This window comes from Microcella sp. (assembly GCF_025808395.1).
Lineage (GTDB): Bacteria > Actinomycetota > Actinomycetes > Actinomycetales > Microbacteriaceae > Microcella.
Genome location: NZ_CP075524.1, coordinates 1,990,583 through 2,044,968 on the forward strand (window position 1 = coordinate 1,990,583; position 54,386 = coordinate 2,044,968).

The window sequence follows — 54,386 nt, forward strand, 5'->3', positions numbered from 1 at the left end:
GCGGCGTCGGCGAACAAGCGCAGGGCCACGCCGGTGTGCACCGCGGCCCCCACATGAAAGGGCGGATTCAGCATGATCAGGTCGGCACTCGCATCGGGCTGCTGCGACAGTGCGTCATCGTGCACGGTGTCGACAGCCACCCCGTTCGCCTCGGCGGTGAGCGCAGCACTCGCCACGGCGACCGCCGACACGTCGCTCGCGATCACGCGCGCGCCTGGTGCCCGGCGGGCGAGCACCGCGGCGATCACGCCCGACCCGCAGGCCAGGTCGATCGCGGTGCCGTACTCGGGCAACTGGTCGGCCGCCTGCAGCAGGGCTCGGGTGCCGATATCGACGGATGCTCCCGCAAACACCCCCGCATGGGCCACCACGTGCAGCCCGAGATCGGGGTCGAAGGCACGTGCCGGGGCCAGGGGCTCAAGCACGCGCGGGCCGCGCGCGGTGAGCAGTCGTGCTTTGCCCCGCGCAAGCGACACCTCGACCTGCGCGAAGCTCGCGCGCAGCACCTCGTTCTGGGCTGGAGTCATGTGCTTGTGCATGTTGCCAGCGATGAGCACGAGGTCGGGGTGCGCTCGAGCGGCCAGCTCGCGTGCCACCGCGTCGAGGCGGTCGAGCGACCGCGGCAGGCGCACGAGGGCGAGCCGGGCATCCGGCGTCATCACGTCACTGAGCGCATGTTGCGAGTAGTCGCCCGCGCCTGCCGCATTGGCGACGAGAGCTCGCTGGGCCACGAGAGAGTCTTGGTGCACGCGCACTCGGTGTGCCCCGAGAGCGAGGGCGCCGAGCGTGAGGGCTCCGTGGGTGTCGTCGACGACCACGACCTCGACCGGGCGGGTGGCGAGAAACAGGGCTGCGGTGTCGAGCAGGTAGCGGTCGGCGGCATCCCAGGCGCGCAGCTCTGCGGTCTCGAGGTCGGGGCGCCGCCGAAGGCCCGCGAGCAGCGCGTCGAGGTCTGCGCTCACACCACCGGGCACGTCAACCGCGCCGCATGGGGCGCCAGACGACGAGCTGGTTCGCCTTCTGCACTCGCGTGCCGGCCTTGATCGAGACGACGTCGCCTTCGGCGCCAGCGGCGAAGACGCGGCGGCCGGGGCGCGACAGCAGCTCATCGGCGAGCGCGGTCTCGAGCTCGCGCACTCGCGCGCGCAGCGCGATCACCTCGTTCTCGAGCTCGAGAATGCGCTTGATGCCCTCGAGGTTGAGGCCTTCGCCGCTGAGCCGGGCGATCTCGCGCAGCTGCATGACATCGCGCATCGAGTAGCGGCGGCTCTGACCAGCCGTGCGCGTCGGCGACACGAGCCCCAGCCTGTCGTACTGCCGCAGGGTCTGCGGGTGCATGCCGGCGAGCTCGGCGGCCACGGCGATCGCGAAGATCGGGCTGTTCTCGTCCATGGCCTGCACCTCTCTCAGCCTCGTGCTCTGGTGATCAGCTCGTCGCGCGGGTTGTCGCTCGGCACCGAGGCGGCGAAGGCCTGCAGGTGCTTCTGCGCGTCGGCGCTCAGGTGCGAGGGCACCGACACCTGCACGGTCGCGAGCAGGTCACCGGTGCCTTTCGCGGTGGCGACCCCTCGCCCCTTGACGCGCAGCACCCTGCCGCTCGGGGTTCCCGGCGCCACTTTGAGCTTGACGGGGTCGCCGCCCAGCGTGGGCACTTCGATCGTCGCGCCGAGGGCGGCCTCGACGAACGTCACCGGAACATCGACCCGCAAGTGCGTGCCGTCTCGCTCGAAGACGGGATGCTTGCGCACCGTCACCGTGAGCACCAGGTCTCCGGCCTCGCCGCCGTCAGGGCTGCGCTCGCCTTTGCCGCGCAAGCGGATCTTCTGGCCATCGGCGACTCCCGCAGGAATCTTCACCTGAATGGGCTTGCCGCCGCCGGGTCGTTCGAGGGTGACGGTGTCGCCCTGAATGGCGGTCATGAAGTCGAGCGTGACGCTCGCCGACTGATCGCGACCCTTCGTCGGCCCGCCATAGCCGCGAAAACCGCCGCTCGTCTGACCGAAGCGGCCGTTGCCGAACATGCCGCCAAAGATGTCGTCGAATCCGCCGGGGGCCGTGCGTCGACCGCCGGGTGCGCCCCCGAACATGCCGCCGAACACGTCGTCGAATCCGCCCGGAGCGCCACCCGCCGTGAAGCGGGCTCCTGAGCCCATCGCCCGCAACTGGTCGTATTCGGCACGCTGGGCGGGGTCTGACAGCACCGAGTGCGCTTCGCTGATCTCTTTGAAGCGCGCCTCGGCGGCCGCGTCGCCCGGGTTCGAGTCTGGGTGAAACTGACGCGCGAGCTTGCGATAGGCCTTCTTCAGCTCGGCCTCGGTGACGTCTTTCGTGACGCCGAGAACGGCATAGAAGTCTTTCTCGAACCAGTCTTGGCTCGCCATGCCTCACCTACCCCTGCGGAACCGAGACAGCCACCTTCGCGGGCCGCACCAGACGATCGCCGAGGGCGTAGCCGCCCTCGATGACGTCTGCGACGGTCTGCGTGGTCGCCTCGGCACTCGGAAGCTGCACGATGGCCTCGTGGAACGCCGGGTCGAAGGGCTCGCCGACGACTCCGACCGAGGTCAGACCGTAGCGCTCGAACGCCTGCCGCAGCTTCTGCGCAACGAGCTCGAGGGGGCTGCCTTCGAGGTCGCCGTGCGCGGCCGCGCGGTCGAGATCGTCGATCGCGGGCAGCAGCGAGCGGATCACGTCGGCGATGACCGCCTCGCGATTCGCCGCGCGGTCGCGCTCGACGCGAGTGCGGAAGTTCGCCAGTTCTGCCTCGGCTCGGGCGGCGCGGTCTCGATACTCTTCGATCTCGCGCTGCCCGGCCTCGCTCAAGATGTGGTCGATGTCGGCGTCGAGGCTCTGATCGTCAGACAGCCCGGCGCCCGACTCAGACACCTCGACGTCGGCGTCTTCGGCGGCGATCAGATCGTCGACCGATTCTGCGTCGGTGGGGGCGCCGTCGTCGGCCAGTGGCGACTCGTCGACCACTCGCGCCTCGCCCGTCTCAGGGTCGATGCGTCGCTTGTCGCGAATGACGGGCTCGTGCTCGTCGTCGTCGCGCTTCTTGGCCGCCATGACTACTTCGCGTCCTTGTCAGAGTCGTCCTTCGCCGGCTCGTCTTCATCGTCGACGATCTCGGCGTCGACCACATCCTCATCCGACGACGAGCCGTCTTCCTGATCGGCCGACGGGGTCGGCTCGGTCTGCGAGGCGTTGTAGATGGCCTCACCGAGCTTCGTCTGCGAGGCGTTGAGGGTGTCGAAGGCCGACTTCACTGCGGCGTCGTCGTCGCCCGCGAGGGCCGTCTTGAGAGCATCCACGTCAGCCTGCACTTCGCTCTTGACGTCGTCAGGAAGCTTGTCGGCGTTCTCGGTCATGAGCTTCTCGATCGAGTAGACGAGCTGCTCTGAGTTGTTGCGCACCTCGGCCTTCTCACGGCGCTCTTTGTCTTCGGCGGCGTGCTCTTCGGCTTCACGCACCATGCGCTCGATGTCTTCTTTCGCGAGCGACGAGCCGCCCGTGATCGTCATCGACTGCTCTTTGCCGGTGCCCTTGTCTTTCGCGCTCACGTGCACGATGCCGTTGGCGTCGATGTCGAAGGTGACCTCGACCTGCGGAATTCCGCGCGGCGCGGGGGCGATGCCGGTGAGCTCGAAGGTTCCGAGGTTCTTGTTGTCTCGCGTGAACTCGCGCTCACCCTGGAACACCTGGATGGCGACGCTCGGCTGGTTGTCGTCAGCGGTCGTGAAGGTCTCGCTGCGCTTGGTCGGAATCGCCGTGTTGCGCTCGATGAGCTTCGTCATGATGCCGCCCTTGGTCTCGATGCCGAGGCTCAGGGGGGTCACGTCGATGAGCAGCACGTCTTTGCGCTCGCCCTTCAGCACGCCGGCCTGCAGGGCGGCGCCGACGGCGACGACCTCGTCAGGGTTGACGCCCTTGTTGGGCTCTTTGCCGCCGGTGAGCTTCTTGACGAGCTCGGTGACGGCGGGCATGCGGGTCGAACCGCCGACGAGCACGACGTGCGCGATGTCGCTGAGCTTGACGCCCGCCTCGCGGATGACGTCGTCGAAGGGCTTCTTGGTGCGGTCGAGCAGATCGCTCGTGAGCTCTTCGAACTTGGCTCGGGTCAGCGTCTCGTCGAGGTTGGCGGGGCCGTTCTCGGTGAGCGACAGGTACGGCAGCTGAATGCTCGTGCTCGTCGAGCTCGAGAGCTCTTTCTTGGCCTGCTCAGCGGCCTCCTTGAGGCGCTGCTTGGCGATCTTGTCGTTCGTGACGTCGACGCCCGTGGTCTCTTTGAAGCGCTTGATGAGGTAGTCGACGACGCGGTTGTCCCAGTCGTCGCCGCCGAGGCGGTTGTCGCCCGCAGTCGCCTTCACCTGGATGGTGCTGAAGTCGTCGTCTTTGCCCACTTCGAGCAGGCTGACGTCGAAGGTTCCGCCGCCGAGGTCAAACACCAGAATGAGCTCGTCTTCTTTGCCCTTGTCGAGGCCGTAGGCGAGCGCCGCAGCGGTGGGCTCGTTGATGATGCGCAGCACGTTGAGGCCCGCGATCTCACCGGCCTCTTTCGTGGCCTGGCGCTCGGCGTCGTTGAAGTAGGCCGGAACCGTGATGACGGCGTCGGTGACGCTCTCGCCCAGGTACTGCTCGGCATCGCGCTTGAGCTTCGCGAGCGTGCGCGCGCTGATCTCTTGCGGGGTGTACTTCTTGTCGTCGATCTCGACCTTCCAGTCGGTGCCCATGTGGCGCTTGACGCTCGCGATGGTGCGGTCGACGTTCGTGACGGCCTGGCGCTTCGCGGTCTCGCCGACGAGCACTTCGCCGTCTTTCGTGAAGGCGACGACCGAGGGGGTCGTGCGGAATCCTTCAGCGTTGGCGATGACGGTGGGTTCGCCACCCTCGAGAACTGAGACGACGGAGTTGGTGGTTCCGAGGTCGATGCCGACGGCACGGGCCATGGTGGTGCTCCTTCTGGATCTGGGGAGCGCGAAAGGTTGAGTCGCGCTGTATCAAGTCTGAGATCCAGGATGCTCGCTGTCAAGTCGAGCGGTGAAAACTTGAGTTGTGCTGGCTCAACTCTCAGGAAGCCGCGGCGGGTGCACGTCAGGCTGCGGCGACGAGCCGAAGTCTGCGCCACGCTGCGACCGTCGCCGCGCACAGCAGCAGGCCCGTGGTCGCCGCGACGACGAGGCCTGCGATGCTCGCGCCGTCTGCGCCGAACATCGCCCAGAGGGTGGGCGACGAGAAGGCGAACCAGTCGCCGGCGCCGAGCACCACCGCCACCTGGCTCGCGGCGACGAGCGCGATGATGACGCCGATCGGCGCGAGGTAGCCGCGCGAGAGCGTCGCGACAAGCGAGGCCACCGAGCTGAGCAGCGCCGTGATGAGCAGCGCCGTGCCGAGCCGGCCGATCGCACCCCAGGTCTCGAGCCCGGGCCAGCCGTAGCCGAGGGCGAGCATCACGACGACCATGGCCGTGAGTACGAGCACGGTCACCACGGCGCACCACACGACGTGCACGATCAGCTTCGCGAAGGCGATCGTCGAGCGCGACGTGGGGCGGGCGAACAGGCCGGCGATCGTGCCGTCGACGAATTCGCGGCCGGTGATCCACGCGGCGCAGACGCCGAAGGCCAGCAGCGAGGCGACTGCGGCAATCTGCGTCGCGACGGCGACGAAGCTCGGGGCGTCGCTCACCGCGAATGCGGCGAACTTCTCGCCAGCGAGGGTGGGTGCGGCACCGATGTCGAGCGTCATGGCAGAGGTGATGCCCACGACCCCGACGACGAGCAGAGACCCGGCGATCGCGGCGACGCGCGACGCGCGAAGCTTGCGCACCTCGGCGCGCAGCGCCCGAGCGATGGCGCTCACCAGGTCACCCCATCGATCTGCGCGACGAGCGAGAAGAAGGCTCGCTCGAGGTCTGCCCCACCGGGGTCGAGCTCGCCAACGATGCCGCCCCGGTGGATGACGGTGATGCGATGGGCGACGCGCGCGACCTCATCGAGGTGATGGCTCGAGACGAGCACGGCCGCGCCAGCGGCCGCGCGATCACGCAGACTGCCGCGCAGCGCGATCGTCGCGGCCGGATCGAGCGCGTTGGTCGGCTCGTCGAGCACGAGCAAGCGCGGGGCCGCGAGCAGTGCCGCGGCGATGCCGGTGCGCTGGCGGTTTCCTGACGACAGCGCCGAGACGCGCTTGGCACGCATGGGCTCGAGCGCGAGCTCGGCGATGACGTCGTCAACCGCGCCCGCAGGGGCATCGGCGAGTTCTGCCGCCACTCGCAGGGTGCCCTCGACCGTGTGGTCTGGGTACGCGAAGGGTCGGCCGACGTAGTGGCCGACGGCCCCCCAGTCGACCCCGTGATCGATGCCTCGGCCCCCGATGCAGATGGTGCCCGAGCTGAACGGCACCATGCCGAGCGTGGCGCTCATGAGCGTCGACTTGCCCGCGCCATTGAGCCCGACGAGCGCGTGGATCTCGCCGGCGTCGACCCTCAGGCTGACCTCTGCGATGCCCGCACCGCCGCGATAGGTAACAGAAGCGCGATCGATCTCGAGCATGGCGGCGCTCATCGTGCCGCCCTGAGGGTGTCGAGTGCGCGGCCCACGGTCTGGGCGAGCTGCGGTGCGTCGTCAACCGTGCGCGTGAGGGCGGCCGTGATCGCCGCGAGCACCGCGGCCGCCGCGACGTGCGACTGCACAGCATCAGCGCCGTCGGCCACGAGTTGCTCGGCGATGAGGTTCTGCGTCACGAGGTTGTTCTCGGCGATGGGCCCGATGAGCTCGGGCGTCGTCGCGACGATGCGCGCCCGACGTGCTGCGAACTCGTCGTCGGCAACCTCGAGGTGGCGCAGGGCGAGCGTCAGAGCATCCATCACCCGCACGATCGGTGGCAGCTGACTCGGCTGCGCCGCGACGGCGTCGACGATGCGAGGGTCGAACGGGTCGTCGATCGCGAGTGCCGCCTTGGTCGAGTAGTGCCGATACACCGTCATCTCGCTCACTCCCGCGCGCTCGGCCACCTCTGACACCGAGGTCGCGGCGAAGCCCTGTGCTTCGAAGAGATCGACGGCCGCGTGCTGAATGCGAGCACGAGTCTGAGCGGTGCGGTTCACGCTCTAATGTTAGTCACTAACATTTGCGAGGTCAAGCTCGACCGCGTCGATCTGTGTGGGCCTGAGCGCTACCGCCCGTTTACCCGTGCGGGGTAGCGTGAGCGCATGACTGAGAAGCCTTCCGACAACGAGGTCGGATCCATCCCCCACCCCACTGACAAGACCGTTCCGGTCACGGCGAACACTGGCGCCGTCGGCGTCATGGGCCTCGACCTGCAAGACGGCGTGCAGGTGCCCCGCAAGCGCGTCTTCGCCTGGGCGTTCTGGGACTGGGCGACGCAGCCGTTCAACACCGTGCTCATCACCTTCGTGTGGGTGCCCAGCTATCTCACGAGCACGTTCTTCGTCGACCCCGAGGTGGTGGGCACCGCCGGCGAAGAAGCAGCCCTCGGGCAGCTGGCGAGCTCGCTCGGGTTCGGCATCACCCTCGCCGGCTTCGCCATTCTGCTGCTCGCGCCCGTGCTCGGGCAGCGCGCCGACCGGGCGGGGCGGCAGAAGATGTCGCTCTTCGTCTTCACGGCGCTGCTCGTCGTCGCCCAGCTGGGTCTGGCCTTCGTGCAACCAGGCGCCCAATGGTTCTTCGTCGGGGTCTTTCTCATTGCGATCGGCAGCGTCTTCGCCGAGATCGCCAACGTCAACTACAACGCGCTGCTCATCTCGGTCTCGACCCCGAAGTCGATCGGCAAGGTCTCTGGCCTCGGCTGGGGCTTCGGCTACCTCGGCGGCATCGTCGCGCTCGCCGTCGTCGTCGGGCTGATCCTCGGCGGCGTGCTCGACGGCGACGCCGCGTCGACCTTCCAGCTCATCGCGTTCGGCAGCACGATCTGGACGATCCTCTTCGCCATCCCCATCTTCCTCAGCGTGCCCGAGCCCCCCAAGGTCGTCCAGGCCGAGCGGGTCGGCTTCTTCCGCAGCTATGTCGAGTTGGTGCGCAGCATCATCCGGCTCTACAAAGAGACGCGCCCGACGTTCTGGTTCTTGCTGGCGAGCGCCGTCTACCGAGACGGGCTCTCGGCGGTCTTCGTGTTCGGCTCGGTCATCGCGGCGATCGTGTTCGGGTTCGGATTCACCGACCTCGTGATCTTCGGCATCGCGCTCAACATCGTCGCCGGCGTCTCGACGATTCTCGCGGGTCGTCTCGACGACCACTTCGGCCCGAAGCGCGTGATACTCGTCTCAGTCTTCGGCCTCGTTGCGTGCACGCTCGTCGTGTTCTTCTTCGCCGATCTCGGTGCAGGGCTCTTCTGGGCAGCCGGCCTCGTGCTCGCCATGTTCGTCGGGCCGGCACAGGCCGCCTCGCGATCGTTCCTCGCGCGAGTCACACCCGCCGGCAAAGAGGGCGAAGTCTTCGGCCTCTATGCCACGACCGGTCGCGCGGCCGGCTGGATGGCGTCGTTGCTGTGGGGAGTGTTCATCGCGGTCGCGGCGAGCCAGACCCTCTACGGCATCCTCGGCATCGCGCTCGTGCTGCTCGTCGGCGGAATCCTGCTGCTGTTCGTGAAGGCACCGCCGCTCGCTGCGAGGGCATAGCACCCACGCCGAGCCGCACTCCTAGCGCGCGGCGTCGACGAATCGGGCAAGCAGCTCGGCGAACTGCCTGCGCTCGCCGGCGCTGAAGCCCTGCAGGGCTGCTTCGACGGCTGAACGGCGTTCGCGACGGCGCTCGTCGAGCACGGCCCGCCCGGCGTCGGTGAGGGCGATGACGCTGCGGCGGGCATCCGTCGGGTCAGTCGAGCGCGTCACCAAGCCGCGCTCGACGCAATCGGCGACCACGCGGCTCGCGCGCGGCTGATCGACGTGGATCGCCTCGGCGAGCTCGTTGACGCTCGCGCCGTCGCCGAGACGGTCGAGCACCGAGAGCAGGCGATAGCGCGCCATCGACGCGAAGGGATGCTCGTGGCGACCGCCCTTCCACCCGAACGGCCCGTGCGGGCCTGGGCGGCCCGGGTGGTGGCGCTCTCGACCACCCGAGCGGCGCAGCTCGCTGATCGCGCGCTCGATGGCCTCGATCGGGTCGGTGTCGTCTGGGCGGGCATCCATGCATGTCACGGTACATCGATTGACACTCGACAGAGATGTATGTACAGTTACATTCAATGTCACTTGACATACAAATTCTTGAAGGAGCACCGATGAAGAACACGCACGACACACCCGGTCGATGGATCCACGCCCTCCGGGCACGCAAGCACGCACTCGCTCGCGAGTACTCTCGCAACCTCGACGCGACCGCTCGAGAGGGCATCAGCGACGAAGACTACGAGACCACCATGACCACGCTCGAGACGATGGCCCGCAACCTGGGCTGGGATGAGAGCCACGGCGGGCCCGATGGGCCGCCGTTCGGCCGCGGGCGACGCGGGCCCAGAGTGCACCAGCGCAAGTGGCACCACCGCGGCTGGCACCACCGCGGCTGGCATGGCCACGCTCACCAGCACGAGCACTGCCAGCACGAGCACGAGGCGCGCGAAAAACCCGCCGACGTGTGACAGTAGTCGCATGACGACTACCGCCGAGAAGGCCGCCGCACTGACAGCACTGCACGTTCCGGGTGATCCGCTCATTGTGGTGAATGTGTGGGATGCCATGACGGCGCGCATCGTCGCCCGCACTCCGGGCGTGCGTGCGCTCGCCACGGCGAGCCACGCGGTGGCCTTCTCACTCGGCGTCGACGACGGAGAGCGCATGAGCGTCGACCTGGCGCTGAGCGCCGCCGCCCGCATCACCGCGGCCACCGAGTTGCCCGTGAGCGTCGACTTCGAAAGGGGTTACGCCCCCGACGCCGAGGGAGTGCGCGACAACGTCGCTCGACTCATTGAGGCGGGCGCCGCGGGGCTCAACATCGAAGACTCGCTCGACGGAGCCACGAGCGCGCTGCGACCGATCGACGAGGCGGCCGCTCGCGTGGCCGCAGCGCGTGCAGCCGCAGACGCGGCGGGTGTTCCGCTCGCCATCAACGCGCGCACCGACACTCTCGCGGGTGCCCCCGAAGCGTGGGGAGAAGCGATCGAGCGAGCGAACGCCTACGTCGACGCGGGCGCCACGAGCATCTTCATGCTCGGGCTGGGCACCGAAAAGCAGGTGGCGGATGCTGTGGCCGAGGTTCGCGCGCCTGTGGCAGTGTTCGCCCGCCCGGGCTACCTGTCGCTCGAGCGGCTCGCCGAACTGGGCGTGGGGCGCATCTCGTTCGGTCCCCAAGTTCTCGGCCTGACCCTGAAGCACCTCGCCGAAGCCACGGCGCAGCTCACCGCGCGGGGCGAGTACCCCGCCGAGCTCGGCTACCGTTACGAGTTGTGAGCACTGAACCGGTGAGCAACGAGCACGACGACGCTGACGACGACCAGCTCGCGCCGGGCTGGCAGCCCCTGCTCGAGCGGCCCGGCTACGAACAGTGGTGGGATGGCACCGACTTGCGGGGTCGCCCGCACCGAGAGCCCGACCCGTTCTCGGCCTTCACACCCGACCTCGCTCGCAGTCTGCGGCCGGGGCCGAATCGCGCCGCGCGCCTCGCCCGAATCGGTATCGTCGCGACGATCGCAGTCTTCGTGCTGCAGACGTTGACGAGCACCGGTCTCGTCGCCCTGCCAGGAGTCGACCCGCTGACCGTCACCCTCGCCGCACTCGCGATCGCCGCACTCGTCGCCGTGCTCACCGCCCTCGCCGCGGTGCTCGCACTTCGCGCGGCACCCCAACTCGGCGGCCGCGCGATCGCGACCCTCGCCCTCGGCGTGAGCATCATCCTCGGGCTCGCTCCCGTGCTGCTACTCGTGGCGATCGGCCTCGCCGGCGGCCTGTGAGCGTGAGCGTCGACGCAGACGCAGCACGACCAGCAGCATAACGATGGCGATGAGTAGCGCAATGATCATGCCGACCCACAGCAGGGTGAGGTCGGGGCCCTCGTCAACCTGAGACTCGGCGTTGAGCGTGATGGGACGATCGAATTCGGTCGTCCACGTCACGGTGCGACCGCTCTGCGCGCCGTCATGCGACAGCACCTCGCCGGGGAAGGTCACCGACACGGTGATGTCTCCGCTCGACTCGGCCTCAGCATCCGGATCAATTGGTTCTGCGGGAGCCTCGCTGCCCTCATCGGTGAAATCGATGACGCCAGAGACCACCACGCGGTCGCCCGAGCGCACGATCGTCAGATTCTCAGCGTTGCCGCTGTCGGCGAAGGCGCTGAGCGGGGCGTCTCGAAGCTCGAATCGCGAGCCCACGTAGCCGTCATCGGTGTACGCGGTGCGCGTGACGCCGACGGTTCCGCTGAGGGCGGGCACGAGACTCTGCTCGAGCTGCTGCGCTCGCTCGGCGGCGACCGCCTCGCCGTCTTCGGCGTCGTCGTTGATGACGACAGCGACGACGACCGAGCCCGAGACCGTGTCGTTCGCGCTGATCGTGAGGTCGGCTTGAAAGCGAATGCAACCCGCGAGCACGAGCAGCAACAGTGCCACTGATACCGACGTAGTGAACTTTCTCATGTGTCACCCTCCCATAGGCGTTGATGGCCGGGCGTGAATCGCACAGCCTGCACTCAGGTGCGGCCCCTCACCGCACTCTCACGATCGCCGCCGACCGAGCTGGCAGCTCGAGCTGCGCGACCTGGTTCGCGACGTCAACATGCAGCACCGCTTCACCCGTGGTGAGCAGCACCTCAGGCATCGCCGCGGGGCGGCCCTCAGCGATCGCCACGGCGAACTCCATGACGGTCTCGCGCTCGAAAGCGACGCACACAGCGACGAGCCCCGCGGCCGGGTCATCGACACCTGCGCCGCGCAGCATGCGGAACGCTTCGGGGGGCGCGGCCTCATCGGCTCCTGAACTCGCTGCCGACGTGTGGGCGAAGCGCGGGTCGGTGAGCTCGGGCGTAGCCCGCCGCAGAGCGATGAGCTCGCGGTGCAGGTCGAGCAAGCGCGCGTGCGCGCCGTTCTCGCGTTCTGCCCAGTCGAGTCGCGAACGCTCGAACGTAGCCGGGTCTTGGGGGTCTGGCACCACTGACTCGTCCCAGCCCATCTTCACGAACTCGTCGAGGCGACCTTGCGCCGTTGCGCGACCGAGCTCGGGCTCGGGGTGCGAGGTGAAGAACTGCCACGGCGTCGACGCACCCCACTCCTCCCCCATGAAGAGCATGGGTGTGAACGGGCTCGTCAGCGAAAGCACCGCCGCAATGCTGAGCGAGTCGTCGTCGACGAGCGCCGACAAGCGATCGCCCGCGGCCCGATTGCCGATCTGGTCGTGATTCTGCGCGCACGTCACGAGTCGCCACATCGGCACTTCGGGCGAGATCGGATGCCCGTGATCACGCTCGCGAAAGCTCGAGTAGGTGCCCGCATGGAAGAACCCTCGCTCGGTCGTCGTGGCGAGTGCATCTCGAGTGGCGAAATCGGCGTAGTAGCCCGCCGACTCACCAGACACTGCAGTGTGGATCGCGTGGTGGTGGTCGTCGCTCCACTGCGCTGTCAGACCGTAGCCGCCCGCCTCGCGAGGCATGATGAGCCGCGGATCATTGAGGTCGCTCTCGGCGATGAGGGTCAGGGGACGTCCGAGGTGCGCAGAGCGGGCATCCGTCTCTTCCGCCATCGCCTGCAGAATGTGGTCGTCGGCGTCATCGACCAGCGCGTGCACGGCGTCGAGCCGCAGGCCGTCGACATGGAAGTCGTCGAACCACATCGCGAGGTTGTCGAGCACGTATCGCCGCACTTCGGGGTGCGCGACGTTGACCGAGTCTCCCCAGGTGTTGGCACTCGCATCATGCAGGTACGGCCCGAAGCGGGGTAGGTAGTTGCCGCTCGGCCCGAGGTGGTTGTAGACCACATCTTGCACGACCGCGAGCCCGCGAGCGTGGCACGCGTCGACGAAGCGACGATACGCGGCGGGCCCGCCGTACGGCTCGTGCACGGCGAACCACAGAACGCCGTCATAGCCCCAGTTGTGGGTGCCGTTCACGGCGTTCACCGGCAGCACTTCGACGATATCGATGCCGAGCTCGACGAGGTGATCGAGACGCTCGATGGCCGAGTCGAGCGTGCCGCCGGGGGTAAAGGTGCCAATGTGCAACTCGTAGATGACGGCTCCGGCGAGCTGGCGACCGCGCCAGTGCTGGTCTGCCCAGTCGTGTGTGTTCGCATCGTCGAGGGCGCTCAAACCATGCACGCCGTCGGGCTGTCGGCGCGAGCGCGGGTCGGGAAGCGGGTGCACCGAGTCGTCGAGCACGAAGCCGTAGCGGTCGTCGCTCTCGAGCGCCGCGAGGGCGGTGAACCACCCGCCACCGGTGGCGGCCATCGGCACGCGCTCGGCATCGGCGCCGCGTTCGCGGTGCAGCTCAACCGTCTCAGCGTGCGGTGCCCAGACACGGGCGTCGACGTGGTGCGTGCGGTCAATCATGCTTCTCCTCGAGCAGCAGGGCGACGGGGTAGCGATCGAGTAGGCGAGCAAGGGGCAGTTCGCCGCCGTCGAATCGCGCCCCCGTGATGACGTCGACGACGGGACGGTGCGGCAGCACGACGACGGCATCGCCCCAGCCTCCTGCGCGCGCGAGGCCCAGGGGCAGGCGAGTCGCGAGAGTCGCCGCCCCACCGCGATCGAAGGCGATGCCGTGATCTGCTGTCGACCCCACGATCGGCAACGGTGCATACCGCGTGAAGAGCTCGGCACGGTCACGACGCGCCCGCAACGCGCGGCTTGTGACGAGTAGCTTGGCGGCTCCGCTCGAGTCGACGGGCGGAAGCTCGCCGGCGTCGAGTCGCGCGAGCATCGAGCGGCGCACGTCGTAGTCGACCGGGCGACGGTTGTCGGGGTCGACGAGGCTCGTCTCCCACAACTCGCTGCCCTGATAGACATCGGGAATGCCGGGGCCCGTCAGTTGCAGCAGCTTCGCGCTCAGGCCGTTTGACCATCCGGCCGCCGCGACGTCGTCGACGAACGACTCGATGAGGGCCCGAGTAGTCACATCGTCGAAGGCGGCATCGACGGCGGCGTGCATCCGCGCCTCGAAGCGTTCGTCGGGCGCCGCCCACTTCGTCGCTGTTCCCGCCTCGCGGGCCGCCTTCTCGGCGTAGGCGTGGGCGCGCTCGCGACTGAGCGGCCACGCGCCCACGAGCGACTCCCACACGATGTTCTCGAACGGCCCATCGCCCATCGGAGCCCGCTCGCGCACGGCGACGAGCACCGCACCCCAACGATCTGGCACTTCAGCCAGTGTGGTGATGCGGGCACGCGTGTCTTCGCCGCGCTTGGTGTCGTGCGTCGACAGGGTCGTGAGCGACGCCGGAAACGAGCCCTGCCGATGCGCCTGCCGTCGGTGGAACTCGTCGACGTCGATCGCGAACTCTGACGGATCTGCCCCCACCTCGGTCAGCGATGCCAGCCGCGAGTAGCGATAGAACGCGGTGTCTTCGACGCCCTTCGCCATGACCATGCCGCTGGTCTGCTGAAATCGCAGGGCCGCCGGTTGCGCCGGGTCGCTGAGCACAGGAGTCAACGCATCGAGCGCCACGCTCAGGTCAGGCCTCGACCGCCGCGCCTCTGCGATGGCGTCATGCAGGTTATCGAGCCCAACGGGCAGATACGAGCGGTACACCGGAAAGCACGCGAGAACTTCGGCCAACGCATCGGCAGCGCTCTCGATCGGGCGAGGAAGCTCGCGCTCGAGTCGCAGAACTTCGCTGCGCAGAATGGTGTCGGCGATGCGTCGCTTCGTCGACCGGATCATCGTCGACCAACTCTCGACCGACTCTGAGCCGCGCAAACGCGCATCGAGTCGACTGAGCGGCACCCGCCCTGCGGGGTCGACGAGCACGCGATCGATCGACGCGAGAGCGTCGTAGCCGGTGGTGCCAGCCGTCTGCCAGTGACCGGGCAAAGGCTCGTCGCCCTCCAGAATCTTCTCGACCCACACGGGGGCATGTTCTGTCAGTTCTGCCAGATCGTCGAGATAGGCGCCGGGGTCGCGGAGGCCGTCGGGGTGATCGACGCGAATGCCGTCGACAAGGCCCTCGCGCACCCACCGCACGATCTCACGATGGCTCTCCTCCAAGACCCAGGGCACTTCGACGCGAATCGCCGCCAGAGTGTTCACGGCGAAGAACCGCCGGTAGTTCAGTTCGGCGTCGGCACGCGTCCACTGCACGAACTCGTAGTGCTGGCGCTCGAGCACGCGGCGCAGTTCGGCAGGGCCGGCCGCCGCGAGAGCTTCCACGTCATCGGCCGAGCCTTCGGCGAGCGGGTATTCGGTCTCGTAGACGCGAACCGCATCAGCGAGCAGCGTGATGTGCCCCGCGGCGATGACCGTCGGCAGGTCGTCGCCGAGCACCGGCAACCGGATGCGCCCGCCGCCGAACTGCCAATCGACATCGAAGGCCTCGGCCATGGGGCCGGTCTGGCCCGTGCGCAGCAGCTGCCACCACCAGTTGTTCTGGCGCGGGTCTTCGACCCCCACATGGTTGGGCACGATGTCGACGAGCACTCCGAGACCGTGCTCTCGCGCGGCCGCGACCGCCCGGCCGAGACCCTCGGCGCCCCCGCGCTCAGCATCGACGACAGAGTGGTCGACGACGTCGTAGCCGTGCGTCGACCCCCGCGTCGACTGCAGCACTGGCGACAGATACACCCAGTCGGCACCGAGCGCGTGCACGTAGTCGGCAAGGCCTGCCACCTGGTCGAGCGTGAACCCGGCCGACACTTGCACCCGATAGGTCGACAACGGCAGCCGTCGGGCGCTCATGCCTCGGCTCCCGTCGCCGCAGTCGACAGCGAGTCGGCCACCGAGTCGTCGAGGGTCGGTTCGACCTCCATCCACTCGCGCAGCACCACGAGGCTGATCGCCGAGAGCGTGAACTGCGACCCAGCCTCGACGACGGGCGCGCCGTCGATGCCCGAGGTGTCGACGAGTCGCTCCCAGCGCGCACCGTGCTCGGCGCTCGGCAGCGTCACCTCGACGGGCTCGTCGTGTGCCGACACGTACACGAGGAACGAGCGGTCGACGATGGGCTCGCCTCGAGCATCCCGTTCTCGAATGCCGTGACCGTTCAGATAGACGCCGACCGAGCGCCCGAAGCCGGCGTCCCAGTCTGACTCGTCCATCGCTGACCCATCTGGGCGCAGCCAGACGATGTCAGCCACCGGTTCGGTCGCGTGCCTGCGCGTCGGGTGACCGTCGAAGAATCGGGTGCGCCGGAAGACCGGATGCTCGCGCCGCAGCCGCGCGATTGATCCGACGAACTCGATGAGCGCGGCATCGGCCGTCGACCAGTTGATCCACGAGAGAGGCGAGTCGTGCGCGTAGACGTTGTTGTTGCCGTTCTGGGTGCGTCCGAGCTCGTCGCCGTGAGAGATCATGGGCACGCCCTGCGACAGCAGCAGCGTCGCGAGAAGGTTGCGCACCTGGCGAGCGCGCAGCGCCGTGATCGTCGGGTCGTCGGTCGGCCCCTCGACGCCCATGTTGTACGACCGGTTGTGCGAATCTCCGTCAGCGTTGCCCTCACCGTTCGCCTCGTTGTGCTTCTCGTTGTACGAGACCAGGTCAGTGAGCGTAAAGCCGTCGTGCGCGGTGATGAAGTTGATCGACGCGACCGGGCGACGACCCGAGTTCTCGTAGAGATCGGCCGAGCCCGTCAGGCGCGCGGCGAACTCGCCCAGCGTGCCCTCCTCCCCGCGCCAGAAGTCGCGCACCGTGTCGCGATAGCGGCCGTTCCACTCCGTCCACTGCGCCGGAAAGTTGCCCACTTGGTAGCCGCCGGGCCCGACATCCCAGGGCTCGGCGATGAGCTTCACTTGCGAAACCACCGGGTCTTGGTGCACGAGGTCGAAGAAGGCGGCGAGGCGGTCGACATCGTAGAACTCGCGCGCGAGCGCCGAGGCGAGGTCGAAGCGGAACCCGTCCACGTGCATCTCGGTCACCCAGTAGCGCAGCGAATCCATGATGAGCTGCAGCGAGTGGGGGTGCCGCACATTGAGGCTGTTGCCTGTTCCCGTGTAGTCCATGTAGTACTGGGGGTCGTCGTCGACGAGACGGTAGTACGCCGCGTTGTCGATCCCCTTGAACGACAGCATCGGGCCCAGGTGGTTGCCCTCCGCCGTGTGGTTGTAGACCACGTCGAGAATGACCTCGATTCCCGCCGCGTGCAGCGAGCGCACCATGGTCTTGAACTCAGAGACCTGGTCACCGCGATCGCCGCTCGACGAGTAGGCGTTGTGCGGAGCCAGAAAGCCAATCGTGTTGTAGCCCCAATAGTTCGACAGCCCTTGATCGACGAGGTGCTTATCGTGCACGAACTGATGCACCGGCATGAGCTCGATCGCCGTGACACCGAGTCGCTGCAGATGGTCGATGATGGCAGGGTGTGCGACACCCGCGTAGGTGCCGCGTAGCGCTTCGGGCACCTCTGGATGCGTGCGGGTCAGGCCCGCGACGTGCGCTTCGTAGATGACGCTCTCGCTGTACGGGATGCCCGGCGCTCGGTCACCCGCCCAGTCGAAGTAGGGGTTCACGACGACCCCGAGCATCGCGTGCGCCGCCGAGTCAGCCTCATTGCGCTGGTTCGGGTCGTCGAACCGGTAGGCGAACAGCGACTCATCCCAATCGACCTCGCCGTGCACGGCTTTCGCGTAGGGGTCGAGCAGCAGTTTCTCACCAGCGCACCGCTGACCCCACGACGGGTCGTACGGCCCGTGCACGCGGTAGCCGTAGCACTGACCGGGTTGCACCCCCGGAAGGTAGGCGTGCCAGACGAAGGCGTCGACGTCGATGAGTTCGATCTGAGTCTCGACTCGATCGTCATCGAAGAGGCACAGTTCAACCCGCTCAGCCACCTCGCTGAAGAGTGCGAAGTTGGTGCCGCTACCGTCGAAGGTAGCCCCCAACGGATAAGCATTTCCCGGCCACGTGTTCAAAGTCAAGCCCCCCATGATTTCGACGGTACCCCTCGAACGGGGTACATATCTGCCCCTAGCATTAGGGCCTTATGGGGGCTATAGGGTTCGTGGTGACGCACTTCGGCAACAGGTACATCGTTGCGCCGGAGATGGCGGAGATCTTCATGCGGCGCCGCAAGGGTTTGCTCGACGCCGGGCAGGCAGAGCTCGTGCCCCTGCCCCACGCCGGGGGAGTCGACATTCTGTGGATTGACGCGAACGTGCCGTGCGACATCACACCGATCACGGTGACCGACGGCGACGACGTCGAGGCTGCTCGACGGCGATGGGGGCTCTGCCGCAAAAAGCGCGTGACGACCGAGGTCGTCGAGACGCAGAGCCGCTCGAGCTCGATCGGCGAGGCGCCAGCGCTCAGCGAATGAGCGACCAGTAGATCATCAGCATCGTGACGATCGCGCCAGCGATGAAGTTGAGCAGCAAGAAGCGCTTCCACCCGCGGTTCGCCGACTCGGAGGTCTCGTCGGTGATGCGCCAGAACTGCGCCGTGATGACGATGTATGGCACCGCGGCGAGCGCCGCCAACGGCCCCGGCCACTCGGTGCCGAGCAGCAGCAGCCCGGCGAGGGCGTAGGCGCCGACGGCGAGTCTCGTCGTCGCGCGTGCGCCGAACACGGTGGCGATCGAGGCGAGACCTCCCTCGCGATCGGCAATGACGTCTTGCACGGCGCCGAACGCGTGCGAGGCCATGCCCCACAAGAAGAACGAGACGATGATGAGCCACAGAGCCACGGTGAACTCCGCGCCCGCGAACACGAGCCCGTAGACGGCGGGGCTCACGAAGTGCGTTGACGAAGTCACCGAGTCGAGAACGGGCTTCTCTTTGAAGCGCAGCCCCTTCGCCGAGTAGGCGACCACCGCGAACACGCTCACCGTGAGCACCACCCACGACAGCGGCGAACCGAGAGCGACCAGCGCGATGAGGAACGGCACGTTCGAGATGACGGCGGCCCACAGTGTGGTGCGGTGGATGCTCGGGTCGAGCAGTGCCCCTTCAACGCCTCCCTTGCGCGGGTTGCGAATGTCGCTCTCATAGTCGAAGACGTCGTTGATGCCGTACATCGCCAGGTTGTACGGCACGAGAAAGTAGATCGTGCCCACCCAGAAGGCGGCATCGAGGCGGCCCGTGGTCAGCAGGTAGGCAGCGGCGAACGGAAACGCCGTGTTGATCCAGCTCAGCGGGCGCGAGCTCAGCACCAGTTGCCCGAGGGTGCTCATGAGGTGCTCGACTCGGTCGGCGCGGGGCGCTGCAGCAGGTGCCAGAGCGACGGCAGCAGCACGAGCGCGGCCACGGTGTAGGCGAAGTCTTCGATGGGAGCGACGCCGATGCGCACGCCGCTGATGAGCTCGTCGTCGTACGCGACGAGCCCGGTGCCGATGATGACGTTGTCGAAGATCGCCGTGAGCGCGAGCAGCAGCACTGCCGCGAGGCCCACCGCCCGCCACCGCGGTGCCCGGCGTGCGACCATGGCGGCGATCGCGACGAATGCCACGATCGCCACGAAGACGATATTGAGCAGGGTGTAGGTCATCCGTCGGCCCTCGCTTCGACGGAGTGCCCGCGGCGACTGCGCGACCATCGGCCGTCGAGCCAGTCGCCGGCCGCGGCATAGGCGTTCATCGTGTTGTAGCAGAGCAGCACGAGAAAGAAGACCTCTTCGATCGGCAGCTCGGGCCCGATGAGCAGTCCCGTCATGAACTCGTTCTGGCCGCGGAAGAAGATGCCGAGCAGAATGCCGCCGAGATCCCAGACGAGAAAGAAGACGACGCCGGCTGCGAGCACGATCGCCGCCCGACGCGCATCGCGCCAGAGGAACAGCGTGAACCGCCGATCGAGCATCACCATGCCGGTGATGGCCACGGCGAGCGCGGCGAGGTAGGCGAAGTTGATGAACGACATCGCGTATGGCTCGTCAGTCGGTGGTGGGGGCGGCGTCGGAGACCGCACGGTGCGCGTCTACCACCACGGTCGGCACGAGGGGCTCGGGCAGCGGCCCGGTCGAGGTGTCTCCGCGCAGCCGCTTCACGAGCACTTCGGCGCTGATGAGGCACATCGGAAGCCCGATGCCCGGAATCGTCGACCCTCCCGCGTAGTAGAGGCCCTTGACCTTCTTCGACACATTTCCCGCCCTGAAGAAGGCGCTCTGCGACAAGATGTGCGCTGGCCCCAGCGCCGTTCCGCGCCAGGCGTTGAGGTCGTCGTTGAAGTTTCCCGGCCCGTAGGTGCGGCGCACGACGATGCGCTCTGCGAGGTCTGGAATCTTCGCCCAGTCGGCGATCTGCGCGATGATGCGATCGGCGTAGACCTCGAGCGGGGTGTCGCCGTCACCGTCGACGTCGCCTCGACCGAACGAGAGGTCTGCGGGGGCCGGTACGAGCACGAACACGTTCTCGTGGCCCTCGGGCGCCACCGAGGGGTCGACTCCGCTCGGCTTGCAGATGTACAACGATGCGGGGTCGGGCAGGCTCGGTTGCGGGCCGAAGATCGCCTCGAAGTTCTCGCGCCAGTCTGCGGCGAACAGCAGCGTGTGGTGTTCCAGCTGCGGCAGCTCGCCTCTGACGCCCAAGTAGAGCAGCAGAGCGCTGGGGCCGGCCGTCTTCTTGTCCCAGTACGACTGCGGGTAGGTCTGCAGCTCGGCGGGCAGCAACTGGGTCTCGCTGTGGTGCAGGTCGGCAGCCGACACCACGATGTCGGCCTCGATGACCTCGCCCCCCTCGAGCTCGACCCCCGTCGTCTTCTTGGTGGTCTCGTCGACGATGATGCGTGCGACGGGCGACGAGGTGCGGATGCTCGCACCCTGCTGCTCGGTCACCGCGGCGATGCGCTCGATGAGCGTCGTGAAGCCGCCCATCGGGTACAGCACCCCGTCGGTGAGGTCGAGGTGCGACATGAGGTGGTACATGCTCGGCGTGAGAAACGGCGACGAGCCGAGAAACACTGCCGGGTACCCGAGAATCTGGCGCAGGCGCAGGTCGGTAAAGCGCTTCGCGACGAACGCGTCGAGGTTCTGCAGCAGCAGACCCACGAGCTTGCCGGTTCGTGCCAGAACATCGCCGCGCACGAGCGTGCCGAGCGAGGCGAAGCTCGTGTAGAGAAACCGCTTCTTGGCCATGTCATAGGTGTCGAGCGCCGAATCGAGGTAGCGGTCGAGCTTCTCGCCAGCCCCTGGCTCGATCGATTCGAACAGGGCGATGTTCTCGTCGCGCGAGGCCGTGACATCGGTCGGCTCGTCGAAGCCCTCGGTGATGACGCGGTAGCCGGGGTCGAGCTGCACGAGGTCGAGCTGCTCGGCCGCGCTCGTGCCGCACAGCTTGAAGAAGTGGTCGAAGACCTCGGGCATGAGATACCACGAGGGCCCCATGTCGAACCGGAACCCGTCTTTCTGCCACGATCCCACGCGACCGCCGAGCGCCGAGCGCTTCTCGACCAGCGTCACGTCGTGACCATCGCGCGCCAGCAGCGCCGCGCTCGCGAGACCCGCGATGCCTCCACCGATGACGACGACGCGACTCATGCTGGGGCTCCGATCGACGAGGTGGGTGCGGCCGCCCGGGGGCGAGGAGTTCTGCCGGCGAGAGCGCCGAGGGCGATGCGCGCCTTGACCGGGTCGGGCACCCGCACGCGCGCCCGCACGAGCTGCGATGCGGGGGTCTTGCGCAGTCGCACGGCGAGCTCGGTGAAGAGCCCCTGCGCGAGGGCGACGGCGCGTCGACTGCCGCGCGGCAGTTCGCCGATCACGGCTGCCGAGACCCGCAAGTCGTCATCGATGTCATCCAGAAGCCGCACCTTGTCGTCTTCGGTGAACGATTCGACCCGCACACCCGGAAAGTAGCTGCGGCCGAGAGTCTCGAAGTCGGCCGAGAGATCGCGCAAGAAGTTGACCTTCTGGAAGGCGGCACCCAGTGCGCGTGCTCCGGCGACGAGGCGATCGTTCTGCTCGTCATCGAGCTGCTCGCCCTGCAGGAATGCCCGCAGGCACATGAGCCCGACCACTTCGGCCGAGCCGTACACGTAGCGCTCGAAGCTCTCGGGGTCGTGCTCGGTATCGGTGAGATCCATGCGCATGGAGTGGAAGAAGGGCTCGGTGAGCTCTTCGCCGAACCCGACCTCGCGGGCGGTGCGGGCGAACGCGTGCACGACGAGATTGGTGCTGTAGCCCGACTGCATCGCAGCGTTCGTCTCGGCCTCGAACTCGTTGAGATAGCGAGCGGCATGCACCGCGTCGAGCCCGGCCTCGGCGACGCCGCCGTCGACGATCTCGTCGGCGACGCGCACGAGCGCGTAGATGTTCTCGACGTGCTGGCGCACCGTCGCATCGAGCAGTCTCGACGCGAGACCGAACGATGTCGAGTAGCGGCGGATGACCGTGGAGGCCGTCTCGTCGGCGACGCGGTCATACAGACTCAAGCGGTTCATCTCACCCGTTTCAGCACGGTCTCGGCGACGGGGTGCAACTCATCTCGCAGAGACGAAGGAATGTGCGGCTCGGCCAATCGAGCGAGCGCGCGATTCGCATAGCCTCGCACGAGGTCGTCGGCGAAGGCGCGAGCACCGCACTCGATGAGCAGCAGTCGCGCCTCAGCAGCCTCATCGAGGGTGAGGTCGGCCTTGCCGACGAGGGTGCTGAGGGTCGCCCAGGCCGGCGTCGAGCAGGCGAACGCGATCATGACGGTGCGCTTGCCCTCGCGCAGGTCGCCGATCGTGGTCTTGCCGGTGGCCTCTTCTTCTCCGAACACGCCGAGCACGTCGTCGACGATTTGGTAGGCGATGCCGATGTCGCGACCGAAGTCGCCGAGCGACGCGACGGTCTCATCGCCCGCCCCCGCCAAGATCGCCCCCGCCTGCAGCGGCGCTTCGAACGAGTAGACGGCGGTCTTGAGCCGCTCCATCGTCAGAATGTCGTCGACGAGCGGCATGGCAGGGTCGATCGAGAAGTCCACGTCGATGAGCTCTCCGGCCGCGCTCGTGAACATCGCTTCATCGAGCACGTCGAGCAGCCGCTCGCGCATGGGCGAGGCGACGCCGCTCTTGTCGATCAGCCGGTAGGCGTTGAACAGGGCGAGGTCTCCGGCGATCACCGCCGCCGAGACCCCCCGGTGCTCGGCGATCTCGACGCTGATTCCTCGATCGACGGCGTTGTCGCGATAGGCACCAGAGATGTTCGGGATGCCCCTCCGCACGAAATCGCGATCGATGACGTCGTCGTGCACGATGAGTGCGGTGTGCAGCAGCTCGAACGCCGCGCCTACATAGGCGGCAGCATCCGTATCAGTACCGCCCAGTCCCTCATAGGCGGCCATCACCATGCGCGGCCTGAAGCGCTTGCCGCCCTGGGTGTTGCGCTCGAGCAGGCCCCAGAGGTGCTCGTAGTGCTCTCCCAGGGGCGCGGCGCGCTTCTTGGATAGGCTGAAGAAGCGCTCCAGCACAGCGTCGACCATCGCCGCTCGCGCCTCTGCGATCGACACCTGGTCGTTCCTCTTCACCCGAGCAGACTACCCCGGCCTATGAGCGAGTTTCCTGAAACTGTGGTGTTGCTGTCTGACGACGGCACGCCCATCGGCACTGCCCTGAAAGCGACCGTGCACACGGCAGACACGCCCCTGCACCTGGCCTTCTCATGCCACGTGTTCGACGACCGCGGCCGAGTGCTCGTGACCCGTCGGGCGCTCACGAAGCTCACATGGCCCGGGGTCTGGACGAACGCGTTCTGCGGGCACCCGGCCCCCGACGAAGGCACCCCAGACGCCATCACCCGACGGGCTCGACACGAGCTCGGCGTCGACCTCACCGACCTGCGCCTCGCGCTGCCCGACTTTCGGTATCGCGCCGTCGACGCCTCGGGGGTGGTCGAGAACGAGATCTGCCCCGTCTACACCGCGCGAGCCGTCGGCGATCTCGCGCCGGCCGTCGATGAGGTGGCCGAGTGGGCGTGGCTCGACCCCGAGCAGCTGCAGACCGCGGTCGTCGCGGCGCCCTTCGCCTTCAGCCCGTGGCTGGGGTGGCAGCTCGCCGCGTGGCCGACCGGCTACCGGGCACCAGACTGAGCATCGGTCGCGGCCTCGGGCAGCGACGCAGGGGGCGTTCGTGGAATCCGCACCGTCACTGTCGTGCCCCGCTCCCCGTCTGACGTGAGCACGATGTCGCCGCCGATGCGGCTCTGCAGCAGACTCTTCACGATCGGCAGGCCCAGGCCCGTGCCAGGAACATCGCGATGCCGCGGAGTCTGCACCCGGTAGAAGCGCTCCCATATGGCGTCTTGCTCGCTCGGGGGAATGCCGGGGCCCTCATCGACGACGATCAGCTCGACGACATCGTCATGCTCGATGAGCCTGACGGTGACCGTGCCATCGGGTGGACTGAACTTGATCGCGTTCGACAGCAGGTTCGAACTCACCCGCACGAGATCTTGTTCAACCCCGCGGATGACCACCGCCCGCTCGGGAGCCCTCAGGTCGACCCGCACGTGTCGTTCAGCGGGCACGAGGCCTGCCACGTCTTCGATGCAGTGCTGCAGCAACTGAGTCATGTCGACGTCTGCGACAGCTCTCGTGCTCACGCTCGCCGTGCTCAGCCGGCTGAGCTCGAGAACGTCTTCGATGACGTCGGCCAGGCGTCGAGCGTTGCGGTAGATGATGTGCCCTGCTTGGCGCACATCGGGGTCGACGTCGTCATCGACGAGGGTCTCAGAGAAGCCGATGATGCTCGTCACGGGTGTGCGCAGTTCGTGGCTGACCGCCGAGATGAAGTCGTCTTTCTGCGAGTTCAGCAGTCGTAGCTCGTCTGCCACGCGCTGAGCATCGCGCTCACGCTGCGCGAGCGTGCGCAGATTCTCGCGCCACTCGGCGCTCTGCCCTGCAACGAACAGCGCCGCCGCTGCGTGCGTCATGATGAACAACTGCAGCGCGAAGACCGCGCCCCTCAGGTCTGCTTGCAGCAATACCGCAAAAGGCCCCACGCCCAACGCTGTCGCGAGTGTCGCCGCGATGGCGAGAACGACATTCTGCACGGCGGGCACGAGCGGGGGCAATCGGTATGCGCCCCACATCAGTGTCGTCAAGATCAGAAACGTAAGGGCGAGTGCCTGAGCGAGCGCGAAAACCACGACCGCCAAGAACACCAGCGACAGCGTCTGCACCAGAGGCTCCCAGCGCGGCGCGCGCAATGGCTCCGCGATCGGGACAAGGGCGAGGGGAGCGATCGCGAAGAGAGCACTGCCGTGCGAGGTGAAGAGCGAGACGGCGGTAACGACGGGATCCGCTCCGGCGAGAAGGAAAGCGGCACTCGCCGTCAGCACCGAAAAGACACTGATCGCCACCCCGACGCTGACCAGAAACCAGCCGATCTGTTTCAGCGTGGTGAAGTCTGCGTGGGCAGCTCCTCCCGTCAGCACTCGCACGACAATCCACAGCTCAACCGCGTTGGTGATCCCGTATGCGATGGAGAGGTCAAGGGGGTGCCCCCCCAGAACGTTGCCGGCCGCGACAGTGACCACGATTACCGCGCACACGGCGAGCCGCCGACCTCGACTCGCGAGCACTGCGAAGAACAAGGCTCCGCTCGCGGGCCACCAGAGAGCGATCGGCACATCAGGGCTACGAGCTTGCAGACTCCACAGGGCGATGCCCACCGAGGCGATGATGAACGCCGCGATCGCCGCGCGACGCTGCCCTGTGGGCAAGTCGTGCATCCGGGCGGCGATGCCTCGAGCATCCATGGGTCATCCTCGACTCAACGGCGTCGTCATCGCGCACCGCTTGGGGCCGACAATACCGCTGGAGCGACCGCAGGCAGCCGAACTTCGACGGTGGTTCCGCCTCCCGGAGTCTCTGCCAATCTCACTGTGCCGCCGAGTCGAGCCTCGACGAGAGCCTTGACGATCGGCAGCCCGAGGCCCGTGCCCGGCACCGATCGGTGCGAGTCGAGCGGAGCGCGCACGAAACGCTCCCAGACCATGTCTCGGTACTCGGTCGGGATTCCGAGGCCGTGGTCGACGACTCGAATCACGGCCCCGTCACCGTCACGAGCGATCTCGATCGTCACGACTCCGTCATCGTGCGAGAACTTCACCGCGTTCGACAGCAGATTGGCGCAGACCCTCAACAGGTCGCGAGTGCGCGAGGTCACGATCAGCGACTCATGGGGCTCGGCGACCTCGACCCGCACACGACGAGCCAGCGCAAGGCCATCGGCGTCTGCCGCGCACTCGAGTGCGAGCGACATGAGGTCGACCGGGGCAGGCGGTGACATCGGCCCGCCGAGAGCACTGAGCTTGCTGAGCTCGAGCACGTCTTCGATGACATCGGCCAGTCGGCGGGCGTTGCGCGCGATGACCACTCCCGCTTGCGCGATGTCTTCGGGCAGCCTCGCTTCATCGAGCTGCTCGCTGAACCCCAGAATGCTGGTCACGGGCGTGCGCAGTTCGTGGCTCACCGCCGAGATGAAGTCATCCTGCTGGGCATTGAGGCGCCTCAGCTCTGCGGCGCTCTCATGCGCGATGCGCTCGCGTTCCTCCCGCTCAGACACATCAGTGGTGACGATGGTGACCAGATCTGCTCCGCCGCCGTTGCGCTGATCGGCGACCGCCACTTCGATCGTGCGCCCCTCACGGTCGATGACCAGCTGCACCGATTGGCCAGGCTCGAGCGGATGGCCGAGGGCTTCGTCGAGCGCATCGATGCCGAACGGCGGAGCATCAGCACCGAGATCGCGGCGCGCCCGATCGTTGATCGCCACCACTCGAAGCTCGCCATCCGCCCTTTCTGCGATCACGATGCCGGCCAGCGCGTTGACGATGCCCGCACGCAGCACCTCTTCTTGAGCGCGCAGCCGGTTGACCACGGCGAACCAGTCTGCCCGCGCGGCTGCGGTCAAGAGGGCGGTAGAGCAGTACACCAGCAAGAACACTTGAATGAGCACAACCGACGCGCGGCTGCCTCCGTCGAAGGCGGCGAACGGCCCGCCCCCGAGCGACGAGAGCACGATGACCGCCGCCGCCGTGAGCAAGAGCTGGGCCGAGCTGATGATGAGCGGAAACCGGAACGCCGCCCACAGCAGGGCCACGAACGGCATCGCGGCAACCGGCCACGCATTGCCCGGCCAGAAGACGACCGCGATAAGAGCGAGCAAGACTGTCGACTGCGCCGCGAGCTCGAGGCGACGCACTGTGCGGCCCTCAGACCACGGCACCATGACGATGGGCAGCATCACGAGCGTCGCAGCCGCGTGCGACGCCGACAGCTGCAAGACCGCTTCCGCGAGAGGGCGCTGCAGGAAAATGGCTGCCACCACACCGAGCACGAGCCCCGAGCTAGCCGCGCCCGCGAGCGTCACCCACAGCAGCCGAGTCACGTGTGCGAGCGTCGCCACACGTAGCGGTACGCCCCTCGGCGCGAGCAGTGCGGCGATGACGACGACCTCGATGCTGTTGCCCATGCCCAGCAGGAAGGCGAACACCGGGTCGCGCCCTGCGAGCAGGTTTCCGATGCCGGTCGCGATGATGACGAGCAGGATGACGAGCCACCGCTCGCGACCGCGAGAGAGCATCCCGGCCACCGCCGCGAACCCGGCGGCGGGCCACCACGCCGCGAGCGACGGGTCAGGAAAGCTGTAGGCGACCGCGACGTAGGCGCTTACCACACAGGCGAGCAGAAGGCCCGCGATGACCGCGCGGCGCGCCGCGGGGCGTGCATTCGACACCCGCTTGATGATGCCCAACGATCACCCCTCTTCGGCGAGGCTCGCCACGTCGTGCCACAGCAACCGCTCTGCGTGAGAGACTATCCGCATTGCGAGGGGACGTGAGGGCGCATGGCGCAGATCCTGATAGTCGAAGACGAGCCAGACGTGTTGCTGCTGCTCGAGAACCGGGTGCGGGGGGCCGGGCACGACGTCGAGAGCGCCACCGACGGTGAGACCGCCCTCGAACTCGTGGCTGGTCGCCGCCCAGACGTCATCGTGCTCGACTGGATGATGCCCCGTCTGAGCGGCATCGACGTGCTCGAGCGGTTGCGCGCAGACGACCCGCAGCACGACATCAAGGTGCTCATGCTGACGGCCAAGTCGCAGCAGAGCGACATCGACCGCGCCTACGAAGCGGGTGCCGACGACTACATCGTGAAGCCGTTCAGCTCGCGCGACTTCATCGAGCGACTCGCGGCGCTCGCCGCGAGCTGAGCCGCGACGTCGATCAGGCGGGGTCGATCGCCGTTCGGTGGAAGTTCTGCCACGACCGTGACGCCGTCGGGCCGCGCTGCCCCTGGTAGCGGTTGAGATAGCTGCCCGTGCCGTAGGGGTTCTCGGCCGCTGAGCTGAGGCGGAAGAAGCACAGCTGGCCGATCTTCATGCCCGACCACAGCTTGATCGGCAGAGTGGCGACATTGCTCAGCTCGAGCGTCACGTGCCCGCTGAAGCCCGGATCGATGAAGCCCGCCGTCGAGTGGGTGAGCAGCCCCAGCCGCCCGAGCGAGCTCTTGCCCTCGAGTCGTGCCGCCACGTCATCGGGCAGGGTGACCTGCTCGTAGGTCGAGCCGAGCACGAACTCGCCCGGGTGCAGAATGAACGGCTCATCTGGTTTCGCCTGCACGAGTCTCGTCAGCTCAGGCTGCTCTTCAGCCGGATCGATGAACGGGTACTTGTGGTTGTCGAACAGCCGAAAATAGGTGTCGAGCCGAACGTCGACGCTCGAGGGTTGCACCATGCCCAGATCGAGGGGGTCGAGGCCGATGCGGCCTGACGACAGTTCAGCACGGATGTCGCGATCGCTCAGCAGCATGCCGCCAGCCTAGCGAGCCGAATCGATCGACGACGGCGGCCGCCAGTGACGAATCTGCTCCATCAGCCCGCCGGCCAACAACCTCGGGTCGTGACCGCCAGAGCGTCCCACCGCGAGCATGCCGAGCAGTGCGGCTTCGACGAGTGCCGCACGCGAAGAGCCGAGCGCCGGATCGAGGTCGTCGAGGTCGACGGCACGTCGCAGCGTTGCCGTGATCGCTCGGCGAAGCGCCTCGCGATACCGATCGACCTGTTCGCCGCCATCGCCGCGCACGAGGCTGCGGATCGCGAAGCAGCCAGGGGGGTGCTGCGTCGAGTCGAGCATGTCGGCGACGCGGCTGACGAGCGCGACGAGGTCGTCGACGCCCGAGGTTCCGGTGATCGCAGGAGCGAGCAGGTCGTTCTCGGCGGAGTCGACGTAGGCGCGCACGCAACGATCGAACAGCCCCGCCTTGCCGCCGAGTGCCGTGTAGATCGTCGAGCGGTTGAGGTGCGTCGCCCGTTCGAGCTCGTCGACCGACGTGGCATCGCTGCCCTGCGCCCAGAACACTGCGGTCGCCCGGCCGACCACCTCGTCGAGGTCGTACCCGCTCGGCCTGCCGCGTGCCGCGTTTGACTTTTTCTGAACCATCTGTTTCATAATAGCATCACGTTATTGAAACACTCATTTCAGAAAGGCTGCATCATGTCGCTTCTTCCCCGCACGCTTCGCCTCGTCACCAGGGCCAACCGGCATGACCCCGGCGTCGACACCATTGGCGGGGTCGCCCTCGGCGGAGTCGACCCGCTCTCGTATCACCTCGACGGCGAGCCCTTGGCCGGAGACGAGCGGTGGCAGCACGAATGGAGCGGCGCGCAATGGTGGTTCGTCTCGGCTGAGCGTCGCGACCGGTTCGCCGCAGATCCCGAGCGCTGGGCGCCGCGATTCGGCGGACACTGCGCTGTCGGCCGCGCCACCGGAGTATGGATCGACGGCGACCCTCGTCACTGGCACCTCGACGGCGAGAACCTCTACCTCAACAAGAATCTCGCTGCCCACCACGCTCACGGCGTGCTGCGCGGGCGCATTCACGCACTCGACGCCGGCACCGCATCGCGGGTTCGATAGACTGCCTGACGTGCCGCTGAGCGGCGCGCGGGGATGTAGTTCAATGGTAGAACTTCAGCTTCCCAAGCTGATAGCGCGGGTTCGATTCCCGTCATCCCCTCGAAACCATCATCCCCTCCAAACCGAATCTCGGGCCGTGCCGAAGATCCAGCATGAGCACGAGGCGGGCACTGAGCACGACGACGGCTCGATCGCTCGTGTGCGTGAGCGCGGTGGGGGCCGCGATCATCCACGCAGCGCTGGCGGTATCGGCGACCACGGGGGGCGTGGCGGCGGTGCTGGCGCTCGCGGCGGCTGCCGAACTCTCGATCGCGATGGGGGTCGCGGCGGGGGTTCGGTGGCTGACCGCTTCTCGAGTGATCGCGGGCCTGATCGTTCCGCCCGTCGCGTGGGCGGCACTGCTGCTGATCGCCGTGACCGCGAAGGTGCCCGAGGCGACGAGTGCGCTCGTCATGCTGCCGCTGGTCGGCGCCGCGTTTCTCGCTCTGGCTGGCGTCGCATTCGCGGGGGTGGATGCTCGGCGCACGCGGGTGGGGGCCCGCGTGCGCACGGCGCGCCCCGTGGCGGTCGTCGCCGCCGCGACCCTGTTCGCAGCGCTCGTCGTCACGCCCTCGGTCGTGGCGACGCTGCCCGCTCGGGCTGACGACCCGATCATCGCCGAACGGCCGGCCGCGCCGGTGACGCAGGTGGTCTTCGGCGACCACGCCGATCACTGAGCGCGAGGGTGCCGCGCGTGCAGAGAGCTATCGCTCGACCGCGCGACCGATCACCGGCTCGACGTCTGCCATGAATCGCCGAACGTTCTCGTCGACGATGATGTCGCTCGGCCGCAGCGGACGCACGAGGTGCAGGCCCTCGAGCGACCGAATGCGACTCAACGCCACGTACGTCTGGCCAGGAGCAAAGGCTCTCGGCCCCAAGTCGATGATCGCCGCGTCGTAGGTCGAGCCCTGCGACTTGTGAATGGTGACCGCCCAGGCGAGCCGCAGCGGAAACTGGGTGAACTCGGCCACGACCTCTTTCGACACCCTCTTGGTCGCGGTCGAGTAGGTATACCGGTACTTCTCCCACGTCGCAGGCACGACCTCGTGACTCACGCCATCGACCTCGACGAAGACCGTGCGGCCGATGCGCTCGACCGTGCCGAGGCTGCCGTTCACCCACCGCGGCTCGCCGTCACCGCCCGTGTCGTTGCGCAAGAACATCACCTGGGCGCCCACCTTGAGGTGAAGCTCGTCATCGGCGGGGTATCCGCCCTTCGGCCCGAACTCGCCCACCACATCTGCGCGCGCAGTCTTGGCCTCGCCGGGCAGCCGGCGCAGGGCATCCGCATTGATGCGCGTGACCGTCGCGTTCGTCGTCGCCAGCGTCAGCACGCCCTCTGCGGGAGCCGGGCGCGCACCTGCCTCATTGAGCGCTCGACCGATCTCGGGAGTCACCTCTCCGTGCCGCACCGCGGTCAGCATCGCCCTGAACTCCGCGTCGTGCTGTCGGTGGATCGTCTGCAGTTCGACGATGCGCAGATCGGCCTCATTCCACACGCGCGCGTCGAAGAACCACCTCGATCGATAGTGGTCGGCGTAGTACGCGCGCTCGCCCTCGTCTCGACCCGGCACCGGAGCGAGCTGGTACGGGTCGCCGAAGAGCACCACTTGCGCGCCGCCGAAGGGCTCGTGGCGCCGAGATCGCGCCTGGCGCAGTCGACGGTCGATCGCATCCATGAGGTCGGCACTCACCATCGACACCTCATCGATGACGACCGTGTCGATCGACGACAGCAGTCGCCGCAGCTCGGGCGGGTCGGTGAAGTCGTGATCGGCGATGAGACCGATCGGCAGCCGGAAGAGCGAGTGGATCGTCTGGCCGCCGACATTGAGCGCCGCGACGCCCGTCGGCGCGCAGACCACCACCTGGCGATCGGTCGAGACGATGAACGACTCGAGCAGAGTCGACTTGCCGGTGCCTGCCCGGCCGGTGACGAACACGTTGTCGCGAGTCGACTCGATGAGGTCGAGCACCGCCAGCTGCTCGGGGCTGAGCGGGGTGCCGTCGGGAGCAGCGCGTGTCTCGCTCGTCACATGCCTCCCGCCTCGTCGCTCGGCGAGCAACCGGCCTCCACTGTAGCCGCGCCAGTGCACCATACTGGCCCGGCTGCCGCGAGCCGCCGCACGAGCGCGCCTAGGCTGACGGCATGAATCGGCGACACGCGTGGTGGGGAGGAGCCGCCCTCGCTGCGATCGCGCTCGGCGGCGCCTCATTCGCCGCTGCCGCCATCGTGACCGCCACCCCCGAAGCGCACGTGCTGCGCTACCTCGACGCCCTCGCCGATGACGACCTCGTCGGCGCGGCAGTGCTCGCCGGTCTGCCCGCCGACAGTGCTCTGCCGCTCGGAGACGACGGCCGCCCCGAGGTGACGCGCGTCGTCGAGCGCGTCGACCGCCCTGACGGGGCCGTCGAGATCGTCGCAGAATACGGCGCTCTCGACGACGTCGCTGTCGCGCGATTCGTGCTCGCCCCGGCAGCGCCGCATCTCGGCATCGTGCCGGTCTGGCAGTTCGCGCAGCTCCCGATCGCCGCCCTCGACGTCGGCGTCGACCACCACGATCGGCTGACCGTCAACGGGCGGCCGGTGCAGACCGGCGCGGCCGGAGCCGTCGCCACCGTCGCCGTGTTCGTGCCCAGCCGAGTCACCGCGAGCCTCGCCGACCCGTTCGTGCGGGCCGAGTCGATCACCGTGCGAGTCGACGGCGATGCGCCCCAGGCGATCACCCTCGAAGCTCGACCGACCGACGCGCTCGAGCGTGCCGTGCTCGCTGAGCTCGAGATCTTCATGACGCAGTGCACTGCGCAGCAGGTGCTGCTGCCCACCGGGTGCCCGTTCGGTCGCACGGTCGCCGACCGGGTGGTGGGGCGCCCGCAGTGGCAGCTCGACTCAGATCTCGCCCTCACGATCGTGGCGGGAGACATCGCGGGCCGATGGAACGTCATCGGCACCGCGGAGGTGCGCCTCACGGCGACGGTGCAGCGACTGCGCGACGGCGGCGTCAGCGAGCTCGACGATGTCGTGACGTCGACCATCACCGGCGAGGTCGTGCTGCAGCCCGACGGCCCCCGGCTGACGATCTACTCGCCCCGAGACTGATCGACTCGATCGTGCTCGGCGCGCTGCGCGAGCATCCGGTTCCACGCGGCGAGGTCGGCGTCGCCGTCTCGTTCTGCGCGGCGATCGCTGCGCTTCGACTCGCGGCCGTCTGCACGGCTCCATGACCAGACCACGAGCATCGCGAGCACGAGCGTCGGAATCTCGCCGACGCTCCACGCTATGCCGCCGCCGGTCTGCTGATCGGCGATCGGCGTCTGCCCCCACTCGCGCCCCATCGCGCCGTACCACTCGGGAAGCAGCAGCCCCGTTCCCGTCAGCAGCGAGAGCCCGAAGAAGGCGTGGAACGCCATCGTCGCGAGCAGGATGATGAGGCGAATGGGGTACGGAGGCCGGTACGGGGCCGGGTCGACGCCCACGAGCGCGTTCACGAACAGATACCCGCTGAGCAAGAAGTGCACGATCATCCACTGATGGCCGAGGTGCTCGGTGACCGCCCACGAGAACAGCGGCGAGTAGTAGAACACGAGCAGCGAGACAGCGAACACGATCGAGGCGACCAGCGGATGCCCGACGATGCCCGCGAACCGGGAGTGCACGATCGCGAGAATCCATTCGCGCGGCCCCCGCGAGCCGTCTTTGCGGCCGTGGATGGCCCGTGCCGCGAGCGTCACGGGCGCCCCCAGCACGAGCATCACCGGAATCGCCATGCTCAGCACCATGTGGCCGAGCATGTGGATGCTGAACAGGTATCGCTCGTACACCGCCAGCCCGCTGCTCGTCACGACGAACAGCGTGATCATGCCCAGCAGCCAGAGCACGGTGCGGTGCACCGGCCAGCGGTCACCGCGGCGCCGCAGTCGCACCGCGCCCGCGAGGTAGAAGAAGGCGCCGAAGCCCGCGAGCAGTGCCCACAGCAGATTGAGATCCCACTCGGTCGCCAAGCGCCACGGCTCGAAGGGGGGCGGCAGCGCAGACCCCGTCAGAATCTCGGCCGGGGTCGGGTCGGCGAGCTGGTCGACCGGAATCTGCGGAACCGGGGTCGCCGTGCGAGCAAGCGCTGCCGCGACACCGGAGGCGACGCCCATGAGAGCGAGTTCAGCGACGACGATGGCCCAGAAGACGCGCGGCCGCCCGCCCGACTGAAACGCACGGTCGAGCCGGTCGATCGCCCTCAGCCGGTAAGCCGCGCCGAAGCCTCCGAGCACCACGAGGCTCACCACCTTGGCGACGACGAGCAGCCCATAGGGCGAGAGCAGCGCCTCCACGCCGCCCACCCGCAGTTGCGCACTGACCAGCCCCGATGCGGCCACCACCACGAACGCGATCATCGCGATGGTCGAGTAGCGGCGCACGATGACCGGCAGACGATCGCCGACCGTCGACCGCACGAGCATCACGGTGAGAAGTCCACCGACCCAGACCGCGGCGAACACGCTGTGCAGATAGACCGCGGTCACGGCTGCATCGTGATCGGCGGTGCCTCCCGCGTGCCCCGTCTGCGCGACCGGCCACAGCGCCGCGGCGGCGATCACGGCCACGGCCGCGAGCACCGCGGGGTGGCGAACGGCGAAGCAGAGCACCGTGACGATCGCCGCCATGAGCGTCGTCGTGAGCCATGCCTGACCGATCTCGGTCGTGCTGAAGTAGGCCGCGAGCAGTCTGCCGAAGCGGTCATCGATCGACACCGGCTCGAGGTAGATGCTGAGAAATGTGAAGAAGCCCGCCGAGGCCGAGGCGAGAGTCCACACAGCCGCGCTCGCCGCGGCCACGTCGAGCGCCCGATCGAACTCGGGTCGGCCAGGGCTGAGGGCGACGAGGGAGAGCAGCAGGGCGCCGAGAGCACCGGCGGCGCCGAGGTTGGCGAGCAGTTTCGCGGTGGGCAGTCCGTAGCGCACCCACTCACCGGGGTCGGCGAGCAGCGGGGCATCGGCACCGCCCCCGACAGCGAGCCCGACGAGCAGCGAGACGAAGGCTGCGGCGGCGAGCACGGTGACGCCGATCGCTCCTACCGAGAGTCGCGTGATGCGGGGCGCCGGAGCAGTGTTCGTCACGGCTCCAGGCTAGGCGACTGCGCTGTACGGGTGCTCGGCGAGAGCATCCGCAGACAGCGAAGGGCGGCTTCTTCTCAGAAACCGCCCTCGCACAGCATGCGGAGTCTTACGACTTGGCCGCGGCCTTCAGCTTGCTGCCGGCGCTGACCTTGACACCCTTCGAGGCGGCGATCTGAATCGTCTCGCCCGTCTGGGGGTTGCGGCCCTGGCGCGCCTGGCGCTGGGTCTGCTCGAACGAGATCCAGCCCGGAATCGCGACCTTGGTGCCCGAGGCGACAGCGCCCGACACGACCGAGAAGAGAGCGTCGATCGCGCTGTTGACCTGCACCTGGGTCAGGCCCGATTCGGCCGCAATGGCGGCGACAAGATCAGAACGGTTCATGGTGTCCTCCTCGGACCTCAGCGTTTGGTGGAGATGATCCGCCGCCAAGGTCTGGCCGCGAACCGCCTTGACGGTACCAGCAGTTGCGTGTGTTTACGGGGAATTCACTGCGGTGCGCCGTAACTCGCCGGCGAGCACGAAAAAGGGGCGCCCCCGTGGGAGCGCCCCTTCATGATGCTGCGTTCTGGCTACCAGCTCGACTTCGTGATGCCGGGCAGCTCACCGCGGTGAGCCATGTCACGGAACCGCACACGCGAGATGCCGTACTTGGTCAGCACACCACGGGGGCGGCCGTCGACGGCGTCGCGCGAGCGCACGCGCACGGGCGAGGCGTTGCGGGGCAGCTTCTGCAGACCCTTGCGGGCGGCTTCGCGTGACTCGTCGGTGCCGTTCGGGTCGACGAGGGCCTTCTTCAGTTCGGCGCGCTTCGCGGCGTAGCGCTCGACGATCACCTTGCGCTGCTCGTTGCGCGCAATCTTGCTCTTCTTCGCCATGACTTAGCGCTCCTCGCGGAATTCGACGTGCTTGCGGATGACCGGGTCGTACTTCTTGAGCACGAGACGGTCGGGGTCGTTGCGGCGGTTCTTGCGGGTCACGTAGGTGTACCCGGTGCCGGCGGTCGACCGCATCTTGATGATCGGGCGTACGTCTTGCTGCTTTGCCATTAGATCTTCACCCCACGAGCGAGCAGGTCTTTCACGACTGATTCGATGCCACGAGCGTCAATGGTCTTGATGCCCTTGGCCGACAAGGTCAACGTGACGTTGCGGCGAAGCGACGGCACGAAGTACGTCTTCTTCTGGATATTCGGGTCGAACCGACGCTTCGTGCGGCGGTGCGAGTGCGAGATGTTGTGGCCAAAGCCGGGAACGGCTCCGGTCACCTGGCAGACGGCTGCCATGGTTCCTCCAATAACTGGCTACCGTACGGCGAGCGCCGTACCCAAGGTCACTTGTCGGCACGCGAACACCCGTGGTTCTGCTCGATGCTGCTGAGCAGACGAGTGCGCGTACAAGAAGAGCGGATGGCCGCTCGACACAAACGCCTAGCTTACGCTCTCGGGGTGCCCGACTGCAATCTCGCGCACGCCTCGCACAGACCGAAGACGTCGACGACGTGCTCCGCCTCGGTGAACCCGTGCTCGGCAGCCACCTGTCGCGCCCAGGTCTCGACGGCGTTCGCCTCGATCTCGACGGTGAGGCCGCACGATCTGCAGATGAGATGGTGATGGTGGGTGCCGGGAGTGCACGCGCGGTAGAGGGCCTCGCCCTCCTGCTGCAACGAGTCTGCCTCGCCCTCTTCGGCGAGGTCGGCGAGCGCCCGGTAGACGGTCGCGAGCCCGATGCTCGACCCGCCATCGCGCAGGGAGGCGTGCAGTGCCTGCGCGCTCACGAAGTGCTCGCGCTGCGCGAGCGCCGTGCGCACAGCTTCACGCTGCCAGGTGTTCCGCTTCATCTCTTCTCCAGCGTACGCCGCTCAGCCGTCGAGCGAGCACGGCAAGACCCACCAACGCGGCGACCACCAGCGTGATCGCGCCCCCCGCGCTGACCGAGAGTTCACGCGACAGCACCACGCCGATGACCCCTGCCAGCGCCCCGATCACCGGCGCGAGTGCGAACACGGCGGTGGTCGACGTCACGAGCAGTCGCGCGGCGGCGGCAGGGCCGACGACGAGCGCGATGGCGAGGATGGCGCCGATCGCCGGCATGATCGCCACGACCGTCGCGGCGATGAGCGTCACCGTGAGAGCTTCGGCGACCCACGCACGATACCCCGCGGCCCGATACCCGAGATCGTCGACCGTGGCGAAGATGATGTGCCGACCCCGCAGGGCGAGCACGATCGCTGCGAGTGCCAGCACGATCGCCGTCAGAGCGATGTCGCTCCAGCCGACGGTGAGGATCGAGCCGACCAGAAAGCTCTCGACCGAGATCGGCAGCGAGGGATTCGCCGCCTGCAGAATCGCACCGAGGGCGAAGCCGAAGGTGAGCACGACCCCCGCCGCCACTTGCCCGCCCTGGCCGCGCGATCTGGCGATGATGGTCATGAGTGCGACAAGCAGCACCGAGAACACGGCAGAGCCCAGCACCACGCTGAAGCCGAGCACGGCGGCGACCATCGCGCCGGGAAAGGTCGCGTGGGTGAGCGCTGTCGTGAAGAAGGCACGCTTGCGCAGCACCACGAGAGTGCCGACGAGCCCGGCGAGGGCGCCCGCGAGTACCGCCTCGATGAGCGCGCGCTCGAAGAATCCGATGTCGCTGGTCAGTTGCTCGAGCACGGCGGTCATGCACCGACCTCGGTACGGCGAATGACAGCATCTCGCGTCTCAGACTCGCGTCTCACGGCGTCGCGACGCCGGTGCGCTGAGCGAGGTCGCAGCGCTCGCACCGCGAGCACGATCAGGTAGAGCAGAACGAGCGTGGCGATGACCGAGGCGCCGCCCGGCAACGCGACCGCCCAGTCGACCGAGGCTCGATAGGCGAGCCACAGCCCCGCCCAGCTCGCGACGAGCCCCGTCGCGATGGCGATCGGCACGAGCAGCAGCAGCCGGTCGGTGACCAGTCGCGCGAGCGCGCCGGGAACGATGAGCAGCCCGAGCGCGAGGAGGTTGCCGACCGCAGCGGTCGCGGCGACGATGAGCATGGCGACCGCGACGGCGAGCACCAGGTCAGAGGTGAGCACCCGGTGGCCCGCGGCGAGCGCCGCCCTCTCGTCGTGGGCTCGGAAGACCTGGGTGCGAGCGACGGCGAGCATCGCGGCCAGCGCGATGCCTGAGACGATCGCGGTCACGATGACGTCAGTCTCAGTAACCGTCAGCAGACGCCCGAAGAGCAGCTCGATGAGCTGCCCGACATAGTTCGACTGCCGCGACACGATGATCACTCCGATGGCGAACATCACCGTCAGCACGAGGGCGATCGCCGAGTCGTTGCCGAGTGCGCGCCGCCCGATGAGCGTCAGGGCGACCGCGCCCAGCGCGGCGGCGACCATGCCCCCGACGAGCAGTCCGTCGCGACCCGCGATGGCGAACCCCACCACGATGCCCGGAAAGACGGCGTGCACGAGCCCGTCGCCGACGAACTGCAACGACCGCAGCGTCACGAGAACGCTCGCGACCCCGACGGCCACCGCGAGCAGCCCCATGACGAGCATCGGTCGCGCGATGAACGGCAGCGCGAACGGCCCGAAGAGCCAGTCGAGAATGCTCATGGATGCCCGCCCGCCGTCAGGCGTGGCCCTCGTGCGGCGGCACGACGACGGTGTGCTCGTCGAGCTCGACCTGATGGCCCGCGAAGACGCGCTCGAGGTTCTCGAGCGTGAGCACGTCGTCGGTGGGCCCCGCCGCGACCTGTTCGCCGTTGATGAGCAGCACAGAGTCGCAGACCGCCTGCGCGAGTTCGAGGTCGTGCGTCGAGATCACGAACGCGACCCCCGCCGACTTCAGCTCACGCACGATGTCGAGCAGGGCATCACGATTCGTCTGGTCGAGGCCGTTGAACGGCTCGTCGAGCACCATGAGCCGCGGGTCGGCCACGAGAGCGCGCGCGAGCAGGCCGCGCTGCTGCTGGCCGCCAGAGAGCATCCCGAATCGTCGCCGACGCAGAGAGTCGAGTCCCACTCGCTGCAGCGCGCGCCGCACGGCGAGGCGGTCGTCACGGCCGGGCCAGCGCCAGCGAAGGCGACGGTATCGCCCCATTGCCACGACTTGCTCGAGCGTGACCGGAAACTGCGGGTCGAGGGCCAGAGACTGCGGCACGAAGCCGATCGAGCCGCGAGCAGCCGCCGGAGTGGTGCCGAGCACCGAGAGCGAGCCCGCGTGCAGGGTGGTGAGCCCCAGAAGCCCCAGGATGATGGTCGATTTGCCGGCGCCATTGGGGCCGATGAGCGCGAGCGCCTCGCCCGGCGCCACCGTGGCGGTCACGCCGGTGGCGACGGGCGCGTCTGAGCCGTAGCGGAACGCGGCGTCGGCGGCGGCCACGGCGACACCCGGATCGACGAGCGAGCCGGGCGTCGAGACTGCGGTGTCGGGCATTCCCCTATTGTGACAACTCGGCGGGCACCGGGGTGACCGAACCGCCCCAGGCCTGCACGAGCACGGTCACGTTGTGGATCATGCTGCCGATGTAGGTCTCGCCCGTGCTGCCCACTGGGCCGAGCGAGTCGCCGTAGAGTCCGTCAGAACCGCTGAACACGTCGACGCGCGCCTCGGCGGCGATCGTCTCGGCCGCGGCCGGCGAGAGCGTCGTCTCAGAGAAGACGGCCGTTGCGCCGCTCGAGCGGATGGCCGAGACGAGCGCGTCGATATCGGCCGCGCTGACCTCGGCGTTGTCGTCGAAGCTCGGAATCACCGCGCCGACATACGTGACGTCGTATGCGTCGACGAAGTAGCCGAATGCCTCGTGATTGGTGACGAGCAGGCGCTCGCTCGGGTCGATCTGCTCGATGTTCTCGATGATCCAGGCGTCGAGCGCTTCGAGTTGGGCGATGTAGGCCTGGGCGTTGGCGTCGAACGCCTCGGCGCTCTCGGCGTCGACATCGGCAAGACCGGCAGCGATGGCCTCGACCATGGCGATCGCGTTGCCGACGCTCGTCCAGATGTGCGGGTCGTCGCCCTCGTGAGCGTGGTCGTGCTCGTCGGAGTGGTCGTCGTCATCGTGCGCGTGGTCGTCAGCGTGGTCGTCGTGCGCATGGTCGTCGTGGCTGTGGTCGTCGTGCGCATGGTCGTCGTGGCTGTGGTCGTCGTGCGCATGGTCGTCAGCGTGGTCGTCGTCGTCGTGCGCGTGGTCGTCGTCGAACTCTCTCAGAGCGACGCCAGAGCTCGCGTCGATCGTCGTGCCCGAGAACCCCGATGCCTCGACGGCGTTCTCGAGCCACTCTTCGAGCCCGGCGCCGTTGATGACGAGCACGTCGGCGGTGGCGAGGGCGGCGAGGTCGGCCGCGGTCGGGTCGAAGCTGTGCGAGCTCTGGTTGGGCTGAATGAGCGAGGTGACCTGGGCGGCGTCGCCGGCGATCTGCTGCGTGAAGTCGGCGACCTGCGTGGTCGTGGCGACGATCGAGAGTCCCTCGGCGGCGGGCGCTTCTGGCGATGCGCACCCGGTGAGGGCGAGGGCGAGGGCCGAACCGGCGACGAGCGCGGCGGCGGCAGGAATGCGGTGAGTCATGACGAGCACTCTCTCGGTCGAGGATCACAGGGCAGTGCGGCCGCGGGCGACCTGACCTCGAGAGTATGTCCTATTGATAATGGTTGTCAAAACCATCTTCACGTCCAGACTCGTCCCGTACCGTGGCAACGTGTCGAACCGATGGCTGATGCTCAGCCTGACCCAGCTGCATCGCGCACTTCTGCGTCTCACTCGAGGTCGCGTGGGCTCTCGACTCGGCAGCATGCCCGTCATCGAGCTCATCACCCGCGGGCGCCGCACTGGCGAGAGCCGAAGCGCTCTGCTCACTGTCGCCGTTCGCGATGGCGACCGTCTCGTCATCGTGGCCTCGCGTGGCGGAGACGATGCGCATCCTGCCTGGTTTCTCAACCTCGAGGCCGACCCGCGCGTGCAGGTCGGTGAACCAGGCCGCCCCGCCCGCCCCATGCGCGCCCGAATCGCCGACGTGCACGAACGCGAGCGCCTGTGGCCCCTCGTTGTCGCCGCCTACCGCGGCTACGCCGGCTATCAGCGGCGCACCGACCGCGTCATCCCGCTCGTGCTGCTCGAGCCCGAGCCGCACGACGTCAGTTAGTCGAGCAGCAGAGCGGGCTCTTCGATGACGCTCGCGACATCGGCGACGAAGCGGCTGACGACATCGCCATCGACGACGCGATGATCGAAGCTGCCGCCGATCGTGGTCACGAAGCGCGGCCGAACCTCGCCGTCGACGACCCACGGCTTCTGCTTGATCGTGCCGAGCGCCACGATCGCCACTTCACCGGGGTTCAAGATCGGCGTGCCCGTATCCATGCCGAAGACGCCGATGTTCGTGACGGTGATCGTGCCGTCTGCCATGTCGGCGGGCTGCAGCTTGCCCTCGCGCGCGGTGTTCGTCATGTGCTCGATCGCCTGCGCGAGCTCGCGCAGGCTGAGGTCTTGCGCATTCTTGATGTTCGGCACCACGAGCCCCCGCGGGGTCGCCGCTGCGAAGCCGAAGTTCACGAAGTGATGCACGATGATCTCGGTGTCGGTCCACGTCGAGTTGACCGTGGGGTTGCGGCGAATCGCCCAGATCATCGCCTTCGCCATGATGAGCATGGGCGAGACCTTGATGCCTGCGAAGTCGGGGCTCGCCTTGAGCCGCTTGATGAACTCCATCGTGCGCGTGGCGTCGACGTCGACGAACACGCCCACGTGCGGGGCTGTGAAGGCACTCTTGACCATTCCCGCCGCGATCGCCTTGCGCACCCCCTTCACGGGAATGCGGTCTTCGCGTTCGTTCGGCCACTCGGGAGTCTGGATATTGCGGAAGACGCTCGCCTGCTGGGCGTGCCTGATGACGTCGTCGCGCGTGATCTCTCCCGCCAGCCCCGTCGGAGTGACAGCCGCGAGGTCGACGTCGAGGTCTTTCGCGAGCTTGCGGATCGGGGGCTTCGCGATGATCGGAGCCGCCTCGGCCGCAGGGATCGAGCTCGGCTTCGGCGCCGCGGGAGCCGCCGCGGGGGCCGCAGGGGCGGCGGCGCGCGTGCGGCGCGAAGCGACATGGCCCTTCGCGCCGTAGCCGACCAGCACGGCTCCGGGCTTCTCTGTCTCGTGCGCGATGCTCGATGCCGTGTCGGTCACGGCCTCCGTCGTCGACTCGGTGACAGGCTCCGGTTCGGAGGTCGACGAATCGCCCCGCACCGAGATGATCGGAGTGCCGACCTCGACCGTCTGGCCCTCGTCGACGAGCAGCGCGTCGACGGTTCCCGCGAAAGGAGACGGCAGCTCGACGAGCGACTTCGCCGTCTCGATCTCGACGATCACCTGATTGATCGTGATGGTGTCGCCCGGCTTGACGCGCCACGACACGATCTCGGCTTCGGTCAGGCCTTCTCCCACATCGGGAAGCGGAAACTCTGAGACGCTCACGGTGTCCTCCAGTCTGACCAGGGTCAGTATGCCAGCGCGCGGTCGACGGCGTGCAGAATGCGATCGACGTCGGGCAGATAGGCTCCCTCGAGCTTCGCGGGCGGAAACGGCGTGTCGTATCCGCTCACCCGCAGAACCGGAGCCTCGAGCGAGTAGAACGCCTTCTCGGTGATCGTCGCGGCGATCTCTGATCCGATGCTGACCGAGCCGGGCGCCTCTTGCGCCACGACCAGCCTGCCGGTGCGCAGCACCGACTCGAGCAGGGGCGCATAGTCGATCGGCGAGAGCGACCGAAGGTCGACGACCTCGAGGCTCGTGCCCTCTTCGGCGGCGAGCTCGGCCGCATCGAGCAGCATGCTCACCATGGCGCCGTGCCCGACGACCGTGACATCGGTGCCGGGGCGAACGATGCGCGATTCGTGCATCGAGGCCCCCGCTGACGACAGGTCGACCTCGCCCTTGGGCCAGTACCGGCTCTTGGGCTCGAAGAACAGCACGGGATCAGTCGAGGTGATCGCCTGCTGAATCATCCAGTAGGCGTCGTGCGGCGTGGCCGGGCTCACGAGCCGCAGGCCTCCCGTGTGGGCGAAGTACGCCTCCGGGCTCTCCTGATGATGCTCGACAGCGCCGATGTGGCCGCCGTACGGAACCCGGATGACCACCGGCAGCTGCAGCGCACCCTCGTGCCGCGCCGTCAGCTTGGCGAGCTGAGTCGTGATCTGATCGAAGCCAGGAAAGATGAACCCGTCGAACTGGATCTCGACGACCGGCCGATAGCCGCGCATCGCGAGGCCGATCGCCGTGCCGATGATGCCCGACTCGGCGAGCGGGGTGTCGAGCACCCGGTGGGCGCCGAACTGCCGCTGCAAGCCCTCGGTCACGCGGAAGACTCCGCCCAGCGGGCCGATGTCTTCTCCCAGCAGCAGCACCTTCTCGTCAGCGGCGAGAGCCGCCGCTAGCCCCAGGTTGAGGGCTTTCGCCATCGTGAGCGTCTCGCTCGACATCAGGCACCACCCTCGAACGAGGCCTCGAAGTCGGCGAACTGCTGGCGCTGAGCATCCATCACCGCGTGCGGTTCGCTGTAGACGTGCGCGAACATCGACTCTGCCGGCGGCGGCTCGAGCGCCAGCGTGCGGGCTCGCGCCTCAGAGGCGAACTGCTCTGCCTCGTCGTGCACCTCGGTGAAGAACGCGTCGGTCTCGCCGAGGCCGCGCAAGTAGGTCTCGAACCGCGCGATCGGGTCGCGCTCTTGCCAGTAGTGCAGCTCGTCGTCATCGCGGTACTTGCTCGGGTCGTCGCTCGTCGTGTGCGCGCCGATGCGATAGGTGAGCGCTTCGATGAACTGCGGGCCGTCACCGCCGCGCGCGGCGTCGAGGCTCGCCGCCGTCGCCGCGTAGCTCATGAGCACGTCGTTGCCGTCGATCTGCACACTCGGAATGCCGAACCCGCGGGGCCGGTGGAACAACGGCGTGCGCGACTGCACGTGCACGGGCACCGAGATGGCCCAGTGGTTGTTCTGCAAGAAGAACACCTGCGGGGTCTGATAGCTCTGCGCGAAGACGAAGGCCTCGTTGACATCGCCCTGACTCGTGGCGCCGTCGCCGAAGTAGACCATGACGGCCGTATCGCGCTCGGGGTCGCCCGTGCCGACGTCTCCGTCGAAGCGCACCCCCATCGCGTAGCCCGTGGCGTGCAAGGCCTGTGAGCCGATGACGAGCGTGTAGAGGTGAAAGTTGCCGGTCTCTGCCGGGTTCCAGCCGCCGTGCGTCAGCCCGCGCAGCATCTTGATGATCTGCACGACGTCGAGGCCGCGGATGTGGCCCACCGCGTGCTCGCGATATGCCGGAAAGATGTGGTCTTGCGGCTTCGCCGCGAAGCCGGAGCCGACCTGCGCCGCCTCCTGCCCGATGCTCGGAATCCACAGCGCGAGCTGGCCCTGACGCTGCAGGTTTCCGGCCTCGACGTCGAAGCGGCGGATCACCGTCATCGTGCGGTAGAACTCACGCAGCTGCTGCTCGGTGAGCGCGTCGACGTAGGGCAGGTAGGCCTCGGTCGCCTCGCTCGAGACCCGGGTGCCGTCGGGCGCGAGCAACTGCAGGGTCTCGGGCGTGTACGACATGGATTCCACTCTAGGGCCGACCATATGCCGACCCGTCAGAGGGTTCGAACAACCTCGCCCGCGACGCGCACAAGAGTTGCCACAGACTGCGCCTCGCCGATCGACACGCGGATGCCGTCGGGCGCGAGGGCGCGCACGATCAACCCGGCGTCGGCGAACGCGGCCGCGGCCGCCGCGGTGGCCGCGGCTGTCGGCAACCACACGAAGTTGCCGTGCGACACGGGCACCTGCCAGCCCTGCTCGAGCAGTGCCGCACGCACGTCATCGCGTCGCGCAGCGATGCTCGCGACCTCGACGAGCAGCTCGTCCTCGTGATCGAGTGCGGCGAGCACGGCCCGCTGCGATGCCTCGGTCACCGAGAGCGGAATCGCGGTTCTGCGGGCGGCCTGAACGATCGAGGGATGCGCGATGGCGTAGCCGACACGCAGCCCGGCGAGCCCGTACGCCTTCGAGAAGGTGCGCAGCACGACGAGGTTCGGGTATCGCCCGACGAGCGTCGCACCATCGACGGCGGACTCGTCGCAGACGAACTCGGCGTAGGCCTCGTCGAGAATGACCATGAGATCGGTGGGCACTGCCGACATGAAGTCGGCGAACTGCTGCGCCGTGACGATCGTGCCCGTCGGGTTGTTGGGCGTGCAGACGATCACCGCGCGAGTGCGGTCGTTGACGGCAACGGCCATGGCGGCGAGGTCGTGCTGAGCGTCAGGTGTCAGAGGCACGCGCACCCCGGTCGCCCCCGCCACGGTGATGAGGCCCGGGTAGGCCTCGAAGCTTCGCCAGGCGTGCACGACCTCGTCGCCCACCGTTGCGGCGGCGCTGATCAGCTGCGCGAGAATTGCGACGGATCCGGCACCCACGATGATCTCGTCCGCTGACACGCCGTGGCGGGCGGCCAGTCGCTCGCGCACGACCAGCGCCGAGGCATCCGGATACCGATTGATGTCGAGATCTCGAATGGCGGCGAGGATCGCCGGATGCGGCGGCGCGGGGTTCTCATTGCTCGACAGCTTGAAGGCCTCGGGCGACGCGGGCTTGCCCTGCGCATAGGCGGGCAGGGCCACGATCTCGGGTCGCAGGCGCACGGGGGCGGTCACCGTGACAGCCTACGGCGAGCCGATCGACGCGCGTTCGACGTTTGCGGCCACGGCGTCGGTCTGGGCATAGTTGACCCATGGCCCGCTTCGTGATCCGCCTCATCATCAACACCATCGCCCTCTGGCTGACGACCCTCATCGTGGCAGGCGTCTCGGTGATCTCGTACGGCGCAGAAGGCGACACCGTCGCTCTCGTGCTCACCTACCTGCTGGTCGGGCTCATCTTCGGCCTCGTCAACGGCATCATCGGCAACCTCATCCGCATCGTGGCGTTCCCGCTCTACATCTTGACGCTCGGCCTCATCGCCCTCGTCGTCAACGGGCTGCTGCTGCTGCTCGTGGCCTGGATCTCGAGCCTCATCGGGTTCGGACTCGAGGTCGACGGATTCTGGTGGGGTGTGCTCGGCGCGATCGTGCTCGGCCTGCTGAGCTGGCTCATCGGGGTGCTGCTGCGGCCACTCGTAGGGCGCAAGCGCACCTGATCGACGACCACTCGGTCACCCTGAGTTCGCGGGCACCCGCACCGCGGTGAACGCCATGCGCTCGCCCGTCGACGTGATCTGCGGCAGCGCGTCGATGGCAGACCGGAGCGCGTCGTGATCGTGCGCGTCTGCGGCCGCCGCGGTCGCCCGATACCGCTCGATCTCGTGGGCGGGCAGCGCCGAATCTCCTGCGGGGCCGCTCGAGAACGCATCACCCCGCACGATGACGGCAGCGGTCTCTCGACGAATTCCTGAGAGCACGGGCACGAGGTCTTCTCGGTGCTCGATGACGATCGCCGGGTAGCTGCCCGTCGCCGGCATGCCGCCCGTGGGAGCCCCCACCGTCACGAGCCCTGCCGTCGACCACTCGCCTGATTCGGCCAGAGCGGTCGCGATCGCTCCGCCCTGCGAGTAGCCCGTGAAGACGACCGAGCTCGAACTCTCGATACCGGCCGCCCTCATCGCCGCGTGCACCGCCTGCAGCGAGCTCGCCCGCTGCTCGGCGACCAGCGCGATGTTGCTCAGCATGTCCCACGGCCGATCTCCACCGAGGGCAGCCTTCGAGTCGGTGCCCGCGATGTACACCTCGTAGTGCCAGCCGCCTGCAGGATTCGGAAAGCGCTCGATCACGATCGGCGTGGTCGCATCGGGAATGCGCGCGACTCGATCGGCGAGCGACGTGGGCGGAGCTGCCGGGTCGAACCCTTCACCGCGGCGTCGATCGGCTCCGACCATCGTGACCCGCACCGGATCGACACCGGTCGACCCTGCCAGTGCCGCGAGGCCGAGCACGACGAGCGCCGCCGAGTCGACGCGCACGACTCCGAGTCCGCTCTCGCCGAGGGCAGCGACGAGCGACGGGGGCACCCCGAGGGCACCGAGCGTCGCATCGTCGACCATCGAGAGCGCAATGCGGATCGAGTCGACGAGCGACTGATCGCTCACGGCAGGCAGTGCGTGCTCGAGGGTCGTCGACGCGCCCTCGACGACCCGTTCGCGCATCGACTCCGGCAGCAGCGCCCACACGGCCGCGGTCGCGACCGCGGCGTTCACGAGAGCGGGCAGCAGCACGACTCCGAGTCGCGCGGCCAAGAATCCTGCGGCGGCGGCGAGTTGTGCGATGACTGCCTCGACCGCTCTCGCAGCAGTGCGCTCGACCTCGGTGTACAGGCTCACCGCGGTTCGCAGGGCATTCGTGAGCTCATCGAATCGATCGCGCGCTCGGCGAATGCCCCGCTCGATGTCGGCGAGATCTGCAGAGCGCCCGACGGCGTCATCGGTGCGCAGTCGAGGCAGCCTCGCCGAAATCTCGCTGCACTCGCTCGAGGCGAACTGCAGGCGCGCCGCAAGGCGGCTCAAGTGCTCAGTGGCCACCTCGGAACGGGTGCCGACCGTGATCGCCGACGTCACGGCGCGGCCAACAGTGCCGACTCGCGCTCGAGCACGGCGGCCGCACCCTCGAACTGCATCGACACGCTGTGCAGTCGCTCGGCCTCGCGGATGACCTCGGCCTGCAGCTCGTGCAGGCCTGAGCTGAAGAGGTCGCTGGCAATGCCGCGCCAGCCCTCGACATCACCGGCCCCCGGCAGCCCTCGCGCCATCGCGTCGAGCCGTGCGCCGAGCTCTTCGGCGACGCGCGCCTGGCGCCGCAGTTCGGCGACCCGGTGCGAGGCCGGGCCGCCGGTAGAGCATCCCCCACCTGATTCGTTCACGCCGCCCTCCTTCATCGCCGCACCGCCAGCGGAGCCGATCATGCCCGCGCCGGGCGTGCCGAGCGCTGTCGCCCGGCGACATCCCGGCACGAGGTCGCGCGAACCGCCGAGTGTGGAGGAGAGCCGACTGCGACACAATGGAGCCATGAGCTTCGACCGGGTACTCGCCACACCCGGGGTCTTTCGCATCTGCTTCGTCTGCACCGGCAACATCTGCCGGTCGCCCATGGCCGAAGCGGTGTTCCGCGAGATGATCAGAGCTCGCGGCTGGCAAAAGCACGTCGCGGTGCACTCGGCCGGCACCGGAGAGTGGCACGTCGGCGAGCGCAGCGACCCGCGCACCGTGGCGTCGCTCAAGACGCGCGGATACAACGGCGCCGGCCACCGAGCCCGCCAGTTCGACGTTGACTGGTTCGCCGAGCTCGACCTCATCATCGCCTTCGATCGCAGCCACGAGCGCATACTCAAGACCTGGGCGCCCGACGACGAGGCCCGCTCGAAGGTGCACCTGCTGATGTCGTTCGACCCCGAGAACGGCGGAGTGATCGACGTGCCCGACCCCTACTACTCTGACACCGCGATGTTCGACTCGGTGCTCGGCATGATCGAACGAGCGTGCGAGGCGCTGTTCAGACAACTCGAACCAGGAATCCGACAGGGAGTCTCATGAGTCCGCTCAGCACGCAACCGCTCAGTCCGCTCGACGGGCGGTACCAGCAGCAGGTCTCAGCGCTCGGCGAGCACTTGAGCGAAGCGGGGCTCAACCGCGCCCGCATTCAGGTCGAGGTGGAGTGGATCATTCACCTCACTGACCGCGAGATGTTCGGGGCACGCCGTCTCGCGCCCGAAGAGCAGCGGCAGCTTCGCCAGCTCGTCACCGAGTTCGACGACGACGACATCGCCGACCTCGCTCGGCGCGAAGCGGTCACCCGGCACGATGTGAAGGCCGTCGAGTACGTCGTGCGCGATCGACTCACCGCCCTCGGGCTCACCGAGATCGCCGAACTGACGCACTTCGCCTGCACGAGCGAAGACATCAACAATCTCGCATACGCCATCACCATTCGCGCTGCCGTGCGCGACGTCTGGCTGCCCAAGGTGCACTCGGTCGTCGAGGCCCTGCGGCAGCAGGCGCTCGCGCTGCGCGACGTGCCGATGCTCGCCCACACGCACGGTCAACCCGCGACCCCGACCACGATGGGCAAAGAGCTCGCCGTCGTCGTGCACCGCCTCGAACTGCTGCTCGCGACGGTCGACGAGGTCGAGTACCGGGGCAAGTTCTCGGGCGCGACCGGCACCTTCTCGGCGCACCTCGCCGCCGACCCCGACCACGACTGGATCAGCGCATCCCGCGACTTCGTCACGGGGCTCGGGCTCACCTGGAACCCGCTCACGACGCAGATCGAGTCGCACGACTGGCAGGCGCAGCTATACCAGCGCATCAGCCACGTCGGTCGAGTGCTGCACAACCTCTGCACCGACGTGTGGAGCTACATCTCGATGGGCTACTTCCGGCAGATTCCGCAAGAGGGGGCGACGGGCTCGTCGACCATGCCCCACAAGATCAACCCCATCCGCTTCGAGAACGCCGAGGCGAACCTCGAGCTCGCGAGCGCCCTGCTCGACTCGCTCGCCGCGACCCTCGTCACCTCGCGGCTGCAGCGCGACCTCACCGACTCGACGACGCAGCGCAACATCGGCGTGGCTCTCGGGCACTCCTTGCTCGCGCTCGACAACATCGAGAAGGGCCTGGGCGAGATCGCGATCGACGAGGCAGCGCTCGGGCGCGACCTCGACGCCAACTGGGAGGTGCTGGGCGAGGCCATCCAGACGGTCATCCGTGCCGAGGTGACCGCGGGCCGCAGCTCGATCGCCGATCCATACGCGATGCTGAAAGAGCTCACGCGCGGGAACCGGGTGGGTGCCGACGAGTTGCGCGAGTTCATCGACGGCCTCGACATCTCGCCCGAAGCCAAGGCTCGGCTTCGTGAGCTGACGCCGTCGACCTACACGGGCGCGGCGTCGCAGCTCGTCGACTTCATCGACACGACTGGCTCAGAGTAGTCGGCCAGCTTAGTCGTTGCCGGTCTCGGGCTGACGCTCGCCGTCGGCGGGCCGGTTCGGCGTGACCGCGAGCATGAGCATGGCGAGCGCCACGAGGTCGAACACGAAGGTGGCGCCGAACGCGATGAGCGCGATGACGAGATCTCGCGTGGCCATGAGCGTGATCGCGCCGATGAACACGGCGATGATGCCCGCGAGCGCGACGAGCTCGCCGGGCTTCAGAGTGAGGCGCTTCTGGGGTTCGGTCATGACGCTGATTCCTCCGACGACGCTGCTGCCCACCGGGCGCTCAGCCCGGCGATGACGAGAAAGACCCCGAGCACGACGGCGTAAGCGCCGAAGAAGCCGACCGCGCTGACCGGGTCGGCAACGAGCGCGAGCACGACGGCCAGGGCGAGCGTGCCGACTCCGATGATCATGCCGTCTCGTGCGAACGGGCTTCGATCGCGGTGACGGATGCCCCACACCAGTTCGAGGGCACCTGCAAGCACGGCGTACCCGCCGATGAGCAGCAGCAGCACGGGCAGAGCAGAACCCAGCGTGGCGGCGGCCACTGCCGAGGCCGCGCCGACGACCCCCGCGATCAGGGCGAGTGCGTGGTGCAGTCCCCGCAACGGCTCTGACCTCTCGAGACGCACGCTCGTGACGAGCAGCGCGAGCGTCGACCCGAGGCCGAAGATCGACAGCATGACGAGACCGAGCAGCGCCGAGTGGTCGGCGGTGAAGGTGATGGCGAGGCCGACGAGAATCGCCGGAACCGCCCTCAGCACGGGGCCGAGCCACACAGGTCTGGCGACCGCGGGTGCGTCGACGGTCGTGCCTGAGGTCATGGACTCATCGTAGAGCCGATGGCCGAGAGGTCACTGCGTGCGGGGCTCGAGCACCACCAGAGGGGTGGCACTCGACCGAAGTCGTGCGAGTGCATCGAGGTCAGCGCCCTCGTCTGCGAGCTCGCGGAAGGCAGCCCACAGGCGGTCGTGCTCAGCACCTACCGCCGCGCGTGCCCGCACTGGTCGCGGGGTGGGCTCGCCTCGAAGCTCGACGTGAGCCTCGGGTTGCTCTTGCAGGTTGAGCCACCACGCGGGCGGTGCCTGCTGCCAGCCATTCATGGCCATCGTCACCAGGTTGTCGCCATCGTCGAGATACGCGACGATCGCAAGCCGCTCGTCGCCGGTGCGACGACCCGTGGTGCGCAGGGCCATCATGCCGTACTGGGTCGGCGTGGGGCGGCGCAGACCTCGGCGCCTGTTCGAGAGCCGGTAGATCATGCGGTGCACCCTCCACGCTGCGCGAATGAACCAGCGGGGCGGAATGCGAGTCGTTGCGTCGTCGGCGGGGTGCGTCATCGTCGGGCTCCTGATTCGCCAGGCGGGCGCCAGACCCGCGGAATGCGCGAAGCCTAGTCGCCCCGAGTGGCGAGTCGAGAGGGCTAGATGCGGGGCATGTCGGCGAAGCGCGAGAAGTGACCCTGGAAGGCAACGGTGATGGTCTTGGTCGGGCCGTTGCGGTGCTTGGCGACGATGAGGTCTGCCTCACCCGGTCGTGCGCTGTCTTTCTCGAAGGCATTGTCGCGGTGCAGCAAGATCACCATGTCGGCATCTTGCTCGAGCGAGCCAGACTCGCGGAGGTCGCTGAGGGCGGGCATCTTGTCGGCGCGCTGCTCGGGCCCTCGGTTCAGCTGCGAGAGGGCCACGACGGGCACCTGCAGTTCTTTCGACATGAGCTTGAGCGCCCGCGAGAACTCACTGACCTCTTGCTGACGGCTCTCGACGCGCTTGCCGCTCGTCATCAGCTGCAGGTAGTCGATGACGACCATCTTCAGCCCGACCTTCTGCTTGAGCCGGCGGCACTTGGCGCGAATCTCGACGAGGGTCATGTTCGGGCTGTCATCGATGTAGAGCGGGGCGTCGTTGATGCGCCCGCGCACTTGCGCGATCGTCGTCCAGTCTCGAGCGTCGACTGTGCCCTTGCGCATGGCCTGCAGCGGCACGGAGGCTTCTGCCGAGAGCAGGCGCATTGCGATCTCGCTGCGACCCATCTCGAGCGAGAAGATGATGGTGGGCAGATCGTGCTTGATCGCGGCACCCCGAGCGAAGTCGAGCGCGAGCGTCGACTTTCCGAGCGCGGGCCGGGCGGCGACCAGGATGAGCTGCCCGGCATGGAAGCCGTTCGTCAGCTCGTCGAGGTCATGAAAGCCGGTCGGCACTCCCGTCATCTGACCGTCTCGGCCCCTCGCCGCCTCGATCTCATCGATCGCGGTCGTCACCGCTTCGGTGAGCGGAATGAAGTCTTCGGCTTCGACACCGCCCGCCACCTGGTAGATCTCGGCTTGGGCGTTGTTGACGAGGTCGGTGACTTCTCCTTCAGAGGCGTAGCCCATCTGCACGATGCGCGTGCCCGCCTCGACGAGCCTGCGCAGCACCGCCTTCTCGGCGACGAGCGAGGCGTAGTACCCGGCATTCGCCGCGGTGGGAACGATGGCGGTGAGCGTGTGCAGGTAGTCTGCCCCGCCTGCTCGCACGAGGGCGCCCGACTTGGTCAGCTCGTCGGTGACGGCGATGACGTCGGTGGGCTCGCCGTGCGAGTACAGCGTCATGATCGCTTCGAAGATGACTTCGTGCTTCGGAATGTAGAAGTCGACGCCGCGCACAACCTCGATGACGTCGGCGACTGCGTCTTTGCTCAGCAGCATGCCGCCCAGCGCGCTCTGCTCGGCGAGCAGGTCGTGTGGGGGCACACGATCGGGGCCGCGGCTGTCGGTGGCCCGAGCATCGGGGGCGTGCGAGATGTGCGTCAATGACACGGTCTTCGCCCCCTTCTGCGAGTCGACTACAGGTCTACCGTCGACCCCCGACGAGGCGATGGCGCCGCGCCCGCAACCCGCAACTGCGGCGCGACGGTTCACTGTAGGAAGGGGGTGCCGCAGACAGCAACAAACCCTGTGGATAGAACTGTGCACTCATGGCGAGAAACGCCGGTGTCTGTGTGAAGAACCTGGGGACAACTCTGTGCACTACTCGACGATCCTCGGTGACAAACAGGCTCTGACCTGGAGTTTTGGCGTTCACACCGTGTGTGTAGAAACAGGGTTCAAGTGCAACGTGAGACTTGCCCGTGCGCCGCGGGTGGCTGTGGACGAACACGCCGCCGTCGACTTGACAGCAGGCATACAGAAGCGGTAGTCGAGCCGAGGCTCGACTACCGCTTCTGTGAACGACGACTACTTGGCGGCGACGACCGACAGGGTGATCGTCGCGATGATTCCATCGCGCAGCTTGAGGATCGCCTCGTGCTGTCCGACCGCCTTGACGGGCGACACCAGCTCGATGAGACGCTTGTCGATCGTGCCGATACCGGCCGCGGCGACAGCGTCGGCGACATCGCCGGTCTTGACCGACCCGAACAAGCGACCCTCGGCTCCTGCCTTGACGACGAGCGTCACCGGGTTGGCCTCGAGGCGCGCCTTCAGGTCTTGCGCCTCTTCGATCGTGGCGTGCTCGCGAGCGGCGCGGGCGGCCTTGATCGACTCGATCTGCTTCTCGCCACCGCGAGTCCACGCCACGGCGAGGCCCTGGGGCACGAGGTAGTTGCGGGCGTAGCCGTTCTTGACCTCGACCACGTCACCCGGAGCCCCGAGGCCCGTGACATCTTGCGTGAGAATGAGCTTCGACATCACGTGCTCCTAACGGCCGGCGCCAGCGTAGGGGAGCAGAGCCATCTCGCGCGCGTTCTTGACGGCACGGGCGATGAGGCGCTGCTCCTGAACGGAGACACCGGTGATGCGGCGGGCGCGGATCTTTCCGCGCTCGGAGATGAACTTGCGAAGCGTCGCGACATCCTTGTAGTCGATGACGCCGACGCGGATCGCCTTGGCGGGGGCGGCGTTCTTCGCGCCCTTGCCTCCGCGAGGCTTGCGGCGGTCGCCGCTGCTCTTGCCAGCCATGTGGTTGTCCTTTTCTTACCGAGAAAGTGAATGGGGTGCGGTGGTTGACCGCGTTAGAAGGGAGTGTCGTCCGAGAACGACCCCGGGGTGTTCCAGACATCGCCGCCCGCCGCTGCTGGCGCAGCGCCCGCTGGTGCGCCCCAGGGCTCGTCGGCCACGGGGATCGCTCCACCGCGCTGACCGCCCTGGCCGCCGCCGGAGCTGCGAGTGACCTGCGCGGTCGCATAGCGGAGGCTCGGGCCGATCTCGTCGACCTCGAGTTCGATCGTCGTGCGCTTCTCGCCCTCTTTGGTCTCGTACGACCGCTGCTTCAGGCGACCCTGCGCGATGACGCGACTGCCCTTGGTCAGCGAGCTCGCGACGTGCTCGGCGAACTCGCGCCACACGCTCGCGCGCAGGAAGAGCGCCTCGCCGTCTTTCCACTCGTTCGACGCGCGGTCGAACGACCTCGGAGTCGACGCGATCGTG

At 67.8% G+C, this 54,386-nt stretch carries 61 protein-coding genes and 1 tRNA gene (2 of these 62 running past the window's edge); 15 read left to right on the forward strand and 47 right to left on the reverse strand.

Features of this window, described 5'->3' with window-relative positions; all coding sequences use genetic code 11:
- The 8 genes from KIT89_RS09695 to KIT89_RS09730 form a co-directional block, all read right to left on the reverse strand.
- Window positions 1-962 carry the 5' portion of a methyltransferase gene (locus tag KIT89_RS09695; protein WP_297600868.1) on the reverse strand. The gene continues 145 nt to the left of window position 1, outside the view, so the window shows 962 of its 1,107 coding nt (coding positions 1-962); the start codon lies at window positions 960-962; the stop codon falls past the left edge of the window.
- Between the two features lie 13 nt (window positions 963-975).
- Window positions 976-1,392, reverse strand: coding sequence for a helix-turn-helix transcriptional regulator (locus KIT89_RS09700; protein ID WP_297600871.1), 417 nt, complete (start codon window positions 1,390-1,392; stop codon window positions 976-978).
- 14 nt (window positions 1,393-1,406) lie between these two features.
- Window positions 1,407-2,381 (reverse strand): DnaJ C-terminal domain-containing protein, encoded by a 975-nt coding sequence (locus KIT89_RS09705; RefSeq protein WP_297600874.1) that lies wholly within the window; start codon window positions 2,379-2,381, stop codon window positions 1,407-1,409.
- A 7-nt stretch (window positions 2,382-2,388) separates the two neighbouring features.
- On the reverse strand, window positions 2,389-3,066 hold the full coding sequence (locus tag KIT89_RS09710; RefSeq protein ID WP_297600877.1) for a nucleotide exchange factor GrpE: 678 nt from the start codon (window positions 3,064-3,066) through the stop codon (window positions 2,389-2,391).
- A 2-nt stretch (window positions 3,067-3,068) separates the two neighbouring features.
- Window positions 3,069-4,946, reverse strand: a complete 1,878-nt coding sequence (gene dnaK / locus KIT89_RS09715) for a molecular chaperone DnaK (protein ID WP_297600880.1) — start codon at window positions 4,944-4,946, stop codon at window positions 3,069-3,071.
- Between the two features lie 145 nt (window positions 4,947-5,091).
- Window positions 5,092-5,859, reverse strand: a complete 768-nt coding sequence (locus KIT89_RS09720; RefSeq protein WP_297600882.1) for an ABC transporter permease — start codon at window positions 5,857-5,859, stop codon at window positions 5,092-5,094.
- On the reverse strand, window positions 5,856-6,563 hold the full coding sequence (locus KIT89_RS09725) for an ATP-binding cassette domain-containing protein (protein ID WP_297600885.1): 708 nt from the start codon (window positions 6,561-6,563) through the stop codon (window positions 5,856-5,858). The genes KIT89_RS09720 and KIT89_RS09725 overlap by 4 nt, the downstream gene beginning before the upstream one ends.
- On the reverse strand, window positions 6,560-7,105 hold the full coding sequence (locus tag KIT89_RS09730; protein ID WP_297600888.1) for a TetR/AcrR family transcriptional regulator: 546 nt from the start codon (window positions 7,103-7,105) through the stop codon (window positions 6,560-6,562). The genes KIT89_RS09725 and KIT89_RS09730 overlap by 4 nt, the downstream gene beginning before the upstream one ends.
- Before the next feature lie 105 nt (window positions 7,106-7,210).
- Between KIT89_RS09730 and KIT89_RS09735 the strand changes: the two genes are divergently transcribed.
- The gene (locus KIT89_RS09735) at window positions 7,211-8,635 is read left to right on the forward strand and encodes an MFS transporter (RefSeq protein ID WP_297600891.1); all 1,425 of its coding nucleotides are present in this window, start codon (window positions 7,211-7,213) and stop codon (window positions 8,633-8,635) included.
- Window positions 8,636-8,656: 21 nt separating this feature from the next.
- Here the strand turns inward: KIT89_RS09735 and KIT89_RS09740 are convergent, their stop codons facing one another.
- A complete protein-coding gene (locus KIT89_RS09740) occupies window positions 8,657-9,145 on the reverse strand; it encodes a MarR family winged helix-turn-helix transcriptional regulator (protein ID WP_297600894.1) in 489 nt (162 codons plus the stop codon).
- A gap of 92 nt (window positions 9,146-9,237) precedes the next feature.
- Between KIT89_RS09740 and KIT89_RS09745 the strand changes: the two genes are divergently transcribed.
- The 3 genes from KIT89_RS09745 to KIT89_RS09755 are packed head-to-tail and all read left to right on the forward strand — an operon-like array spanning window position 9,238 to window position 10,902.
- A complete protein-coding gene (locus KIT89_RS09745) occupies window positions 9,238-9,594 on the forward strand; it encodes a hypothetical protein (RefSeq protein ID WP_297600896.1) in 357 nt (118 codons plus the stop codon).
- A 10-nt stretch (window positions 9,595-9,604) separates the two neighbouring features.
- Entirely contained in the window at window positions 9,605-10,402 is a 798-nt protein-coding gene (locus KIT89_RS09750) for an isocitrate lyase/phosphoenolpyruvate mutase family protein (protein ID WP_297600899.1), read from the forward strand.
- Entirely contained in the window at window positions 10,399-10,902 is a 504-nt protein-coding gene (locus KIT89_RS09755; RefSeq protein WP_297600902.1) for a hypothetical protein, read from the forward strand. Before KIT89_RS09750 ends, KIT89_RS09755 begins: the two co-directional genes overlap by 4 nt.
- Here the strand turns inward: KIT89_RS09755 and KIT89_RS09760 are convergent.
- The 4 genes from KIT89_RS09760 to glgX all read right to left on the reverse strand — a co-directional run bounded on the left by KIT89_RS09760 (window position 10,867) and on the right by glgX (window position 17,992).
- On the reverse strand, window positions 10,867-11,583 hold the full coding sequence (locus KIT89_RS09760; RefSeq protein WP_297600905.1) for a hypothetical protein: 717 nt from the start codon (window positions 11,581-11,583) through the stop codon (window positions 10,867-10,869). The genes KIT89_RS09755 and KIT89_RS09760 overlap by 36 nt on opposite strands.
- Before the next feature lie 67 nt (window positions 11,584-11,650).
- Complete coding sequence (treZ, locus tag KIT89_RS09765) at window positions 11,651-13,486, reverse strand: malto-oligosyltrehalose trehalohydrolase (protein ID WP_297600908.1); 1,836 nt, start codon at window positions 13,484-13,486, stop codon at window positions 11,651-11,653.
- Window positions 13,479-15,824 (reverse strand): malto-oligosyltrehalose synthase, encoded by a 2,346-nt coding sequence (gene treY, locus KIT89_RS09770; protein ID WP_297600911.1) that lies wholly within the window; start codon window positions 15,822-15,824, stop codon window positions 13,479-13,481. The genes treZ and treY overlap by 8 nt, the downstream gene beginning before the upstream one ends.
- Window positions 15,821-17,992, reverse strand: a complete 2,172-nt coding sequence (glgX, locus tag KIT89_RS09775) for a glycogen debranching protein GlgX (RefSeq protein WP_297603953.1) — start codon at window positions 17,990-17,992, stop codon at window positions 15,821-15,823. The genes treY and glgX overlap by 4 nt, the downstream gene beginning before the upstream one ends.
- A 131-nt stretch (window positions 17,993-18,123) precedes the next feature.
- On the opposite strand from glgX, the gene KIT89_RS09780 reads away from it, so the two are divergent.
- Window positions 18,124-18,396 (forward strand): hypothetical protein, encoded by a 273-nt coding sequence (locus tag KIT89_RS09780; RefSeq protein WP_297600913.1) that lies wholly within the window; start codon window positions 18,124-18,126, stop codon window positions 18,394-18,396.
- Here the strand turns inward: KIT89_RS09780 and KIT89_RS09785 are convergent.
- The 6 genes from KIT89_RS09785 to KIT89_RS09810 are packed head-to-tail and all read right to left on the reverse strand — an operon-like array spanning window position 18,386 to window position 23,515.
- On the reverse strand, window positions 18,386-19,249 hold the full coding sequence (locus tag KIT89_RS09785; RefSeq protein ID WP_297600916.1) for a prenyltransferase: 864 nt from the start codon (window positions 19,247-19,249) through the stop codon (window positions 18,386-18,388). The two genes, KIT89_RS09780 and KIT89_RS09785, sit on opposite strands and share 11 nt — an antisense overlap.
- Window positions 19,246-19,563 carry a lycopene cyclase domain-containing protein gene (locus tag KIT89_RS09790; protein ID WP_297600919.1) on the reverse strand — a complete coding sequence of 106 codons (318 nt, stop codon included), beginning with the start codon at window positions 19,561-19,563 and terminating at the stop codon, window positions 19,246-19,248. The genes KIT89_RS09785 and KIT89_RS09790 overlap by 4 nt, the downstream gene beginning before the upstream one ends.
- The gene (locus KIT89_RS09795; protein ID WP_297600922.1) at window positions 19,560-19,931 is read right to left on the reverse strand and encodes a lycopene cyclase domain-containing protein; all 372 of its coding nucleotides are present in this window, start codon (window positions 19,929-19,931) and stop codon (window positions 19,560-19,562) included. The genes KIT89_RS09790 and KIT89_RS09795 overlap by 4 nt, the downstream gene beginning before the upstream one ends.
- A 13-nt stretch (window positions 19,932-19,944) precedes the next feature.
- A complete protein-coding gene (crtI, locus tag KIT89_RS09800) occupies window positions 19,945-21,546 on the reverse strand; it encodes a phytoene desaturase family protein (protein ID WP_297600924.1) in 1,602 nt (533 codons plus the stop codon).
- Window positions 21,543-22,448 (reverse strand): squalene/phytoene synthase family protein, encoded by a 906-nt coding sequence (locus KIT89_RS09805; protein WP_297600926.1) that lies wholly within the window; start codon window positions 22,446-22,448, stop codon window positions 21,543-21,545. The genes crtI and KIT89_RS09805 overlap by 4 nt, the downstream gene beginning before the upstream one ends.
- Window positions 22,445-23,515, reverse strand: a complete 1,071-nt coding sequence (locus KIT89_RS09810) for a polyprenyl synthetase family protein (protein WP_297600928.1) — start codon at window positions 23,513-23,515, stop codon at window positions 22,445-22,447. Before KIT89_RS09810 ends, KIT89_RS09805 begins: the two co-directional genes overlap by 4 nt.
- Window positions 23,516-23,536: 21 nt before the next feature.
- On the opposite strand from KIT89_RS09810, the gene idi reads away from it, so the two are divergent.
- Window positions 23,537-24,076: an isopentenyl-diphosphate Delta-isomerase gene (gene idi / locus KIT89_RS09815; RefSeq protein ID WP_297600930.1), complete on the forward strand. Its 540-nt coding sequence runs from the start codon at window positions 23,537-23,539 to the stop codon at window positions 24,074-24,076.
- On the opposite strand, the gene KIT89_RS09820 is transcribed toward idi, so the two are convergent.
- Together KIT89_RS09820 and KIT89_RS09825 are read right to left on the reverse strand one after the other, a co-directional pair.
- Complete coding sequence (locus KIT89_RS09820) at window positions 24,058-25,746, reverse strand: ATP-binding protein (RefSeq protein WP_297600932.1); 1,689 nt, start codon at window positions 25,744-25,746, stop codon at window positions 24,058-24,060. The genes idi and KIT89_RS09820 overlap by 19 nt on opposite strands.
- Before the next feature lie 26 nt (window positions 25,747-25,772).
- Complete coding sequence (locus KIT89_RS09825) at window positions 25,773-27,728, reverse strand: ATP-binding protein (protein ID WP_297600935.1); 1,956 nt, start codon at window positions 27,726-27,728, stop codon at window positions 25,773-25,775.
- A 111-nt stretch (window positions 27,729-27,839) separates the two neighbouring features.
- Here KIT89_RS09825 and KIT89_RS09830 point away from each other — a divergent pair, with 111 nt between their 5' ends.
- Complete coding sequence (locus KIT89_RS09830; protein ID WP_297600937.1) at window positions 27,840-28,205, forward strand: response regulator transcription factor; 366 nt, start codon at window positions 27,840-27,842, stop codon at window positions 28,203-28,205.
- A 13-nt stretch (window positions 28,206-28,218) separates the two neighbouring features.
- On the opposite strand, the gene dcd is transcribed toward KIT89_RS09830, so the two are convergent.
- Window positions 28,219-28,803, reverse strand: coding sequence for a dCTP deaminase (gene dcd / locus KIT89_RS09835; protein WP_297600940.1), 585 nt, complete (start codon window positions 28,801-28,803; stop codon window positions 28,219-28,221).
- 9 nt (window positions 28,804-28,812) lie between these two features.
- Window positions 28,813-29,433 (reverse strand): helix-turn-helix domain-containing protein, encoded by a 621-nt coding sequence (locus KIT89_RS09840; protein WP_297600943.1) that lies wholly within the window; start codon window positions 29,431-29,433, stop codon window positions 28,813-28,815.
- Between the two features lie 54 nt (window positions 29,434-29,487).
- On the opposite strand from KIT89_RS09840, the gene KIT89_RS09845 reads away from it, so the two are divergent.
- From KIT89_RS09845 to KIT89_RS09855, 3 genes are all read left to right on the forward strand, one after another.
- Window positions 29,488-29,910, forward strand: a complete 423-nt coding sequence (locus tag KIT89_RS09845) for a YHS domain-containing (seleno)protein (RefSeq protein ID WP_297600947.1) — start codon at window positions 29,488-29,490, stop codon at window positions 29,908-29,910.
- A 29-nt stretch (window positions 29,911-29,939) separates the two neighbouring features.
- Window positions 29,940-30,010, forward strand: a tRNA-Gly gene (locus tag KIT89_RS09850).
- A 52-nt stretch (window positions 30,011-30,062) separates the two neighbouring features.
- Complete coding sequence (locus KIT89_RS09855) at window positions 30,063-30,626, forward strand: hypothetical protein (RefSeq protein WP_297600950.1); 564 nt, start codon at window positions 30,063-30,065, stop codon at window positions 30,624-30,626.
- Between the two features lie 27 nt (window positions 30,627-30,653).
- Here the strand turns inward: KIT89_RS09855 and KIT89_RS09860 are convergent, their stop codons facing one another.
- Window positions 30,654-31,988, reverse strand: a complete 1,335-nt coding sequence (locus tag KIT89_RS09860) for an ATP-dependent RecD-like DNA helicase (RefSeq protein ID WP_297600952.1) — start codon at window positions 31,986-31,988, stop codon at window positions 30,654-30,656.
- A gap of 113 nt (window positions 31,989-32,101) precedes the next feature.
- On the opposite strand from KIT89_RS09860, the gene KIT89_RS09865 reads away from it, so the two are divergent.
- Entirely contained in the window at window positions 32,102-33,052 is a 951-nt protein-coding gene (locus KIT89_RS09865; protein WP_297600954.1) for a hypothetical protein, read from the forward strand.
- Here the strand turns inward: KIT89_RS09865 and KIT89_RS09870 are convergent.
- The 10 genes from KIT89_RS09870 to KIT89_RS09915 all read right to left on the reverse strand — a co-directional run bounded on the left by KIT89_RS09870 (window position 33,034) and on the right by KIT89_RS09915 (window position 40,608).
- Entirely contained in the window at window positions 33,034-35,064 is a 2,031-nt protein-coding gene (locus KIT89_RS09870; RefSeq protein ID WP_297600955.1) for a cytochrome c oxidase assembly protein, read from the reverse strand. The genes KIT89_RS09865 and KIT89_RS09870 overlap by 19 nt on opposite strands.
- A 106-nt stretch (window positions 35,065-35,170) precedes the next feature.
- On the reverse strand, window positions 35,171-35,446 hold the full coding sequence (locus tag KIT89_RS09875) for an HU family DNA-binding protein (RefSeq protein ID WP_297600957.1): 276 nt from the start codon (window positions 35,444-35,446) through the stop codon (window positions 35,171-35,173).
- 188 nt (window positions 35,447-35,634) lie between these two features.
- Window positions 35,635-35,940, reverse strand: coding sequence for a 30S ribosomal protein S14 (gene rpsN, locus KIT89_RS09880; RefSeq protein WP_297600959.1), 306 nt, complete (start codon window positions 35,938-35,940; stop codon window positions 35,635-35,637).
- 3 nt (window positions 35,941-35,943) lie between these two features.
- Entirely contained in the window at window positions 35,944-36,111 is a 168-nt protein-coding gene (gene rpmG, locus KIT89_RS09885) for a 50S ribosomal protein L33 (RefSeq protein WP_297600962.1), read from the reverse strand.
- Window positions 36,111-36,347: a 50S ribosomal protein L28 gene (gene rpmB, locus KIT89_RS09890; RefSeq protein WP_293170614.1), complete on the reverse strand. Its 237-nt coding sequence runs from the start codon at window positions 36,345-36,347 to the stop codon at window positions 36,111-36,113. Before rpmB ends, rpmG begins: the two co-directional genes overlap by 1 nt.
- A 149-nt stretch (window positions 36,348-36,496) precedes the next feature.
- Window positions 36,497-36,901, reverse strand: coding sequence for a Fur family transcriptional regulator (locus tag KIT89_RS09895; protein ID WP_297600967.1), 405 nt, complete (start codon window positions 36,899-36,901; stop codon window positions 36,497-36,499).
- Complete coding sequence (locus KIT89_RS09900; RefSeq protein ID WP_297600969.1) at window positions 36,876-37,733, reverse strand: metal ABC transporter permease; 858 nt, start codon at window positions 37,731-37,733, stop codon at window positions 36,876-36,878. Before KIT89_RS09900 ends, KIT89_RS09895 begins: the two co-directional genes overlap by 26 nt.
- Window positions 37,730-38,656: a metal ABC transporter permease gene (locus KIT89_RS09905; protein WP_297600972.1), complete on the reverse strand. Its 927-nt coding sequence runs from the start codon at window positions 38,654-38,656 to the stop codon at window positions 37,730-37,732. Before KIT89_RS09905 ends, KIT89_RS09900 begins: the two co-directional genes overlap by 4 nt.
- A 16-nt stretch (window positions 38,657-38,672) precedes the next feature.
- Window positions 38,673-39,479 carry a metal ABC transporter ATP-binding protein gene (locus KIT89_RS09910; RefSeq protein ID WP_297600977.1) on the reverse strand — a complete coding sequence of 269 codons (807 nt, stop codon included), beginning with the start codon at window positions 39,477-39,479 and terminating at the stop codon, window positions 38,673-38,675.
- Between the two features lie 4 nt (window positions 39,480-39,483).
- Window positions 39,484-40,608, reverse strand: a complete 1,125-nt coding sequence (locus KIT89_RS09915; protein ID WP_297600979.1) for a metal ABC transporter substrate-binding protein — start codon at window positions 40,606-40,608, stop codon at window positions 39,484-39,486.
- A 130-nt stretch (window positions 40,609-40,738) separates the two neighbouring features.
- Here KIT89_RS09915 and KIT89_RS09920 point away from each other — a divergent pair, with 130 nt between their 5' ends.
- Window positions 40,739-41,182, forward strand: a complete 444-nt coding sequence (locus tag KIT89_RS09920; RefSeq protein ID WP_297600981.1) for a nitroreductase/quinone reductase family protein — start codon at window positions 40,739-40,741, stop codon at window positions 41,180-41,182.
- On the opposite strand, the gene KIT89_RS09925 is transcribed toward KIT89_RS09920, so the two are convergent.
- The 4 genes from KIT89_RS09925 to KIT89_RS09940 are packed head-to-tail and all read right to left on the reverse strand — an operon-like array spanning window position 41,179 to window position 45,717.
- Window positions 41,179-42,501 (reverse strand): dihydrolipoamide acetyltransferase family protein, encoded by a 1,323-nt coding sequence (locus tag KIT89_RS09925; protein ID WP_297600983.1) that lies wholly within the window; start codon window positions 42,499-42,501, stop codon window positions 41,179-41,181. The two genes, KIT89_RS09920 and KIT89_RS09925, sit on opposite strands and share 4 nt — an antisense overlap.
- 23 nt (window positions 42,502-42,524) lie before the next feature.
- Window positions 42,525-43,505 (reverse strand): transketolase C-terminal domain-containing protein, encoded by a 981-nt coding sequence (locus tag KIT89_RS09930; RefSeq protein WP_297600985.1) that lies wholly within the window; start codon window positions 43,503-43,505, stop codon window positions 42,525-42,527.
- The gene (locus KIT89_RS09935) at window positions 43,505-44,620 is read right to left on the reverse strand and encodes a thiamine pyrophosphate-dependent dehydrogenase E1 component subunit alpha (protein WP_297600986.1); all 1,116 of its coding nucleotides are present in this window, start codon (window positions 44,618-44,620) and stop codon (window positions 43,505-43,507) included. The genes KIT89_RS09930 and KIT89_RS09935 overlap by 1 nt, the downstream gene beginning before the upstream one ends.
- A 35-nt stretch (window positions 44,621-44,655) precedes the next feature.
- Window positions 44,656-45,717, reverse strand: coding sequence for a histidinol-phosphate transaminase (locus tag KIT89_RS09940; protein ID WP_297600988.1), 1,062 nt, complete (start codon window positions 45,715-45,717; stop codon window positions 44,656-44,658).
- Between the two features lie 77 nt (window positions 45,718-45,794).
- Here KIT89_RS09940 and KIT89_RS09945 point away from each other — a divergent pair, with 77 nt between their 5' ends.
- Entirely contained in the window at window positions 45,795-46,199 is a 405-nt protein-coding gene (locus tag KIT89_RS09945; RefSeq protein WP_297600990.1) for a phage holin family protein, read from the forward strand.
- A 15-nt stretch (window positions 46,200-46,214) separates the two neighbouring features.
- Here the strand turns inward: KIT89_RS09945 and KIT89_RS09950 are convergent, their stop codons facing one another.
- Both KIT89_RS09950 and KIT89_RS09955 read right to left on the reverse strand, forming a co-directional pair.
- Window positions 46,215-47,609, reverse strand: coding sequence for a hypothetical protein (locus KIT89_RS09950; RefSeq protein WP_297600992.1), 1,395 nt, complete (start codon window positions 47,607-47,609; stop codon window positions 46,215-46,217).
- A complete protein-coding gene (locus tag KIT89_RS09955; RefSeq protein ID WP_297600994.1) occupies window positions 47,606-47,911 on the reverse strand; it encodes a hypothetical protein in 306 nt (101 codons plus the stop codon). The genes KIT89_RS09950 and KIT89_RS09955 overlap by 4 nt, the downstream gene beginning before the upstream one ends.
- A 145-nt stretch (window positions 47,912-48,056) precedes the next feature.
- Here KIT89_RS09955 and KIT89_RS09960 point away from each other — a divergent pair, with 145 nt between their 5' ends.
- Together KIT89_RS09960 and purB are read left to right on the forward strand one after the other, a co-directional pair.
- Window positions 48,057-48,581: a low molecular weight protein-tyrosine-phosphatase gene (locus KIT89_RS09960; protein WP_297600996.1), complete on the forward strand. Its 525-nt coding sequence runs from the start codon at window positions 48,057-48,059 to the stop codon at window positions 48,579-48,581.
- On the forward strand, window positions 48,578-49,975 hold the full coding sequence (gene purB / locus KIT89_RS09965; protein ID WP_297600998.1) for an adenylosuccinate lyase: 1,398 nt from the start codon (window positions 48,578-48,580) through the stop codon (window positions 49,973-49,975). The genes KIT89_RS09960 and purB overlap by 4 nt, the downstream gene beginning before the upstream one ends.
- 9 nt (window positions 49,976-49,984) lie before the next feature.
- On the opposite strand, the gene KIT89_RS09970 is transcribed toward purB, so the two are convergent.
- The 7 genes from KIT89_RS09970 to KIT89_RS10000 all read right to left on the reverse strand — a co-directional run.
- Complete coding sequence (locus KIT89_RS09970; protein ID WP_297601000.1) at window positions 49,985-50,224, reverse strand: hypothetical protein; 240 nt, start codon at window positions 50,222-50,224, stop codon at window positions 49,985-49,987.
- A complete protein-coding gene (locus tag KIT89_RS09975; RefSeq protein ID WP_297601002.1) occupies window positions 50,221-50,805 on the reverse strand; it encodes a hypothetical protein in 585 nt (194 codons plus the stop codon). The genes KIT89_RS09970 and KIT89_RS09975 overlap by 4 nt, the downstream gene beginning before the upstream one ends.
- 30 nt (window positions 50,806-50,835) lie before the next feature.
- Window positions 50,836-51,321, reverse strand: a complete 486-nt coding sequence (locus tag KIT89_RS09980) for a nitroreductase/quinone reductase family protein (protein WP_297601004.1) — start codon at window positions 51,319-51,321, stop codon at window positions 50,836-50,838.
- A gap of 83 nt (window positions 51,322-51,404) precedes the next feature.
- Window positions 51,405-52,778 carry a replicative DNA helicase gene (dnaB, locus tag KIT89_RS09985; protein WP_297601006.1) on the reverse strand — a complete coding sequence of 458 codons (1,374 nt, stop codon included), beginning with the start codon at window positions 52,776-52,778 and terminating at the stop codon, window positions 51,405-51,407.
- A gap of 417 nt (window positions 52,779-53,195) precedes the next feature.
- Window positions 53,196-53,648 (reverse strand): 50S ribosomal protein L9, encoded by a 453-nt coding sequence (rplI, locus tag KIT89_RS09990; protein ID WP_297601008.1) that lies wholly within the window; start codon window positions 53,646-53,648, stop codon window positions 53,196-53,198.
- A 9-nt stretch (window positions 53,649-53,657) separates the two neighbouring features.
- A complete protein-coding gene (rpsR, locus tag KIT89_RS09995; RefSeq protein ID WP_047561128.1) occupies window positions 53,658-53,918 on the reverse strand; it encodes a 30S ribosomal protein S18 in 261 nt (86 codons plus the stop codon).
- Window positions 53,919-53,971: 53 nt separating this feature from the next.
- On the reverse strand, window positions 53,972-54,386 hold the 3' portion of the coding sequence (locus KIT89_RS10000) for a single-stranded DNA-binding protein (protein ID WP_297601016.1). Its footprint extends 92 nt past the window's final position; the window shows 415 of its 507 coding nt (coding positions 93-507); its start codon lies off the right edge, out of view; its stop codon occupies window positions 53,972-53,974.

Bases quoted from the DNA above. Each gene is read 5' to 3' on its own strand.
- KIT89_RS09975 (WP_297601002.1), bottom strand. From the start codon at position 50,805: ATGACCTCAGGCACGACCGTCGACGCACCCGCGGTCGCCAGACCTGTG.
- KIT89_RS09760 (WP_297600905.1), bottom strand. From the start codon at position 11,583: ATGAGAAAGTTCACTACGTCGGTATCAGTGGCACTGTTGCTGCTCGTG.
- KIT89_RS09785 (WP_297600916.1), bottom strand. From the start codon at position 19,249: ATGAGCACCCTCGGGCAACTGGTGCTGAGCTCGCGCCCGCTGAGCTGG.
- KIT89_RS09895 (WP_297600967.1), bottom strand. From the start codon at position 36,901: ATGAAGCGGAACACCTGGCAGCGTGAAGCTGTGCGCACGGCGCTCGCG.
- KIT89_RS09700 (WP_297600871.1), bottom strand. From the start codon at position 1,392: ATGGACGAGAACAGCCCGATCTTCGCGATCGCCGTGGCCGCCGAGCTC.
- KIT89_RS09830 (WP_297600937.1), top strand. From the start codon at position 27,840: ATGGCGCAGATCCTGATAGTCGAAGACGAGCCAGACGTGTTGCTGCTG.
- KIT89_RS09725 (WP_297600885.1), bottom strand. From the start codon at position 6,563: ATGAGCGCCGCCATGCTCGAGATCGATCGCGCTTCTGTTACCTATCGC.
- purB (WP_297600998.1), top strand. From the start codon at position 48,578: ATGAGTCCGCTCAGCACGCAACCGCTCAGTCCGCTCGACGGGCGGTAC.
- KIT89_RS09740 (WP_297600894.1), bottom strand. From the start codon at position 9,145: ATGGATGCCCGCCCAGACGACACCGACCCGATCGAGGCCATCGAGCGC.
- KIT89_RS09945 (WP_297600990.1), top strand. From the start codon at position 45,795: ATGGCCCGCTTCGTGATCCGCCTCATCATCAACACCATCGCCCTCTGG.
- KIT89_RS09900 (WP_297600969.1), bottom strand. From the start codon at position 37,733: ATGACCGCCGTGCTCGAGCAACTGACCAGCGACATCGGATTCTTCGAG.
- KIT89_RS09790 (WP_297600919.1), bottom strand. From the start codon at position 19,563: ATGACCTACACCCTGCTCAATATCGTCTTCGTGGCGATCGTGGCATTC.
- rpmG (WP_297600962.1), bottom strand. From the start codon at position 36,111: ATGGCAAAGCAGCAAGACGTACGCCCGATCATCAAGATGCGGTCGACC.
- KIT89_RS09970 (WP_297601000.1), bottom strand. From the start codon at position 50,224: ATGACCGAACCCCAGAAGCGCCTCACTCTGAAGCCCGGCGAGCTCGTC.
- idi (WP_297600930.1), top strand. From the start codon at position 23,537: ATGAGCGAGTTTCCTGAAACTGTGGTGTTGCTGTCTGACGACGGCACG.
- KIT89_RS09780 (WP_297600913.1), top strand. From the start codon at position 18,124: ATGGCGGAGATCTTCATGCGGCGCCGCAAGGGTTTGCTCGACGCCGGG.
- KIT89_RS09980 (WP_297601004.1), bottom strand. From the start codon at position 51,321: ATGACGCACCCCGCCGACGACGCAACGACTCGCATTCCGCCCCGCTGG.
- KIT89_RS09705 (WP_297600874.1), bottom strand. From the start codon at position 2,381: ATGGCGAGCCAAGACTGGTTCGAGAAAGACTTCTATGCCGTTCTCGGC.
- KIT89_RS09915 (WP_297600979.1), bottom strand. From the start codon at position 40,608: ATGACTCACCGCATTCCTGCCGCCGCCGCGCTCGTCGCCGGTTCGGCC.
- KIT89_RS09910 (WP_297600977.1), bottom strand. From the start codon at position 39,479: ATGCCCGACACCGCAGTCTCGACGCCCGGCTCGCTCGTCGATCCGGGT.
- KIT89_RS09795 (WP_297600922.1), bottom strand. From the start codon at position 19,931: ATGTCGTTCATCAACTTCGCCTACCTCGCCGCGCTCGCCGTGGCCATC.
- KIT89_RS09905 (WP_297600972.1), bottom strand. From the start codon at position 38,656: ATGAGCATTCTCGACTGGCTCTTCGGGCCGTTCGCGCTGCCGTTCATC.
- dnaK (WP_297600880.1), bottom strand. From the start codon at position 4,946: ATGGCCCGTGCCGTCGGCATCGACCTCGGAACCACCAACTCCGTCGTC.
- KIT89_RS09865 (WP_297600954.1), top strand. From the start codon at position 32,102: ATGAATCGGCGACACGCGTGGTGGGGAGGAGCCGCCCTCGCTGCGATC.
- KIT89_RS09735 (WP_297600891.1), top strand. From the start codon at position 7,211: ATGACTGAGAAGCCTTCCGACAACGAGGTCGGATCCATCCCCCACCCC.
- KIT89_RS09750 (WP_297600899.1), top strand. From the start codon at position 9,605: ATGACGACTACCGCCGAGAAGGCCGCCGCACTGACAGCACTGCACGTT.
- rpmB (WP_293170614.1), bottom strand. From the start codon at position 36,347: ATGGCAGCCGTCTGCCAGGTGACCGGAGCCGTTCCCGGCTTTGGCCAC.
- KIT89_RS09845 (WP_297600947.1), top strand. From the start codon at position 29,488: ATGTCGCTTCTTCCCCGCACGCTTCGCCTCGTCACCAGGGCCAACCGG.
- treZ (WP_297600908.1), bottom strand. From the start codon at position 13,486: ATGATTGACCGCACGCACCACGTCGACGCCCGTGTCTGGGCACCGCAC.
- KIT89_RS09930 (WP_297600985.1), bottom strand. From the start codon at position 43,505: ATGTCGAGCGAGACGCTCACGATGGCGAAAGCCCTCAACCTGGGGCTA.
- KIT89_RS09935 (WP_297600986.1), bottom strand. From the start codon at position 44,620: ATGTCGTACACGCCCGAGACCCTGCAGTTGCTCGCGCCCGACGGCACC.
- rpsN (WP_297600959.1), bottom strand. From the start codon at position 35,940: ATGGCGAAGAAGAGCAAGATTGCGCGCAACGAGCAGCGCAAGGTGATC.
- KIT89_RS09805 (WP_297600926.1), bottom strand. From the start codon at position 22,448: ATGAACCGCTTGAGTCTGTATGACCGCGTCGCCGACGAGACGGCCTCC.
- KIT89_RS09710 (WP_297600877.1), bottom strand. From the start codon at position 3,066: ATGGCGGCCAAGAAGCGCGACGACGACGAGCACGAGCCCGTCATTCGC.
- rpsR (WP_047561128.1), bottom strand. From the start codon at position 53,918: ATGGCTGGCAAGAGCAGCGGCGACCGCCGCAAGCCTCGCGGAGGCAAG.
- crtI (WP_297600924.1), bottom strand. From the start codon at position 21,546: ATGAGTCGCGTCGTCGTCATCGGTGGAGGCATCGCGGGTCTCGCGAGC.
- KIT89_RS09745 (WP_297600896.1), top strand. From the start codon at position 9,238: ATGAAGAACACGCACGACACACCCGGTCGATGGATCCACGCCCTCCGG.
- rplI (WP_297601008.1), bottom strand. From the start codon at position 53,648: ATGTCGAAGCTCATTCTCACGCAAGATGTCACGGGCCTCGGGGCTCCG.
- KIT89_RS09820 (WP_297600932.1), bottom strand. From the start codon at position 25,746: ATGGATGCTCGAGGCATCGCCGCCCGGATGCACGACTTGCCCACAGGG.
- KIT89_RS09840 (WP_297600943.1), bottom strand. From the start codon at position 29,433: ATGGTTCAGAAAAAGTCAAACGCGGCACGCGGCAGGCCGAGCGGGTAC.
- dcd (WP_297600940.1), bottom strand. From the start codon at position 28,803: ATGCTGCTGAGCGATCGCGACATCCGTGCTGAACTGTCGTCAGGCCGC.
- treY (WP_297600911.1), bottom strand. From the start codon at position 15,824: ATGAGCGCCCGACGGCTGCCGTTGTCGACCTATCGGGTGCAAGTGTCG.
- KIT89_RS09960 (WP_297600996.1), top strand. From the start codon at position 48,057: ATGAGCTTCGACCGGGTACTCGCCACACCCGGGGTCTTTCGCATCTGC.
- KIT89_RS09875 (WP_297600957.1), bottom strand. From the start codon at position 35,446: ATGAACCGTTCTGATCTTGTCGCCGCCATTGCGGCCGAATCGGGCCTG.
- KIT89_RS09855 (WP_297600950.1), top strand. From the start codon at position 30,063: ATGAGCACGAGGCGGGCACTGAGCACGACGACGGCTCGATCGCTCGTG.